Source organism: Sphingomonas tagetis, from assembly GCF_024211275.1.
GTDB classification, from domain to species: domain Bacteria; phylum Pseudomonadota; class Alphaproteobacteria; order Sphingomonadales; family Sphingomonadaceae; genus Sphingomonas; species Sphingomonas tagetis.
Genome location: NZ_JAMLDX010000026.1, coordinates 1 through 43,275, shown reverse-complemented (window position 1 = coordinate 43,275; position 43,275 = coordinate 1). Strand labels below are relative to the sequence as shown.

Here is a 43,275-nt window from a genome sequence, read left to right as displayed (position 1 = left end):
ACAGCCCTCCCAGTTATCTTGGTAAATCCGGAAGTCTCCAGATTTGGACTGCCTTAACACTTCGTTTGACGCATGCCGGGGTAGATATCCGGCGATTTGGGTAGCACGCAAATCAGCGCAGTTTACCACCCATTCGTACGGATCTTCATGGGTCAGCTGTTGATCGACCTCAGCACATCACCGGAGATCAGGCCGCGTTCCCGCGCGACGCGCACCGCGTCTTCGCGCGTCTCGACACGGATCTTCCGGAACACCGATTTCAGGCGATATTTGACGGTGTCGTGCGACATGCCGATCAGCCCGGCGATCTCCCGGTTCGAATGGCCGAGGCTGACATGCCGCAGCACCTCCTTCTCTGCCTCGCTTAGCAGGCGCGGGCTGGTGCCGTCGGCACGCTGCGCCGACAAGCCGCGCGCCATGTCCCTGAGGAACTGCGCACGCAGCCGGTCGGGCGGTACGTCGCTGCGCAGTGCGTCGTTGAGCGAGGGCGCAGCGAAACGCGCCTTGTCGATGAATGGGCGCATGATGCCCTGAAACATGGCGGTGCCGACCGCATCGTTGAAGCACGCCTGCGCCTCGCTGCGCCGTCCGGTCTCGCGCAGCGCATGGGCGAGCAGGATGTTGATGTCGATCAGCACCCGCGCAGCGCCATGTTGCACCGCCCAGCCACGCAGCACGCCCAGTTCGGACAAGGCGACGTCATAGTCGCCGCCGATCAGATGGAGCTTGCTGCGGCACAGCGCGGCCGCCGTAATGACCGAGCGATAGAGCGGCACGCCATCGGCAGCGCCGTCCGTCAGTTCCGCCAGCCCGATCCTGGCGGCAAAGCTGCGCGCGCCTTCGAGCGTGGGGTCGTGGTCGATCCGGATGTCGAGCTCGCACAACAGCGACAACAGTTCGAGCTGGCGCAGCCGCCGCCATTGCGCCAGCCCGTGCGCGCGGGCGACCATCGCCAGCGCCGCATCGACCATGCCTTCGGACGCCGAAATTCGCGCGGCGGTAAAATGGGCTGCGGCAGAGACATCGACCCAGCCGTCGGACTGCTCCATGTGCGGCACCGCCCAGCCGAGCAGCTCGAACGCCCCGGCACGGTCGTTCTGATCGTACAGCAGCTCGGCCTCATAGGCCGCGCAGTTGGCGGCGAGGTCCGATCGTGCCCCGAAATTGGTCTCGATGTCTGCGCGCGCGGCGGCGAGGATCGCGGCCGCGTCCTTGAAGCGCGCCTGCGCCCGGCGGATGCGCGATTCCCAGAAGCGCGTGAACAGCCCGCTATAGAGCGAACCGCTGGCCTTGTGATGTTCGCGCGCGGTCAGCGCAGGCTCGAGCGCGCGTTCGAGCCAGCCGCCTTCATAATATTGCGCAGCGAGCGTCTCCCCGAGATTGGCGAGGATCAGGTGGTCGTTGGTCGGCAGCGTCCGCAGCAGCGCCTCGCGCGCCAGCAGGTCGTCGAGCGTCACCGGCTCATTCTCGTAATCGGCGAGCACGTCGCCGACCACGCGCACCTCGGTCCACTCGTCGGCGGAAAGGTCGGCCTCGCCCAGCCTGGCGACGAACCGGTTATAGTCGGCACGCGCGCTGGCCAGTTCGCCGCGCTTGATCTCGAGATAGACGCGCGCCAGCACCAGCCGGGGCCGCGACTCCGTCATCGCGGCGGACAGTTTCGCCAGCCCGCGCTCAACCGTCGGTTGCTGTCCATAGGGGATCAGCCGCCAGCCGCCGGCATCCTCCATGATCGTCGCCAGCATCGCGTCGTCGTCGCCCTGGATCGCGTGCGAGACTGCCTCAGCAACCTCGCCCCGCGCGGCGAACCACTGCGCAGCGCGGCGGTGCAGCATGCGGTAGAGCGTGCCGTCGCCCCGCTCGATCCGCTCGCGCATATGCTCGGCGAACAGCTGGTGATAGCGATAGGCGCGGCGGGCGGAATCGAGCGGGGTCAGGAAGATGCCCTGCTCTTCCAATTTCTCCAGCATCAACCAGCCATCGGTGCGGTCGCACAGCAGATTGACCAGATCGCCCGTCAGCCGGTCTGGCAGGCTGGTGCGCATGACGATCTGCTGCGTTTCCTCGGGCATGGTGTCGAGCACCTGCTGCGAGAGATAGCGGGCGAGTTCCGGGGTCGGGCTGCGGAACTGGTCGAGCAGCTCGCGGTGGTCGGCGCCGCGCTTCAGCGACAGCCATGCCAGCTTGAGCGCGATCGGCCAGCCTTCAGTGCGCTCGACGATGCCGCGCAGATCCTCGTCAGTCAGGATGGCTGCCGGAGCCTCGCCCATCGTCTGCCGCAGCAGCAGCGCCGCCTCGACCGGGGAGAAGCGCAAGTCCTGGGCGGTCAGCTCGAGCAATTGCTCCTCGGCTGCGAGGATCGACTGGCCGAGCCAGGGGCAGTCGCGCGAGGAAACGATGAAATGGCAATTGGCCGGCGCGAGCGAGATCAGCGGGCGGATGACGGCACCGATCTCGGGGCTTTCGACCAGGTGGAAGTCGTCGAGGATCAACACCACCGGACCGGCTTCGCGGCTCAGGCGGTTGATGATCGCCGACACCGCGGCGCGCGGCGGCAGGTTGGCGGAGACGCGGCGCTCGTCTTCGCCGGGCTCGTCCTGACCCTCGGACTGATCGAGCGCGAGCAGGATGTAGCGGGTCAGGCGGCGCAGGTCGGCATCGTCGCGCTTGAGCGACACCCAGGCGATGCGGACGCCGTTGCGAGCACGGCGGCACCATTGCGAGAGCAGGCTGGTCTTGCCGTAGCCGGCGGGCGCGTGGACGAGCGTCAGCCGGCAATCCAGCACACCGTCGAGCCGCGTCAGCAACAGGTCGCGCGGCACCTGATCGCCCATCCATCTGGGCGGCGCCACCTTGGTATGGATCAAATCGCCCAATCCGCGCTCCCTTTGCAGGACTGGCGGAAAGGCTAGGTTAGCCCGGGACGGCGCTCAACCCATTACCCGGAAAGGCGCCTTTCCTACCCTGCCCTGGTGGCAACGCGGTTGACGGTTCAGAAGGGCACGTCGTCGTCGAGATCGTCGGGGAAACCGCCGGCCGGGGCGCCGCCGCCACGGCTGGCGCCGCCGCCGCCGCCAAAGCCGCCTCCGCCGCCCGATCCGCCGCCAAAGCCGCCACCGCTGCGGTTGCTCGACTGGCCGGCGAAATCGTCATTGCCGCCGCCCCAATCCTCGGCGCCACGGCCACCGCCGCCGCCGGCAGCGCCACCGCCGCCCGGCGCGCCGTCGAGCATTGTCAGCACGCTGTTGAAGCCCTGCAGCACGATCTCGGTCGAATAACGGTCGTTGCCCTGCGGGTCCTGCCATTTGCGGGTGGTCAGCGCGCCCTCGATATAGACCTTGCTGCCCTTGCGCAGGTAGCGCTCGGCGACGTTGGCGAGGCCCTCGTTGAACACCTTGACGGTGTGCCATTCGGTTTTTTCCTTGCGCTCGCCGCTGTTGCGGTCCTTCCAGCTCTCGCTGGTGGCGATGCGAAGCTCGACCACCTTGCCGCCGTTCGAGAAGGACCGGCTTTCGGGATCGCGCCCGAGATTGCCGACCAGGATCACCTTGTTGACGCTGCCCGCCATGGAAACTCCGCCTTGGATTCGTTATCGGGAATGGGATGGCCGATATCGTCAACCTGAACAAGGCACGCAAGACCAGGGCGAAGGCGGCAGCCGGTGCAAAGGCTGTGGAGAACCGTGCGAAATTCGGGCGGACCAAAGCGGAGAAGGCGCGCGATGAGGCCAATCGCGCACGGATCGACCGTACATTGGACGATTCGAAGCGCGACTAGAGGCCGAGCGCGGTCGCCGTCCAGAAAGTGACGCCCGCCGCGATATATGCCAGCGCGAACAGATAGACGATCATCACGATCGGCCATTTCCAGCCATTGGTCTCCCGCCGCGCAACCGCGATGGTCGAGAGGCATTGCGGCGCGAACACGAACCAGGCGAGGAAGGCAAGCGCGGTCGGCAGCGACCAGCGCGCGGCTAGCTGGGTGCCGAGCGCCTGCCCTTCCGCATCGGCCTCGGCATCGATCGAATAGACGGTCTGGAGCGCCGCCACCGCGACCTCGCGCGCCGCCATCGCCGGAATCACCGCGAGACTCATTTCGTGATTGAAGCCGATCGGATGCAGCACGACCTCGAGGCCCGAGGCGATCCGGCCGGCGACTGAATATTCGCTCTGCTTCTGCCCTTCCGGCGCGACCGGATAGGAAGCGAGCAGCCACAGCGCGACCGTCACGCCCATGATGATCGTGCCCGCGCGGCGCAGGAAGACATAGGCGCGCTGCCACAGCCCGATGGCGAGATCGCGAAGCGACGGGAGCTGGTAGCGCGGCAGCTCCATCATGAAGCCGCCGCTCTTGCCCTTGGTCGCGGTCATTCGAAGCACGAAGGCCGCGGCGACCGCGCCGAGAATACCGAAGATATACAGCGCGAGCAGGACGAGTCCTTGCAGCCCGATCCCCGGCGCGACGCTCGTTGCCGGAATGAACGCGCCGATGATCACCGCATAGACCGGCAGCCGGGCCGAACAGGTCATCAGCGGCGCGATCAGGATGGTGGTCAACCGCTCCTTGGGATCGTCGATCGAGCGCGTCGCCATGATCCCGGGGATCGCGCAGGCGAAGGACGAGAGCAGCGGAATGAACGAGCGGCCCGACAGCCCGACCCCGGCCATAAGCCGGTCCATCAGAAAGGCGGCGCGGACCATATAGCCAGTCGCCTCGAGCAGCAGGATGAAGAAGAACAGGATCACGATCTGCGGCAGGAAGACGACGACCGAACCGACGCCGCCGATGATCCCCTCGACCAGCAGATCGCGCAGGAAGCCTTCGGGCAGACTGGCGACGGCGGCTTCACCAAGCCAGCCCTGCAAGCCCTCGATCCAGCCGATCGGCGCTTCGGACCAGGCATAGACCGCCTGGAACATCACGAACAGCACGGCGAGCAAGATCAGCGGCCCGGCGACCGGGTGCAGCACGACTCGATCGACGCCGCGGGTGAAGGCACGTCCGCGCGGCTGCTCGATGATCGCTTCGCTGGCGATGCGGCGCGCTTCGCGCTGAAAATGGGTGATGTCGGCGTCGAGCGTGTCGGGCGGCGTGGGCCTGGCGCTCAGCAGGACACCCGCGAGCGCGGTGCGCAGCTCGTCCAGCCCGCGCTTGCGTACCGCGACCGTGGTGACGACCGGCACGCCCAGCGCGGCGGACAGCGCATCGGCGTCGATCCGCAGCCCGTCGCGAGTCGCCATGTCGATCATGTTGAGCGCGACCACCATCGGCCGGCCGAGCTGGCGCAGCTGGAGTACGAAGCGCAAATGGTTTTCGAGATTGGAGGCGTCGGCAACGACCACCAGCGCGTCCGGCAGCCGCTCGCCTTCCTGCTTGCCCAGCACGACATCGCGCGTGACCTGCTCGTCGGGGCTGGAGGGATCGAGGCTGTAGGTGCCGGGCAGATCGACCAGTTCGACCGGACGGCCGTCCTCGAACGCCATCCTGCCGGCGTGCCGCTCGACCGTGACACCGGGATAATTGCCGACCTTTTGCCGGGCGCCGGTCAGCGCATTGAACAGCGCGGTCTTGCCGGCATTGGGATTGCCGACCAGCGCAACGAGCGGTGCCGGCGTCATTCGGCCGGAACTACGATCCGAATCGCTTCAGCCACATGGCGGCGCAACGCCACCGTCATCCGCCCGATTCGCACCGCCGCGGGGCCGCCGAACCAGCCGCCGGGCTTGACCAGCTCGACCTCGACGCCCTCGTCCAGCCCGAATTCGCGCAGCCGGCGCGCCTCACTGGCGCTGAGCGACTCCCAGTCGATCGAGGAAACGGTGCCAGGGATGTTGCGCGCCGCATGCGCCAGCTTGTGACTCATAATGCGAGCGATTAGCAATTATACGGGATGATTGCCAGAGTTTTTGCGAGCCATTCGCGTCTGGCGTGCTGGAACCTTGCAAATGGCGCGAGCTTCGCGCACCGCCGCGCGATCATGACCGACGATCTTCGCACCGCCGCATTCGAGTCCAAGGCCTGGCCCTATGAGGAAGCGCGCAAGCTCCTCAAGCGCTACCCCGACGGCGTGCCTGCGAAAGGCCATGTGCTGTTCGAGACCGGCTATGGCCCGTCGGGGCTGCCGCATATCGGCACGTTCAACGAAGTGCTGCGCACGACGATGGTGCGCCAGGCGTTCGAGACGCTGAGCGACACCCCCACCCGCCTGATCGCGTTCAGCGACGACATGGACGGGCTGCGCAAGGTGCCCGACAATGTGCCGAACCAGGCGATGCTGGCCGAATATCTCGGCAAGCCACTGACGCAGGTGCCCGATCCGTTCGAGAAATATGAGAGCTTCGCGCATCACAACAATGCGATGCTGCGGCAATTCCTCGACCGGTTCGGCTTCGATTACGAGTTCGTGTCGTCCACCGATTACTACAGCGACGGGACGTTCGACGAAGCGCTGAAGGGCGTGCTGCGGCACTATCAAGGCATCATGGATGTGATGCTTCCGACGCTGCGCGCGGAGCGGCAGGCGACCTATTCGCCCGTGCTGCCGGTAAGCCCGAAGTCGGGCATCGTATTGCAGGTTCCGGTCGAGGTGCTCGACCCCGAGACTGGGATGATCGCGTTCACCGATGAGGGCGAGCGGATCGAGCAGTCGATCCTGGGCGGCAAGGCCAAGCTGCAATGGAAGGTCGACTGGGCGATGCGCTGGGTCGCGCTGGGCGTCGATTACGAAATGGCGGGCAAGGACCTGATCGATTCGGTGATCCAGTCGAGCAAGATCGCGCGCGTGCTCGGCGGCAAGCCGCCCGAGGGGTTCAACTATGAGATGTTCCTCGACGAGAAGGGCGAGAAGATCTCCAAGTCGAAGGGCAATGGCCTGAGCCTCGACCAGTGGCTGACCTATGGCCCGGACGAGAGCCTCGCCTTCTACATCTATCGCGAGCCCAAAAAGGCCAAGGCGCTGCACCTGGGGCTCATCCCGCGCGCGGTGGACGATTACTGGCAGTTCCGGGCGAATTATCCGACGCAGGAAGTCGCGCAGAAGCTCGGCAACCCGGTACACCATATCCATAATGGCGATGTGCCCGGCGAGACGCTGCCGGTGACGTTCGGGCTGCTCCTCAACCTGGTCGGCGTGATGGGCGAGGCGACCAAGGCGCAGGTGTGGGGCTATCTCGCCAACTACCTGCCCGACGCGACGCCGGAGAAGCACCCGGCGCTCGACCAGTTGATCGGCTATGCGCTCGCCTATGGCCGCGACTTCATCGCGCCGACGCTGAACCGCCGCGCGCCCGAGGGCGTCGAGGCCGAGGCGTTGCGCGATCTGGATGCGCAGTTGGAAGCGCTGGGCGCCGACGCCGGCGCGGATGCGATTCAGGACGCGGTGTACGAAATCGGCAAGGCGCGCTTCGGCAAGGAGGTGCTGCGCGACTGGTTCAAGGCGCTGTACGAGACGCTGCTGGGGTCGAGCCAGGGGCCGCGCATGGGCAGCTTCATCGCGCTGTACGGGGTGGAGAACTCGCGGAAGCTGATCGCCGAGGCGCTGGCCAAAGCCGCCTGATTTTGTCAGAGGCATGGCGGCGAAGGCTTTGCTACGACCTGCGTCATGTTCTGGCTGGCTGGCATCGTCGCGATGGTCGCCGCTCCGCAGACTGCGGGGCGGGCCGAACTGACGCCCGAAGCGCTGGCGGCGGTCGCGCGCAAGGATTGGCCCGCTGCTGCGGCGGCGCTCGACAAGGCGGCGGCGGCGTGTGCGGCGACCAAGCCAGCGGGCGACTATTGCCTCGATCTTTATCTCGGCGGTGCGAACATCGCGTGGCGCGTGCCCGACGTGGCGCGCAGCGAGAAGTTCGCCCGCGCCGCGCTCGATATCGCCAACCGTTCGCTGCCCGCGGCGCATAGCGACCGGGAAGTCGCGTATAATTATCTGATCCGCGCGCTGGTCGAGACGGAGAAGCATGCCGAGCTGGTGCCGTTGTTGCGTAGCTATCTCGCCATCGCCGAACCGAAGCGCACCGCGCAGCCACTCTCGCTGTCGCCCTATTATTTCCAGCTCGCCGAAAGCCTGCACAGCACCGACGACCTCGCCGGGGCGGAAGCCGTGCTCCGCCGCACGATCGCGCTGTACGAGTCCAGTGGCGAGACCGGCAAGATCGGGCACGCGCGGGCGATGTCCGATCTGGCGGTGGTTCTACGCCAGACCGACCGCGCGCGCGAGGCCGAGCCGCTCGCCCGCCGCGCCCTCGAAATCTATATCGCGCAATTGCCAGCCACCGATGTCCGGATGATCCCGCGCTATCGCGTGCTGGCGCTCGTGCTCAACGAGCTGGGAAAATATGCCGAGGCGGAAAGTGCGTTGCGAAAGGCGGTGGCCTTGGCTGAAAGCATTCCCGACTTCAGCAGGCTCGGTCTTTCCACGCTCTACACCAGCCTCGCCTTTGCCATCGACAAGCAGGGACGGCTGGCGGAGGGTGAACCGCTGAACCGCAAGGCGCTGGCAATCCAGGAAGCTTCGCTACCGCCGGGCAGCGAACAGATTGCGGAAAACTACACCAATCTCGCGTGGAACCTGCAGGCGCAGGGCAAATATGTCGAAGCCGAGGCGGCGATCCGCACATCCGTGCGGCTGCGCGAGACGTATCTCAAGCTCGGCGATCCGGGGCTGGCCACGGGTTATGAGGCGCTGGCGTCGATCCTGTCGAGCCAGGGGCGGCGGGAAGAAGCCGACACGCTCTATCGCCGTGTGCTGGCGATGCGCGAGGCGGAAAAGCCTCAGAACCTCGAAAATCTCGCCTTTGCCTACAGCAACCTCGCGACGAACCTCAACGAGTTGAAGCGTTACGAGGAAGCCGAGCCGCTGCTGCGCAAGGGATTGGCGCTGGCCGAGCGTTACTATCCGGCAGGGCATCCCGAGCTCGCGATCATCTATGAGAATCTGGCAGACAATCTCAGCTGGCAGCAGCGTTTCACCGAGTCCGAACCGTTTCATCGCAAGGCACTGGCGGTGCGGCAAAAGGGCCTGCCGGCGACGCATCCGTTGATCGCGAACGCAATGATCACGCTGGCGCGCAACCTCGAATCACAGAAGCGGACGAGCGAAGCCGAGCCGCTGATGCGGCAGGCGCGCGCGATCTATCAGAACCTGCCGCCCTCGCACCCCGACCGCATTTCCGGCGACTGGACCCTGGCAGGATTGCTGCGACTGCACCGTGCGTCGCCCGCCGAAGCGCGTAGTTTGTACCGCAGGGCGGAGTCGGGCGCGATGGAGCGAATGCGCAGCTTCACTGCGTTCGATTCCATCGCACAGGCCGAACTGCGAAAATATGCTCCGATCTTCTCCGGGCAAATCTCGGTCGCGTGGCAACTCTCTCAGGACGCGACCAAACGCTGATTGGTTCGTGACGGCGACGTGACAGCTGCTACACCCTGCCGATGACGCCGCAATTCGCCTTGCTCGACTGGATCGTGGTCGGGTTGTACGTCGCCGTGATTCTTGCCGGGGGTTGGGCGTTCTCGCGGTTCAAGGCGGACGACACCAAGGATTATTTCCTTGCCGGACGGACCATACCGGCCTGGCTCGCAGCGGTGTCGGTGCTGTCGGCGACGCAGTCGGCGGCGACCTTTCTCGGCGCACCGGATCAGGGCTATCGCAGCGACTATACCTATCTCGGTGCCGTGGTCGCGCCGATCGTTGCGGCGGTGTTCGTCGCCTATGTGCTGATCCCGCGCTTCTATGCGATGCGCGCGACGACGGTGTACGAATTGCTCGAGGCAAGGTTCGATGCGCGCGCCAAGCAGGCGGCGGGCGGGATGTTCCTGGTCGGGCGCGTGCTGGCGGGCGGCGCGCGAGTCTATCTCGCCGCGATCGCGATCGCGATGGTGGCGTTCGGCAGCATCGCGGCGCACGCGATCATCCTGTCGGCGGCGGCCGTGATGCTGGTGAGCTTCCTGTTCACCTTTCATGGTGGGCTCAAGTCAGTGATCTGGAACGATCTGATCCAGTTCGTCATCTATGCCGGCTCGGCGCTGGCGGTGCTGGTGTTCCTGCGGCTGTCGATCCCGGCCAGCAATGCCGAGCTGATCGCGGCGCTGCACAATGCACCGGGCGGGATGGACAAGCTCAGGCTGTTCGATGTCTCGACCGACCTCGCCAAGCCGTTCACCGTGCTGGCGATCTGCACCGGGCTGTTTCTGCTCAATGCCGCCAATATGGGGCTCGATCAGGACACCACGCAGCGGCTGCTCGCCAGCCCCGACGCGAAGACCGGCGCGCGCGGGCTGATCCTGTCGCAGCTCGCCAGCGTGCCGCTGATCGCGATGTTCGTGACGATCGGGTTGCTGTTGCACATCTTTTATCAGCGGCCGGACCTGATGGGGGAAGCCAATCAGGCCGCGACCAGCTTTTCGGGCGAGAAGGTGACGGTGTTCGTCCACTATATCCTGACGCAGGTGCCGCCGGGGCTGCGCGGCCTCGTGACGATCGGGGTGACCGCGGCGGCGGTGGCGACGACCAATTCGGCGCTCAACGCGATGTCGTCGGTGATGATCGCCGACTTCTACCAGCCCTGGCGCGATGCGCGCGGCGGGGCCGAGCCGCAACACTATGTCCGGGCCGGGCGCTGGGGCATGGCGGTGGTCGGGCTGGCGATGTTCGCGACCGCAGTGCTGAGCTTCTACTGGCAGCGACATACCGACATGCCGTTGCTCGAATTCGCGCTGCAGGTGATGGTGTTCGCCTATGCCGGGCTGCTCGGCGTCTATTTCGTCGCGGTGTTCACGCGCCGCGGGAACAGCGGTTCGGTAATCGCGGGACTGATCGCCGGGTTCGTCACCGTGCTGTTGCTCCAGCCCTTCGTCACCGGGCAGACCGCCCTCGCCTTCCCCTATCAGCTGTGCATCGGGACGCTGGTCGCGGCGTTGGTCACCGCGATTCCGCGTCGAAAGTCCGTGGCGGTGGATCGGCCAATCGCCTAAGCCCGCTTGCGACGACAAGGGAGTATCGATGCTTACCAAGCTGCTTCGCCGCACCACAGCGCTCGCTCTGCTGCTCGCGGCCCCATTCGCCTTCGCGCAGGACCCCGCGCCAACCGCCCCGACGAAGGACGCCGATCCCGCGCTGTGGGTGGTCAAGGATGCCGACACAACGATCTATCTGTTCGGCACCGTCCATCTGCTCAAGCCGGGCTTGAGCTGGTTCGACGAGGCGGTGAAGAAGGCGTTCGACGAGAGCGGCGAGCTGGTGACCGAGCTGGGCAGCCCGCCCGACCCCGCCACGGTCCAGCCGCTGATGATGAAGTATGGCGTCAGCATGACCGGACCGTCTCTGACCGAGAAGCTGCCCGAGGCGAAGCGCGCGGCGTTCGCCAAGGCGCTGGCCGATTTCGGCCTGCCGCAGAACGTGATCGACCGGTTCGATCCGTGGCTGGCGGGCACGCAGCTGTCGATGCTGGCGCTGGTCAAGGCGGGTTACGATCCCAAGAGCGGGGTCGAGGAAGCGCTGCACGGCGCGGCCGCCGCGGCGAAGAAGCCGATCTCGGGGCTGGAGACGATCGAGCAGCAGTTCGGCTTCTTCGATTCGCTGTCAGAGCCGGCCCAGATGCTGGTCCTGACCGAAGCGGTCGACAAGCTCGACAGCGCCGCGGCGGAGTTCGACAAGCTGGTCGGCGAATGGGCCGAGGGCGATGCCGAGGGGTTGGCGGTGATGATGAACGTGGGGCTGCGCAGTTCGCCAGAGCTGTCGAAGGTCCTGCTCGCCGACCGTAACGCGCGCTGGGCGGACTGGATCAAGACGCGGCTCGACAAGCCCGGCGTGGTGTTCCTCGCGGTCGGCGCGGGGCATCTCGCGGGTAGCGACAGCGTGCAGGCGATGCTCGCGAAGCGGTCGGTGAAGAGCGAGCGGATCGCTTATTGATCGCGCGCCGCCGTGGACGCACCGGTCACGGCGGGCGCATCGGCCCAGTCGCCTTTGGGTAACCGTTCGGGGTCCAGCACGACGTGGCGGATGCGCTTGCGGTCGTGCGTGTAGCTGATGTGCACGCGGCCATCGCGCGTCTGGATCACGGCAGGATACGCATAGCCGGCGGGCAGCGGCGCGCTTTCGAGCGTCAGCACCTTGCGCCAACTGACCCCGTCGTCGGACAGCGCGACGTTGATCGGATAGCGCAGGCCCTTGCCGGGCCGTTCGAGGCTGTGGGCGCTATGGTTGTACACGATCAACTGGCGCCCATCCTTGAGCGTCACGGCGTCGGTGCCCGAATTGGGATTGGGCAGGTCGATCGCGGCGAGCGGCGACCAGCTCCTGCCGCCATCCTTCGACCATGTCGCCGCGAGCGCCCCCTGCCGGGTGCGCGCAACCGCCTGCAAGCGGCCGCCGGGGTGGAAAAGGATGCTGGGCTGGATCGCCATTATGGCTTCGGGCGAGGCGACCGGCGCGCTGGCCTGCCAGGTCCTGCCGCTATCGCCGCTGCGTTCGAAGTGCAGCGTCCAGCGATCGCCCGGCGCCTCGGCGCTGGACGGCGACAGCCAGCTGCCGTCGGACAGCTCGACCGGCTTGTTCTTGATCGGGCCGAGGATACCGGGCGGCAGACGGCGCGGCGCGCTCCAGCTGCGGCCATCGTCGGTCGAGGTGATCACCATGCCCCACCATGTGCTGGGGCTCGGGCCGACCTTATAGAACAGCGTCAGCGGACCATTCTTCGGCTGGAACAGCACCGGATTCCAGGTCGGGTGCCGCGTCCCGCCAGGCTGGAGGCCATCAGCGACCCTAGCCGCCGGCAGCCACTTCCCGTTTTCGCGCCGCGCGACATAGATGCTGACATCGGGATGCTGCTCGCGCGTCCCGCCAAACCATGCGGCCAGCAAGGTGCCGCCGCGCGTCTCGACCAGGGTCGATGCGTGAACCTGCGGATAGGGGGCGGCGTCGAAGGTGAAGTCGGCGCTCAACACCGGCGACGCCGGATCGGGCGCAGCGAGCGCCGGTGCGGCAAGGGCGAGCGCGATCAACGCGCAGCAGCGAGTGAACATATAGTCATACTAATACGGAACGGCGCGGCGTCCAGCCGCTTCGCTCAGAACAGCTGCGGCTGCTTCGCGGGCGGCCGTTCGGCTGGGCCACGGCCATGCCGGCGGTCCAGCTCGACCTGCGCAGTGTAGCGGATGTCGACATCGCGGTCCTGCGCAAACGTTTCGAGCGCCTCGTCCTCGAGCTCGTGCCATTCCTTGCCGCGATCGGGGCCGTAGCGGACGCGCGGCAGCAAGCCTGGCAGCTTCGACCATTCGATCAGCTGTTCGACGCTCGCCTCGTTGAGCATGTCGCGCAGATGGTGCGCGGTGACATAGGCATCCGGGAAGGCGCGGTGCGCGGGCAGGCCGCGCTCATGCTCCAGCCCCGCGGGCATGCGGTAATAGCGCAGGAACTGGTTGGAGAAGCCCGGGCTGTCGCGCCACAGCCGCAGCGCGCATTTATAGGTGCAGATCCAGTCCGCGCCGCGGGTCAGTGCGGGGGTGCAGAACAGCTCCTCGAAGCTGGCGCGGTGGGCCGCCAACGCCACGCGGCGCGGCCAGGGATCGAGCACCGGGCGCGCGACATCGTGCCACCAGGGCGCGTCAGCGACATCCTCGTCGCGGATATGATGGATCGCCATGGTGAGCGGCGGGATGGTGCGGCCGGGATTGACCATCCGGTTGCCGCCCTCGCCATAGAGCTCCCAGCGCCCGTCAGCGCCCAGCGCGACGTCCTGCCAGCCGATCTCGCACACGCCGTGCTGTGGCGGCGCGTTGCCGGTGGTCTCGAGGTCGATGACGCGAATGATCTGGGGCGGCGGAGCCATGCGGCCCATTTGGGCGCTCGACGGCGATTCCACCACCCCCAATGTTAACCAACGATAGCTGTGAACTCAGTGAGCGGCTTGCGGCCCTCGCACCAGACCGCTGGCTTCCAGCTGCGCGTCGATCATGGCGAGCAGCCGGTCGAGCGCCTCCTGGCTGCGCGCTTCGGCGCGGGCGACGAGCACGTCCTGCGTGTTCGACGCGCGCAGCAGCCACCAGCCGTCGGGCGTGCTGACGCGCGCGCCATCGGTGTCGTTGACGTCGGCGCCGTCGGCCTTGAGCCGCGCCAGCACCTCGTCGATCACCGCGAACTTGCGGCTCTCGTCGACCTGGAAGCGCATTTCCGGCGTGTTGACGAAAGCTGGCATGTCGCCGCGGATCTCGGTGAGCGACTTGCCGATGACATGCACCGCGTTGATCAGCTGGACCGCGGCATATTGCGCGTCGTCAAAGCCGTAATAGTCCTGCGCGAAGAAGATGTGGCCACTCATCTCGCCGGCAAGCGGCGCGTGCGTTTCCTTCATCTTGGTCTTCACTAGGCTATGGCCGGTCTTCCACATCAGCGGCTTGCCGCCGAGTTCGGCGACGCGGTCGAACAGCATCTGCGATGCCTTCACATCGGCGATGATCGTCGCGCCGGGTTCCTTCTTGAGCACAGGTTCGGCCAGAATGGACAGAAGCTGATCGCCCCAGATCACGCGGCCCTGCCCGTCGATCGCACCGATCCGGTCGCCATCGCCGTCGAACGCCAGTCCGAAATCGAGCTGCTTTTCGGCGACGAGCGCCTTGAGGTCGGCCAGATTCTTCTCTTCGGTGGGATCGGGATGATGGTTGGGAAAATTACCGTCGATATCGGTGAACAGCGTATGATGCTCACCCGGCAGGAGCTTGACGAGCTTCTCGATCACCTCGCCCGCGGCGCCGTTGCCGGCGTCCCAGCCGATGCGGAAGGTGCCGCCAGCATAGCCAGCGAACAGGCGGCCGACATAATCATCGAGGATGTCGGCGTCGGTCACCGTCCCCTCGCCGTCCTCCCATTCGCCCTCGGCGGCGAGGCGGCCCAGCTCCTGGATGTCCTTGCCGAAAAACGGCAGGTGCTGAAACACCATCTTGAAGCCGTTGTAATTGCCGGGATTATGGCTGCCGGTTATCTGAATGCCGCCATCCACTTCTAGCGTGGCTTCGGCATAATAGAGCATCGGCGTCGGCCCGACGCCGACCCGCACCACGTCACAGCCCGAGGCGGTCACTCCCTCGATCAGCGCGGCCTCCAGCATCGGCGAGGACACGCGCCCGTCGCGGCCCACCGCGACGCGGTGCCCGCCGGCGCGGCGCAGCAAGGTCGCGAAGCCGCGCCCGATCGCGCGCGCATCGTCCGGCCCGAGGGTCTGACCGACGATGCCACGAATGTCATACTCGCGGAGCGAGGTCGGGTCGAAACGATGCGTCAAAGGGGCCTCCCGGGGAATAGGTTCGGCGCGTCAATTCGCAGCCGCAACAGAAAGTTCAACTGTCAGCTTTGTTTTTCAACAATGTGTCACGCGCGGCGTTGACCTGCCGCGTCAGTTCGGGCGAGCCGCCACGGTCGGGATGGACGCTGGAGATCAGCCGGCGATGCGCGGCGCGAATCTCGTCCGGGCCGGCATCGCGCCCGACGCCCAGCACCGCGCGCGCCTCGGCCTCGGGGCCGCTCGGCACGGCGGGCGCGGGCGGCGGAACCGGGGTGCCGGGCAAGGGCCTGCCCCAGCCATGCCACAGCCGCCAGCCGAGCCAGGCGACAGCGAGCCCGGCAAGAATCTTGAATAGCATCAGGCGAACGCCGTCATGCGAAGAGCGGCATGGTGCTGGCGGGTTCGGGCAATGCCATTCCCGCCATCATCTCGCGCAACTCCTGCCGGGCGGCGACATGCGCGAGGCCCATCTCGCCGAACTCGCGGCTGTCGAGCATGGTCAGCCCCTTGGGGAACAGCTCGCGATAGATCACGCGCTCCGACAGGCCGGGAATGACGCGGAAGCCGACTCGCTTGGCGAGCTGGTCGATCGCCTCCGACACACGGCGCATGTTGCGCGCCTCGATATGCTGCATGCGGTTGCGCAGGACGATCCAGTCGATCGTCGCGCCATCGGCCTTGGCGCGGCGCTTGCGCGAATCCCAGATCAGCTCGGAATAGAAGCTGGGGCGGACGACCTTGAACGTGTCCGGGTCGACATGGCCGATCAGGTCGAAATCGACGAAGCTGTCGTTCATCGGGGTGATCAGCGTGTCGGCATTGGTGATCGCGATGCGGCCGAACTTGTCGTCGCGGCCCGGCGTGTCGACGATCAGAAAGTCAGTGCCCGTGCCGAGCTGCTCGAGCAACTCGTGGAACCGCGATTCGCTCTCGCCATCATGCGTTTCGTAGCGCGGCATCGGCAGCTCGCGGCCGGTGCGCTTGATCGTCGCCTGGCGGTTGTCGAGATAGCGGCCGAGCGTGCGCTGGCGGTGGTCGAGGTCGAGGCACGCGACTCGCGCGCCCTTGGCCGCCAGCGCGATCGCGGTGTGGACAGCGGTGGTGGACTTGCCGGTTCCGCCCTTTTCATTGGCGAAGACGATCACATGTAACGGGTTCGAACCTTCGCCCAACGCTTAACTTCCTTGATTGCTCACCCAGCCCTACCCCCATAAAGGCCGCGCTTCCACGTCCATATCCAAGGCCCTTCGCCCGTGCAAACCGTCCGTCAGCTTTCCGACCTCCGCGATGCCGTTTCGGGATTCCGCGGCGCGGGCGAGCGGATCGCGTTCGTGCCCACCATGGGCGCGCTGCATGACGGGCATATGGCGCTGGTCGCGGCGGCGAAGCTGGCGGGCCAGCGCGTCGTCGTATCGATCTTCGTCAACCCGAAGCAATTCGGCCCGAACGAGGATCTCGCCAAATATCCGCGCAAGGAGCAGGCCGATTCGCGGATGCTGGCCGATGCGGGGGTGGACCTGCTGTGGGTGCCGCCGGTGGAGGTGATGTATCCCGACGGTCATTCGACCAACATCTCGGTGTCGGGTGTCAGCGAGCCGCTCGACGGCGCGGCGCGGCCGGGGCATTTCGACGGCGTCGCCACCGTCGTCGCCAAGCTGTTCAATCAGGTGAAGCCCGACATCGTGCTGTTCGGCGAGAAGGATTTTCAGCAGCTCGCGGTGATCCGGCGGATGGTCGCCGACCTCGATTTCGACATCGAGGTGAGGGGCGTGCCGACCCAGCGCGACGATGACGGCCTCGCGCTCTCCTCGCGCAACGTCTATCTCCCCGCCGAGGAACGCGCCGCCGCCGTCGCGTTGCCACGTGCGCTGGGCGTGGTGGCCAAGGCGATCGAAAAGGGGGAGGATGCCGAAGCGGCGCTCGCCGCCGCTCGCGCCTCGCTCGAAGCCGCCGGATTCGAGATCGACTATGTCGAGCTCGCCGATGCCGAGACATTGGGCGCGCCGGTCGCGGACAAGCCCCGTCGGCTGCTCGCCGCGGCACGGATCGCGGGCACGCGGCTCATTGACAATATCGCAATAGATTGAGCCGTAAGCGCCTGCCAAACCGCCGAAAACGGCGTTAACGAATTGGTTACCATGCCGGTCCCAATGTCCGTCTCATGAAGACAGACATCAAAAGTGGGGCATCGTTATGGGCAGCAGTCTTAAGAGCGCACAATTCCTGATCGACAGCCGGTTGGCCGACGCGGCGCGGGGAAATGCCGACGCGGCATATGAACTCGGCATGGTCTATTCGAGCGGGGCGGCCGGGATCGACGTCGACCTGATCGAAGCGCACAAATGGTTCAACATCGCCGCCCTGAAGGGCAGCAACCGCGCCTGCGAGATGCGCGCGGAAGTGGCGGAAGACATGACCGCCCGCGAGATCGTCGAGGCGCAGAAGCAGGCTCGCTCCTGGCTCCAGTTGACCACGCTGCGCGCGGCCTGATCCGGACTGCAACCCGGAACCGCGAGGATCGTTGATCGGGCGAAGGAGCCCGACCATGGATTTCGCGAATGCCGATCTGGCGCGGACCGGCGCCATCGAACGAATTGCCCGCGTGCTGGCGGGCCGACAGCTGAGCGCCAATGCCGACGGCGCCGATTGTTCCGCCGCCGATGCGGTCGACCAGAGCTGGCGGAGCTTCCGAGACGACGCGGTTTCGATCCTCAAGACCTTGCGCGAGCCCGATGCAGCAATGGCGCAGGCGGGCGACGCCGACACCTGGCAGCGAATGATCGCCGCGGCGCTCGGTGAGTCGACCGACGAGCGACCTGCCCTCGCCTTCGACGCCGCCGCCCCGGGCACCGATCCGCTGCACGAAGGCCCGTGAGCGGGCGCGCGGTGAACGGGCGCTGGCCGAGCCGGCTGTGGGTGGTGCGCCATGGTCAGAGCGCGGGCAATGTCGCGCGCGACCGCGCCCATGCCGAAGGGCTGGCGCGCATCCCCCTTGAAATCCGCGACGTCGACGTGCCGCTTTCGCCGCTGGGCGAGGATCAGGCGCGCGCATTGGGGCGCTGGTTCGCCGAGGGTCAAGGCAATGGCCGGCCCGACGTGATCCTCGTCAGTCCCTATCTGCGCGCGCAGGAAACCGCGCGGCTGTTCCGCGAGGCGGGCGGCGCCGACGCTGACGAGCCGATCTGCAGCGACGAGCGGCTGCGCGAGAAGGAATTCGGCATCCTCGACGGGCTGACCACCGCCGGGGTCGCGATCGACGAACCGCAACAGGCCGAATTCCGCAAGCTGCTCGGCAAATTCTACCATCGCCCGCCCGGCGGCGAGAGCTGGTGCGACGTGATCTTCCGGCTGCGCGCGCTGCTCGACACGGTGTCGCTGCATTATGCCGGGCGCAACGTGCTGATCGTGGCGCATCAGGTGGTCGTGCTGTGCATGCGCTATGTCATCGAAAATCTGTCCGAGGCCGAGATCCTGGCGATCGACAAGGCGGCCGACGTCGCCAATTGCGCAGTCACCGAATATGCCTTCGATCCGGCGATGGGCAAGGACGGCGGGCTGGCGCTGGTGCGCTACAACGTCACTGCGCCGATCGAGGAGGATGCCGAGACGGCGGTGACGTCCGCGCCCGACGCGATGGTCGGCGCGCGCGGATGACCAGGTTGGACGCGGCATGGCTGGCGGCCTATCCCCTGCCCGACCCCGGCGAGAATACCGACAAGAATGCGCGCGGCCGGCTGCTCGTGGTTGGCGGGTCGCTCAACGTCCCCGCCGCCTTGCTGCTGACGGGCGAGGCCGCGTTTCGGGCGGGTGCGGGCAAGGTCCAGCTTGCCACCGTTGCGCCAGCTGCGCTGCCGCTGGGCGTGCGGATTCCGGAAGCGGCGGTGTTCGAGCTTCCGGTGAATGATGATGGCGAACTGGCTGGCGATGCGGCCCGCGCGATCGCCGATATGATCCAACGCTGCGACGCGCTGGTGCTCGGCCCCGGCATGGGCGCCGAGGCGGACGCGGCGGCGATCCTCGCCGGGCTGCTCGAACGTGCGCCGGCCGCGCCGATGCTGCTCGATGCGGCGATGCTGACCGCCGCTGGCGACGCCGGACGTACTGTCCAGGCGCATATGGGGCCGATCGTGCTCACCCCGCACCCTGGCGAGATGGCCGCGCTGATGGACTGCGATCCCGACGACGTCGGCCCCGAACTGGCCGAAGCCGCGGCGGCGCGGTTCGATGCGACGGTGGTACTGAAGGCGTCGGACAGCTGGATCGCGTCCCCCGGTTCGGCGACGCTCACCTATCAAGGCGGCGGTCCCGGCCTCGCCACGGGCGGCAGCGGCGACGTGCTGGCCGGAATCATCGGCGGGCTGCTCGCACGCGGGGCTGAGCCGCATATGGCGTCGGCATGGGGCGTGTGGCTCCACGGCGAGGCCGGGCGGCTGCTCGCCGAGCGCAGCGGCCGAATCGGGTTCCTGGCGCGCGAGCTGATTCCCCTGATCCCCCGGCTGATGCACGGCATCGGCCCGGGGATCGGGCACTAACCCTTCTTCGCGGCCTTTTTCGGGGCGGCCTTCTTGGCCGGCGCCTTCTTCGCCGCGGTCTTGCGCCCGCCCTTCTTCTTCGCCGGGCCTGCCGCGGCCTTGGCGTCGATCAGCTCGACCGATTGCTCTAGCGTCAGTGCGGCCTGATCGACCGACTTTGGCAGGGTCGCATTGGTGGTGCCGTCGGTGAGATACGCGCCGAAGCGTCCCTCCATCAGCTTGATTTCCGCGCCCGACACCGGGTGCGGGCCCATCACCTTCAATGGCTCGCGCGAGCCGCGTTGCGGGCGACCGCCGCCCGCGGCCGCTTCCGCCAGCTTGACCACCGCGGCGTTCATGCCGGTTTCGAACACCTCGGCGGTGGACTGGAGCCGGGCATATTTGCCGTCATGCGCGAGATAGGGGCCATAGCGGCCGATCGAGGCGGTGATCGGGTTCCCGGTTTCCGGGTGATCGCCGATCGTGCGCGGCAGATTGAGCAGCTTGACCGCCCAATCAAGGTCGAACTCGGGAATGTCCTTGGGGATCGAGGCCCGCGCCGCCTCCTTGCCCTCGCCACGCTGGATATAGGGACCGAAGCGGCCCGAGCGGCGGCTGATATCCTCGCCGGTCTCCGGGTCCTGTCCGATCACTTCGGGGCCGCTATCGCCGCCATCCTCGCCGCCCGGCTGGCCGAAGCGGCGGGTGAACTTGCATTCCGGATAGTTTGAGCAGGCGACGAACGCGCCGAACTTTCCGCCGCGCAGCGCGAGCCGGCCATTGCCGCAGCTCGGGCACAGCCGCGGGTCGCTGCCGTCGCCCTTGTCGGGGAAGAGATAGGGTTCGAGGAACTGGTCGAGCGCCTCGGTCACCTCGCTCGGCTTGCGCTCCATCACCTCGTCGGTGCGCGGGCGGAAATCCTTCCAGAACGCGTCGAGCACGGCCTGCCAGCCGGCGCGCCCGCCGGAGACCTCGTCCAGCTCGTCCTCGAGGCCCGCGGTGAAGTCGTAGTTCACATATTTCTCGAAGAATCGCTCGAGAAACGCCGTCAGCAAGCGGCCCGACTCTTCTGCAAAGAAACGATTTTTTTCGACTCGGACGTAATTTCGGTCCTTGAGCACCTGAATGATCGAGGCGTAGGTCGAGGGGCGGCCGATGCCGAGCTCCTCGAGCCTTTTGACCAGCGACGCTTCGGAGAAGCGCGGCGGCGGCTGCGTGAAATGCTGTTCGGCGTCGACGCCCTTCTTGGCGGGCGTGTCGCCGTTGCGGATCACCGGCAGGCGGCGCGAATCCTCGTCGGCATCCGCGTCGGCCTGTTGGCCAGAGCGGCCAACGGGGTCGTCGCGGCCTTCCTCGTAGAGCGCGAGATAGCCGGGGAAGATCACCACCTGGCCGGTGGCGCGCAGCGCGTCCTGGCCGGTGGGTTCTTCCAACTCGACCGTGGTGCGCTCCATCCGGGCCGACGACATCTGGCTCGCCAGCGCGCGCTTCCAGATCAGCTCGTAGAGGCGCGCATGATCGCCGCCGCCGGCGCGGTCCTTGCTGAAGTCGGTCGGACGGATCGCCTCATGCGCTTCCTGCGCGTTCTTGGCCTTGGTCTGGTACTGGCGCGGCTTGTCGGGGATGTAGCTCGCCTGATAGCGGTTCACGATCGCCTTGCGCGCGGCGTCGATCGCGCTGCCATCCATCTGCACGCCGTCGGTGCGCATATAGGTGATCGCGCCATCCTCGTAGAGACCCTGCGCGATCCGCATCGTGTGGCTGGCCGAGAAACCGAGCTTGCGCGCCGCCTCCTGCTGCAGCGTCGAGGTGGTGAAGGGCGGCGGCGGGTTGCGCATTGCCGGCTTGGTCTCGACCGAGGCGACGGTGAAGCGTCCCTGCTCGACCGCGGCCTTGGCGCGCTTGGCCGTGCCCTCGTCGCCGATCGAGAGGCGGTCGAGCTTCTTGCCCTCGAACCGCGTCAGCCGCGCGTCGAACGCGGTGCCGTCATGCTCGAGATGCGCGATGACGCTCCAATATTCCTGTGCGCGGAACAGCTCGATCTCGCGCTCGCGGTCCACGATGATGCGCAGTGCGACCGACTGGACGCGGCCGGCCGACTTGGCGCCGGGCAGCTTGCGCCACAGCACCGGCGAGAGCGTGAAGCCGACGAGATAGTCGAGCGCGCGGCGAGCGCGATAGGCGTCGATCAGGTCGGTATCGAGCTGGCGCGGCGCGGCCATTGCGGCGAGGATCGCGGGCTTGGTGATCGCGTTGAAGGTGACTCGCTCGACCTCCTTGGGGAGCGCCTTCTTCTTGGCGAGCAATTCCTGCACATGCCAGCTGATCGCCTCGCCCTCGCGATCGGGGTCGGTGGCGAGGATCAGACGATCGGCCGTCTTGGCGAGATCGGTGATCGCCTTCAATTGCTTGGCCTTGTCGGGATAGGTCTCCCAATCCATCGCGAAGCCCTCGTCAGGCTTCACCGAGCCGTCCTTGGGCGGCAGGTCGCGGACATGGCCGTAGGAGGCGAGGACGCGATAGTCCTTGCCGAGATATTTCTCGATGGTTTTGGCCTTGGCCGGCGATTCGACGATGACAAGCTGCATGGCGTTCTGGGCGTTCCTCACGTGTACGCGCGAGGATGGGAAGCCAGTCCGCTGCCCGTCAAGAGACGGATCAGTGGATCGCGCGCTGCGTCAGCACCTCGGCCTTGCCGCCCTGCCACTTCACTTCCATCGCCGGTTCGGCGGTCTTGCCCGGCGCGAACAGCTCATAGATCAGCGCGCCGGTATCAACCTGCCGGCTCTCGATCACGCGCTCGGGCGTGAAGGCGTCCGCCTTGGCTGCTGCGGCGGCGCGGACTTCGGCGGGCGCGGTGGACCAGTCGATGTCGCGTTGGACCTCGACCGCGATCAGCCTGCCGTCCGGCTGCTGGAGCACGTCGATCTCGACTTCGCTGCCGTCGGTCTTGCTGCCCTCGACGTCATAATAGACGCGGCCCTCGCGTTCCTTGCGCTCGGCCTCTGCGATCTTCATGCCCGGGACGGTCGCTTCGACCAGTTCGATGAGGCCGGGCGGGAGATCGCGGTCGGTGACGTTGGTGATGGCGGTCTCAGGTCCAGCGGGCAGCACGCCGTTGTCGGCGGTGTTGCCGGTTTCGGGCGCTTGCGAACAGGCGGCCAGGATCAGCGGCAAGACGAAAGTGGCAGCGCAGCGCATGAAGTCTCTCCCACATGGTAACCGGTTACCATGGTGGCGCGCGCGCCTCGCGAACGCAAGCCGTCAGAGCGTGTAGCCGCCGTCGCTGAGCAATGTCGTGCCGGTGATCAGCGCGCCCTCCTCGCCAAGCAAAAAGGCGATCTGCGCGGCGATCTCGTCCGCCTTGGCATAGCGGCCGAGCGGGGTGGCGAGCTTTGCCATCTCCGCAAAGGCGGCGTCGCGGCCGATCTGCGCGGCGCGCTCGGCGAACATCGGCACTGCGTCCCACACCCGCGTCTCGACCCCGGCGGGGGCGATGGCGTTGACGCGAATGCCGTCCGTTGCCCCCTCCTTCGCCGCGACCTTGGCGAGATGGATCAGCGCCGCCTTGGAGCAGCCATAGGCGGCGACACCGGGTTCGGCCTTCACCCCCGCCGCCGAGGCGGTCAGCACGATGCTCCCGCCGCGCCCCTTCATCGCCCGCATCGCCGCGCGCAAGGTCAGGAACGCCCCGTCCAGATTGACTGATAGGATGCGCCGCCATTCGGCGAAGTCGTGGTCGGCGATGGTGGATGCGCCCGCGACCCCCGCGTTCACGACGGCATGATCGAGCCCTGCCAGATCGACCCGATCCCACAGCGCCTCGTCCGCGACATCGCCGGCAACCCGCACTGTCGCAGCCCGCAATTCGACCGCGGCCAGCGCATCTGCATCCCGATCGACGAGGATGAGCTTGGCAGCCCCCGCATCCGCGAGATGCCCGGCGACGGCCAGGCCGATGCCCGACGCCGCGCCGGTGATCAGCGCGATCTTTCCTTCAAAATTTGCCATGCCGGCCTTTTAGCCGGTCGCACTGCCGGAGTCAGGCCGCGTTCTGGTCGATCCCCAGCTCACCGAGCTTGCGGTAGAGCGTCGAGCGGCCGATGCCGAGGCGACGGGCGACTTCGGTCATGCGTCCGCGATAATGGCCGATGGCGAGGCGGATGACGTCGGCCTCGATCTCTTCGAGCGCGCGCAGATTGCCGTCGGGCTTGAACAAGGTGACCCCCGCGCCCGAAGCCGCGCCGCCGCCCCCCGACACGCCCGAGCGCCCGCCCGAAAGCTGCGCGATCTGCGGGAAATCGGCGCGGGTCAGCGCGTCGCCGTCACACAGCACGGCGGCGCGGAACAGTGCGTTCTGGAGCTGGCGGACGTTGCCGGGCCAGTCATAGCTGCCAAGCACGGTGATCGCATCATCGGTGATGCCGAGCGGACGCAGCCCCGGCTGTTCGCCGATGCGCGCCAGCAGATGGCGGGCGAGCGGGGCGATATCGCCGCCGCGGTCGCGCAGCGGCGGGATCGTCACCTGGACGACGTTGAGCCGGTAATAGAGATCCTCGCGGAAGCGGCCTTCCTCGACCTCGGTCGCCAGCGTCTTGTTGGTCGCGGCGATGATGCGCACGTCGACCTGGCTGACATGGCGCGCGCCGATCGGGTGGACTTCGCCCGACTGCACGACGCGCAGCAATTTGACCTGCGCCTCGAGCGGCATCTCACCGATCTCGTCGAGGAAGATGGTGCCGCCATCGGCCTCCTGAAAGCGGCCGATCTTGCGCTCGAAGGCGCCGGTGAAGGCGCCCTTCTCATGCCCGAACAGCTCGGATTCGACGAGGTTGGCGGGGATCGCGCCGCAATTGACCCGCACCATCGGTTTCGAATGGCGCGGCGACGCGGCGTGGATCGCCTCGGCGACGACTTCCTTGCCGACGCCGCTCTCGCCCTCGATCAGCACGGGGACGCGAGCGCGGGCGGCCTTTGCCGCGATCGCGAGCGCGGCGCGGAATTGCGGCGCGCTGCCGACGATCTCGTCGAAGGCGAGGTTGGCGGTGAGCTTTTCGGTGAGCGGACGAAGTTCGCCTGTGACCTTGGCGCCGACCGCGGTGTCGAGCGCGGCAAGGAGGCGATCGGGGGCGAGCGGCTTGACCAGAAAATCGGTCGCGCCCGCGCGCATCGACGCAACGGCCGTCGTCACCGAATCATTCGCGGTGAGCAGCAGGATCGGCAGCATCGGGCGGTTGGCGCGCAGTTCGGCGATCAGGCCCGCCACGTCGAAATCCGGCGCCCAGTGATCGAGCACGATCGCGTCCAGCGCCATGCCGTCTGGCGTGCCCAACGTCGCCAGCGCGGTCTCGCCATCACCAGCGAAAATAGTGCGCCAGCCGCGCCGCGCGGCGATCGCCGCGACCAGCCGCCGCTGTGCCGGCTCGTCGTCGATCAGCATCAACTGGCGCTGGCCGTTGCGCGTCATCCAACTGTCCCCAATGTCCCGTTCTTAGGCAGATGGGATAGCGGCAACGGGTAAAGAGCGGCTTAAGCGTCCCAAAGCGCGCGGGGGTTGAGGGTGGGGAACACCGCGTCTAAGGAGGCTGGCAAGCGAGCAAATTAAGGGGACGACGCATGGCCCAGAGCGGCGAGATGAAGGCGCATGACAACACCTATGGCGGGTTCCTTCGCATGCTGAAGGTCGGCACCGCGATTACGGTGGTCGTCGCGCTGCTGGTGATCTTCCTGATCGCATCCTGATTCTGACAGCCGATGCTGGCATCGAGTGATGCCGTTTCGGCAACACGCTGGCCGAATGGCGGACTTGGCGCCGCTCGATCCGGCAGGCTAGACACGAAAGGGGCGATGCGATCACCGGACTGGCGGCAATGACGCCGGGCGGTGACCGCATTCCACGGAGGGGCGGAACAGCGTGAAGATTGCAGTTCTCAAGGAAACCGCTGCCGGGGAGCGGCGGGTTTCCGCAACACCGGAAACGGTCAAGAAATTCATCGCGCTCGGCGCCGAGGTGGCGGTCGAGGCCGGTGCTGGCGCCACCGCGTCGTTCGACGATGCGGGCTTTGCCGCGGTAGGCGCGAAGGTTGGATCGCGCGCCGAGGTGCTCGCCGATGCCGATATCTTGCTCGGCGTGCAGGGGCCGGCACCCGACGCGCTCAAGGGCATCAAGTCCGGCGCATGGCTTGCGGCGGGGCTCAACCCGTTCGGCGAGCGCGCGCGCGTCGACGACTATGCCGCGCTCGGGATCGAGGCGCTGGCGATGGAATTCATGCCGCGCATCACCCGCGCGCAGTCGATGGACATCCTCTCCTCGCAGTCGAACCTTGCCGGTTACAAGGCGGTGCTCGACGCGGCCGGCGAATATGGCCGCGCCTTTCCGATGATGATGACCGCCGCCGGCACAATCTCGGCCGCCAAGGTGTTCGTGATGGGGGTCGGCGTCGCCGGGCTTCAGGCGATCGCCACGGCCCGTCGCCTCGGCGCGCAGGTCTCGGCGACCGATGTGCGCTCGGCGACCAAGGAGCAGATCCAGTCGCTCGGCGCCAAGCCGATCTTCGTCGAGAATGTCGCGGGGATCGAGGGCGAAGGCTCGGGCGGCTATGCCACCGAGATGAGCGACGAGTATAAGGCGGCGCAGGCCGAGCTGGTGTCGTCGCACATCGCCAAGCAGGATATCGTCATCACCACCGCGCTGATCCCGGGGCGCCCGGCCCCGCGCCTGATCAGCGACGCGCAGATCGCGAGCATGCGGCCGGGCAGCGTGATCGTCGATCTGGCGGTCGAGAGCGGCGGCAATGTCGAGGGCGCGGTCGCAGGCGAAGTGGTCGAGAAGCACGGCGTCAAGATCGTCGGCCACCGCAACGTGTCGTCGCGGCTGGCATCGGATGCCTCGGCGCTGTTCGCGCGCAATCTCTACAACTTCCTGTCCGCCTTCTGGGACAAGGAAGTGGGCAAGCCGGTGCTCGACGAAGAGATCGGCAACGCGATCCGCCTGACGCAGGGCGGCAAGGTTGTGAACGAGCGGCTGCTCGGCTGATTTAACACGCGCAAGGGGGCGCAGACATGGACTTCATCTCGATCCTGTCGATCTTCGTGCTGGCGTGTTTCGTCGGCTATTATGTCGTGTGGTCGGTTACGCCGGCGCTGCACACGCCGCTGATGGCGGTGACCAACGCCATTTCCTCGGTGATCATCGTCGGCGCGCTGATCGCGTCGGCGGCGGCCGGGAGCGAGACCGCCAAGTGGCTCGGCCTCGTCGCCGTCGCGCTCGCCAGCGTGAACATCTTTGGCGGGTTCGCCGTCACCGAGCGCATGCTCGCCATGTACAAGAAGAAGGGCTGAGCCGATGCACGAGGCTGCTCCCGTCAACCCCTGGGTTGCGCTCGCCTATCTGATCGCGGGCGTGTGTTTCATCGTCGCGCTGCGCGGCCTGTCCTCGCCGGCGACCAGCCGCCGCGGCAACCGCTTCGGCATGGCCGGCATGCTCATTGCCGTGGTGACCACACTGATCACGCACGAAATCGCCTCACTGCCCGAGATTCTCGGCGCGATCGCGATCGGCGGCGGCTTCGGCTGGGTCGTCGCGCGCAAGATCAAGATGACCGACATGCCGCAGCTGGTCGCGGGCTTTCACAGCCTCGTCGGTCTTGCCGCCGTGCTGGTCGGCGTCGCGGCGTATCTGAACCCGCAGGCGTTCGGCATCGTCTTTCCGGCGGCTTCCGAACATGCCGGGCTGATCCTGCCGGTCAGCCGGATCGAGCTGGGGCTGGGCGTCGCGATCGGTGCGATCACCTTCTCCGGATCGGTGATCGCGTTCCTCAAACTCAACGGAAACATGGGCGGCGCGCCGATCATGCTGCCGGGCCGCCACGTCATCAACCTCGGCACGCTGGCGGGCATCCTCGGGCTGATCGCGTTCTTCACCGTCCAGCTCGAGCAGCCCGAATGGGTATTCTGGACGGTACTGGCGCTGTCCTTCGCGATCGGTTTCCTGCTGATCATCCCGATCGGCGGCGCGGACATGCCGGTCGTGGTGTCGATGCTCAACAGCTATTCGGGCTGGGCAGCGGCGGCGATGGGCTTCACGCTCGGCAACACCGCGATGATCATCACCGGCGCGCTGGTCGGCAGCTCGGGTGCGATCCTGAGCTACATCATGTGCCGCGCGATGAACCGCAGCTTCATCAGTGTGATCGCGGGTGGCTTTGGCGGCGACAGCGGCGGTGCGGGCGCGGGTGCGGCCCAGACCGACCGGCCGTGGAAACGCGGCTCGGCCGAAGACGCTGCGTTCCTGATGCAGCAGGCCGAGCAGGTCATCATCGTCCCCGGCTATGGCATGGCGGTGGCGCAGGCGCAGCATGTCCTTCGCGAGATGGGCGACAAGCTCAAGGAGCATGGCGTGCGCGTGAAGTACGCGATCCACCCGGTCGCGGGGCGCATGCCGGGGCATATGAACGTGCTGCTCGCGGAAGCCAACGTGCCCTATGACGAGGTGTTCGAGCTGGAGGACATCAACTCCGAGTTCAGCCAGACCGACGTCGCCTTTATCATCGGCGCCAACGACGTGGTGAACCCGGCGGCCAAGACCGACAAATCCTCGCCGATCTATGGCATGCCCGTGTTCGACGTGAACAAGGCCAAGACGGTGCTGTTCATCAAGCGCTCGATGGGCGGTGTCGGTTATGCCGGGGTGGACAATGACGTCTTCTATCAGGACAACACCATGATGCTGCTGGCCGACGCCAAGAAGATGGTCGAGGAAATCGTCAAGTCGCTCGACTGATTTTCGACGCGGACGCGCCGGCCGCCGCATAGGGGGTTGGGGCGAATGGTGAATGTCGGAAGAATCCTGGAAGGCGCGTTCGGCCTGATCCGCGAGCATATCGCGGCGGTGGCGATCTGGGCGGGAATCTATCTCGCGGCGAATGTCGCGATGCTGCTCACCGTTCAGCCGATGATGGCGGGGATGTTCAGCTCGGCTGCGGCGGGCGACCCGTCGTCGATGATGGCCGCGATGCTGCCGATCTACGGCATGAACCTCGTGCTGATGCTGGTTGGCATCATCCTCTACACCGCGGCGATGCGCGCGGTGCTGCGGCCGCAAGCCGGCGGGCTGGGCTTCCTGCGCGTCGGCATGGACGAGCTGCGCATCCTGCTGTTGCTGCTGCTGTTCATCGTCATGGGGTTCGTGCTCGGGCTCGGCTTCACGCTGATCTTCGGGCTGCTCACCGCAGGCGCCGCCGCGGGGAGCGATTCGATCGGTCTGACCATCCTGGTCGGCTTCTTCGGCGGCCTCGCCGTGTTCGGCCTGTTCACCTTCCTGCTGATCCGCTTCTCGCTCGCCTTCCCGCTCACGCTCCACCGCCGCCAGTTCGTGATCGGCGAGGCGTGGACGCTCAGCAAGGGGCGGTTCTGGACGCTGTTCGGTTCGGCTTTGGTCGTGACGCTGATCGGTTTCATGCTGACGATGGTGGTCGGGGTGTTCGCGGCGGGCAGCTATTTCGCTGACATCATGGCGGCGTCGGGCGACCCGGAGGCGGCGGCCGGCGTGGCCGAGCGCCAGATGGCGGCGGTCGGCACCCTCGGCCCGGCGATGATCCTCCAGACGCTGGCCGGGGCGGTGATCGGCGCGGTGTGGATCGCGCTGAGCGGCGGGAGCGCGGCGACCGCGGCCAAGCTCATGCTCGCCGAGGAGTTCGACGACGCGGAAGCCGTGTTCGGTTAATACGGAATCCGATCTAATCCGGCTTGTGTTCATGATCCGTTCTGGAGATCATTGATCCGGGATGGATTGAGAACGGAGGGGCTTGCGGCTTGCGCTGATCGCTTCGCCGGGCAAAACCATCCGCAATGCCGTGCAAAGCGGAGGTTTCGGATGGTTTGAGACTCAAGTGAATGCCGCCCCGCTCTGGGGCGCCGACGCGCCGACCGCGCTGATCGTCGCCGCGCCGGAGCGGATGAGCGGCAATGTCCGGGCGATCGAGGCGTCGGGCGCGCGGCTCGTCGGGCAGGTGACGCCGGAAGCGGCGGACGGCCGGATCGCACGCCAGATCGCGCTCGACCTGATTCTGTTCGATGCCACTGGCCTCGCTCCCGAAACCGCCACCGACACCGCGGTGACGCTGGCGGGCTGGGCGGCGGAGCGCGATTGCCGCATCGTCGCCACGCTGACCCCCGACGCGATCGACGCAGTCGCCTCGCCGTTGCTCACCACTGCCGCGACCTTGCTGTGCGGCGCGACCCCGGCGGAGGAAGCCGCGGCACTGCTTGCCGCCCTGCCCCAGCCCGCCGCGCGGTTGCACGATGCGACGTGGGAGCGCGAGGCGGAGCGGCTGCGGCTGCTCAACGAGGAAGTGGCGCGGCTGGCCGAAGTGTTGAGCCAGCTCGCCGCCGAGCGCCCCGAGAGCGTCCGCGACCGCAGCCACGGCTTTCGCGCCGATGTGCCCGCCGAACCTGATCCCGACCCGCGCACCGTCCGCGCCACGATCCGCGCGCGGCGGCTGCGCGACCAGTATTTCACCGGCGCACTGTTCGCCGATCCCGCCTGGGACATGCTGCTCGACCTCTATGCGGCGCGGCTCGAGCGGCGGCGCGTGTCGGTGTCGAGCCTGTGCATCGCCGCCGCCCTGCCGCCGACCACCGCGCTGCGCTGGATCGGGACGATGCACGACGCCAATCTGTTCGGCCGCGAACCCGACCCGACCGACAAGCGCCGCGCGCACATCACACTGACGCAACGCGCAGCGGACGCGATGCGCGGCTATTTCGCGGCGGCGGCAAAGGCGGGGCTGGTGGCGGCCTGACATCGGCAGCAATGCCTCAAGTGGTGGGCTCGCCGGGATTCGAACCCGGGACCTACAGATTAAAAGTCCGTTGCTCTACCGACTGAGCTACGAGCCCGCACTTGAGGTGGGGTGCACCTAAGGGCGTGCTTTCCTCCGGTCAACCGGCTCGGCGCGTGAGAAGCGCGGCAAGCTGGCGGATCGTGCGTCCGGTGAGCGGATCGCGCCATGCCGGGACCAGCGCCAGCACCGGCCGGAGCACGAACGCGCGGTGACGAAATTGCGGATGCGGGACGATGAGACCCGGACTGGACCACGCGCCGCCCGACCACAGGATGATGTCGAGGTCGATCACCCGCATGTCCCAGCGGCGACCGGCGCGGCGGCCAAAGGCGCGCTCGATTCCCTTGAGGCGGCGGAGCAACTCGGGCGGAGACTCGCCGCTTTCGATCAGCAGCGCGGCATTGGCGAAGCGGCGGCGCGACGGGCCGAGCGGCGCGGTGGCAATGACCGGCGAGGCGTTCACCACGCCACCAATCGCCGCCATCGCCGCACGCACCTCGTTCGCAGGCGAGCCGTGACGGCCACGGCGGTTGGAGCCGAGCGCGATGACATAGCGAGTGGCCGGACTTGTTGCCCCCATCGCCCGCGCCTATCGCAGGGCGATGCCTCCGCCAACCCCTCTGCCCGGCACCGAACCGCCGCACGATTGCCCGCGCTGTCCGCGGCTGGTGGCGCTGCGGCGGCAATTGCGCGGCGAGCATCCCGATTGGTGGAACGCACCGGTGCCGGCGTTCGGCGATCCCGATGCCTGGCTCGGCATCATCGGCCTCGCCCCCGGCAAGCATGGCGCCAACCGCACCGGACGGCCGTTCACCGGCGATTTCGCCGGCGACCTGATGTTCGCGACGCTGGCCAAATTCGGGCTGAGCGACGGCGAATATCAGTCGCGGCCCGATGACGGCCTGCGGCTCAACGGCGCGATCATCATCAACTCGGTTAAATGTCTGCCCCCGGAAAACAAGCCGACTCCCGAGGAAGTCCGCACCTGCCGCCCGTTCGCCGATGCGCAGGCCAATGCGATCCCCGCCCGCATCTTCATCGCGCTCGGCCAGATCGCGCATCAGAGCGCCGTGAAGATTCTCGGCGGGAAGCTGCCCAAATGCCGCTTCGGTCATCTGGCCGAGCATCGGATGCCCGATGGCCGCGTGCTGATCGATAGCTATCACTGCTCGCGCTACAACCAGAATACCGGGCGGCTGAGCGCCGAGATGTTCGAGGCGGTGTTCGCGCGGGCGGTCGAGTTGCGCGGCCGGGTGTGAACTCGACGGGCGGTTGACGAAGTTGACAAAAATGCGGGGGTTTCGGCCGATCGCGACGGGTTCGCGCCCGCGAAGCGACCGCAACGCGACCGGTTGGCGACATCCGGGCGACGATGACGCGACGCCATCGCGACACGCACGCGACGCCCGAGCGACGGGGTCGCGACGGTTTCGCACGCTGACGCGGCCACGGCGCGACACTGGTGCGCCAGCGACGAAACCGTCACGCGGCGGCTTTTGTCCGGTTTGCGGGGCGGCCCGTTCCATCAACCATGATGGAGCAAATCGATTCCAACATTTCAAGGCAATGGCTGGCTATCCTCGCCCGCCAGGGGAGGATTTCAGGTCAGACGTCCTCGACCATGCGGCGGTACAGCTCCGGCCGGCGGTCGCGAAAGAAGCCCATGCCGGCGCGGTGCTTGCGCGCGCGGTCGAGGTCGAGCGTGGCGGTGAGCACGCCGGTCTCCTCCGCGCCGAACTCGGCTAGGATGTCGCCCCATTCGTCGCAGATGAAGCTGTGGCCGTAGAAGCGCTGGTCGCCTTCCTTGCCGATGCGGTTGCTGGCGATCACGGGGACGATGTTGGACACGGCGTGGCCGACCATCGCACGGCGCCACATGCGGCTGGTGTCGAGCTCGGCGTCATAGGGCTCGGAGCCGATCGCGGTGGGATAGAAGAGCAGCTCCGCCCCCATCAGCATCATCGTGCGCGCGGTTTCGGGATACCATTGGTCCCAGCAGATGCCGACGCCGAGCGTGGCATCGGCGGCGGGGCCGTCCCACACCTTGAAGCCGGTGTTGCCGGGGCGGAAATAATATTTTTCCTCGTAACCGGGGCCATCGGGGATGTGGCTCTTGCGATAGACGCCGGCGACCTTGCCGTCGGGACCGATCATGGCGAGGCTGTTGTAGAAATGCGGGCCATCGGCTTCGAAGAAGCTGGTCGGTATGTGGATATGCAGCTCCGCCGCGAGTTTCTGCATCGCGGTGACGGCGGGGTGGCTGGCAACCAGCTTGGCGGTCGCGAACAGCGCCTCGTCCTCGACGCGGCAGAAATATTCGCCTTCGAACAGCTCGGGCGGCAGCACGACCTGAGCGCCCTTCCCCGCCGCCTCACGGACGAGGTCGGTGACGTTCGCGATGTTCTGCGCGGTGTCGGTGGTGAAGGCGAGCTGGAGCGCGGCGACAGTGATCTGGGTCATCTGATCCTCAAAGCTGGACGCCGAACCGCGCGGCGACCACGATGACTGCGAGATAGAGCGCCACCGTCAGCGCGCAACCCGCGAGCATCGCGCCACCGAACGCAACGCCGTGCCGCAGCAGCCACGGCACCAGCAGGAACATCGGCAGCGAGGGCAACACATACCAGAAAGTCGCCTCAAGGTGGCTGGCCATTCTCCCGGCGTCGCGGGTGTCGTGCCACAACCACATGGCCCCGAGCAGCGAGATCAACGGCAGTGAGGCAACCAGCGCGCCTAGCGCAGGACTGCGGCGCGCGATCATGGCGATGGCGGCGACGATCAGGCCAGACACCAGCGCCCGGACCCAGAACTGGGTCACTTCGGGATCTGCTGCGAGATGCAGTGGAAGCTCCCGCCACCCGTAAGGATATGGTCCGCGCGCAGGCCCACCGCCGCACGGCCCGGGAACAGCGCGCCGATCGCTTCGACCGCCTTGCGGTCGTTGGGCTGGCCGTAGAGCGGCACGACCACCGCGGCGTTGCCGATGTAGAAGTTCATATAGCTTGCCGGGACCACCTCGTCGGCGTGGATCACGCGGCCCGGTGACGGGATCGGCACGACCTCGACCCCGAACGCCTCGGCGCGGCGCCTGGCGTCCTGGAAGACGAGCCAGTTGGGGTCGTTTTCCTCCGCCACGGGGATCGCCAGCCGGTTGGGGCCGACGAAGCGCGCGAGGTTGTCGACATGGCCGTCGGTATGGTCGTTGGTGAGGCCATTGCCGAGCCACAGCACGCGGTCGAAGCCGAGATCGTCGTACAGCCGCTCTTCCGCCTCGCGCATCGACAGGCCGGGGTTGCGGTTGCGGTTGAGCAGGCATTGCTCGGTGGTGACGACCAGCCCGGTGCCGTCCCAGTCGAGCGAGCCGCCCTCGAGCACCCAGCCATGCGGCTCGACCTCGATGCGGCGCTTGTCGGCCAGCGCGACGCCGACTTCCTCGTCGCCGTCATATTCGTACTTGCCGCCCCAGCCGTTGAACTCGAAGGCGTGGCCGACGCCCTGATTGTCGAGGATCACCCCGGTGTCGCGCAGCCAGATGTCGCCGAAGGGCGTCACCACCACCTGCGCCGCATCGCCCGCGATCAGGCGCGCGGCGGTGGCGGCCTCATCGTCCGCGGCGACGAGCAGCACCTTCTCCCCTGCCCCATCGGCATGGACCGCGCGGGCGAAGGCGGCAACCTCCGCGCGCGCGGCGCCGAGCGATTCCCACAATTCGGGATGGCTGGGAAAGCCGATCCACACGGCCTTGTGCTTCGCCCATTCAGGTGGCGGCGTCGGCTTCATTAGGGTCTAAACTCCCTTGGAACGAGGTCGAGACGGAGCGGATTTTTGGTGCCAGGCTAGGAGCAAGGAGGGAGCGATGGGGTCCATCGTGACCGACGCGCGACGACGCATGGCACCAAAATCCGCCCGCCGCTGCGCGGTCGTCCGTGGAAAGCCGCCGAACAGCGTCGCTTGCTTGCGCGTAGCTTCAGCTACGCGACTGCGCTGCACTCCTTGTCGGCGGCTTTCCACGGACGATCTCGATCCTCGTTCCAAGGGAGTTTAGACCCTTTACTTGGCTCCTTCGCGGCTCTTGTCACGGATGCCGCGGAATTCGTCGCCATCGACCCAATTGGGCCACTCGGCGCTCATCGCCAGCATTCGGCCGACCGCATAATAGATTTGCAGGTCCTTTTCGACGCCGGACCAGTTCCATGCCGGGTCATATTGGTCCTTCGGGCCGTGATAGCGGTTCTTCTCATAGTCCATCGCCGCGGCCTTGCCGGCCGACTTGCCGCCCTCGATCAGGTCGTCGCCCGCGTCGAAATAGAGCATCGGCACGCCGTGCTTGGCGAGCATGAAATGGTCGGAGCGGTAGTAGAAGCCCTTCTCCGGGGTGGGCTCCATGCCGGCGGTGCGGCCCTGCTTGGCGAGCGCACGGTCGAGATAGGCGTCGAGGCCCGACTTGCCCTTGCCGACGACGATCACATTCTTCGCCGGCGGGGTCATGTTGAGCGCGTCCATGTTGACGCCGCCAACCGTCTTCGCATGTAGGAAGACCGGGTTGTCGCCATAATATTTGGAGCCGAGCAGGCCGCTTTCCTCCGCCGTCACCGCGATAAACACGAGGCTGCGGTCGGGCGCCCCGGCGGCCTTGTTGGCCTGCGCCAGCGCGATCAGCGCGGCGGTGCCGGTGGCGTTGTCGATCGCGCCGTTGCAGATGTCGTCGCCATCGGGCGCCTTTTCGCAGCGGCCGAGATGGTCCCAATGCGCGGTGTAGAGGACGTACTCCTCGGGCCGTTTGGCGCCGGGGAGGATGCCGATGACGTTCTTCGAGGCGTGCTTGCGGATGTCATTGTCGAAGCTGAGCGAGGCTTTGACGCTGCCGATCGGGACGGCCTTGAAGCCCTTGGTCTTCGCGGCGGCGGCGAGCTTGTCGAAATCCTGACCGCCCGAGGCGAACAGCAGCTTCGCCTTGTCGAGCTGGATCCAGCCGATCGCGGCGGACTGGTCGGCATGGCCGTTCGCGGCGTCGGCGACCTGCTGCTCGCCGGTCCAGCTCGACTGGACGACGTTCCAGCCATAGGCGGCGGGTTCGGTCTGGTGGACGATGATAGCGGCGGCGGCGCCCTGCCGCGCGGCTTCTTCGTACTTGTAGGTCCAGCGGCCATAATAGGTCATCGCGCGGCCGTTGAACTCGCCCTTGGCTTCGGCGGTCTGCCAGTCGGGGTCGTTGATCAGGATGACGACGGTCTTCCCTTTCACATCGACCCCGGCATAGTCGTTCCAGCCCTTTTCCGGGGCGTTGATGCCATAGCCGACGAAGACGACGTCGCTGTCCTTGACCGCGATCTTGGGCGTCACGCGATAGGTGCCGGCGACGAATTCGGGGCCGTAGTTGAGGCTGATCGGCTGGCTGCCGCCGGTGAAGGTCAGCGCTGAGACGTTCTTCGCGGTGATCGCGACCAGCGGCACGTCCTGAAACCAGCTGCCATTATTGCCCGGTTGAAGCCCCGCCTTCTGGAATTGCTGGACGAGGTAATCGAGCGTCTTCTTCTCGCCCGGCGTGCCCGGCGCGCGGCCCTCGAATTCGTCCGAGGACAGGACGCGGGTCGCTTCCTTCATCGTATCCATCGGGATTGCCGGCAGCTCAACCTCGGGCGGTGGCGCGGAGGATTGGGGGTTGCAGGCGGCGAGGCCGAGCAGGGCCAAGAGCGCGAAACGCATGGGCTTTCTCTCCCGAAACATCATGGCGCGTGTTGTGGCAGCGGGCCGGGCACCGGGCAAGCGGGCGCAAACGAAAAGGGCGGCCCCGCGGGACCGCCCTTTGTTGTTTCGGCTGAAGCCCGAACTTAACGCGAGTAGAACTCGACGACCAGGTTCGGCTCCATCTTCACCGGGTACGGCACCTCGTCGAGGGTCGGCACGCGGGTGAAGGTGATCTTCGACGCGCCGTCCGGGGCGACGTAATCGGGGATGTCGCGCTCGGCGAGGCTCTGCGCCTCCATCACCAGCGCCATTTCCTGCGCCTTCGAACCCAGCTCGACGGTCTCGCCCGGCTTGATGCGGCGCGAACCGATGTTGCACTTGTCGCCATTGACCTTGACGTGGCCGTGGTTGACCAGCTGGCGCGCGGCGAAGATCGTCGGCGCGAACTTGGCGCGATAGACGATCATGTCGAGGCGCTGCTCGAGCAGGCCGATCAGGTTCTGGCTGGTGTCGCCCTTCATCCGCGCGGCCTCGTCATAGGTCTTGCGGAACTGCTTCTCGGTGACGTCGCCGTAATAGCCCTTGAGCTTCTGCTTGGCGCGCAGCTGGATGCCGAAGTCCGACATCTTGCCCTTGCGGCGCTGGCCGTGCTGGCCGGGGCCGTATTCGCGCTTGTTGACCGGCGACTTGGGACGACCCCAGATGTTCTCACCCATCCGGCGGTCGAGCTTGTACTTGGCGCTAGAGCGCTTCGACATTTGAAATTCCTTACAACTGCTAACGACGTTGACCCGGCAGTCGCCTGCCTGATCGCGATTCCGGTTTCGCCTGTGTCGAGACACAGGGCCGCTGCTTCACCGGAGTGCAGGGCCGATTGCGAAGGCGCGCGGTTAGCTGTGTGGGGTCACGAAGTCAATGGCGCGCGGCGCCGGTCCGCTTCCGCAGCCGGACGCCTACGCAAGTAACTTATGGGTGGCCGGGTGGGGAGCGGGCCGGCGCCGCGTTCAGCGCAGTTGAACCCGATCAAAAAGGAAACCAGCGGCTCTTTTCGCTGAACTTCATGTAGCCGACATTGACGCCCGCGCGCCAGCCTACGCCGACCCGCACCGGGATCAGCACCACATCGCCGCGGCGCAGATAGGTCGCCGAGAAGCCGCCGACGAAATAGACGCGGCCCTCGCCCGCCGGGAAGCGCTTGTAGAGTTCCTGGCTGTCGTAGAGATTATAGACCAGCACGAACACCTTGTTGGCGTCGCCGCCGATGTCGAAGCCGACCGACGGTCCGGTCCAGAACACCTTGCGCTCGCCCTCGACCGCATGGACCATCTGGCCCGAACCGTAGCGCAGGCCGACGACGATCGCGCCCGATCCCTCGCTGCCCGCGATATAGGCGTTGGGCTCGCCCTGATCCTTGAGAATGTCCTCGATCAGCGAGGCGAGGCCGGTCGCGCCGCGGCCGAACACGCCCTCGGCGGCGCTGACCATGCGGACCCGGTCGAAGGTCGCTGGCGCCTCGGGCTTGACGAGGCCGGTGGCGGGCGCGGCCTGTGCGGCAGGCGCGCCGGGCGCCGTGTAGGGCACGCCCGCTGAATCCTGCGGCGGCGTGTCGGAGCCGGGATCGACCGGCTCGTCGGCGGGAATCGCGGTCTGCGGGCGTTGCTGCGGCGGCGCCTGCGGCCGGTCGAGATCGGCATCGATCGCGGTGTCGGGATCGACCGTCCGAATGGTCTGCGCCAGCGCCGGAGTCACCACCATCGACGGGACTGCCGTCAGCATTCCCAACCAGATCAACGCACGCCGCATATGATACCCTCCCGTCAGCATGGCATGACTCCGCGCTGGCACCAGGGCAATGAACCGGCGATGACCCGAGTCGATTTCGCGCCGACCCGAGTCCACAAGCGGCGACGGATTTCGATGAAACGGGCGGTTGATCCCCCGCCCCACCCTCGTTATAGCCGCGCTTCGCCAGCCAGCCGGAGACGTGGGTGAGTGGCTGAAACCAACGCTTTGCTAAAGCGTCGTACGGGGAACCGTACCGAGGGTTCGAATCCCTCCGTCTCCGCCACCTAGTCTGAAGGGTGCTGTCAAAGCAACGTGGCAGCGCCGGCTGCACCCTGCTAGCGGCGCGGAATGAGCCGCAAATCTCGAGCGAAGCCTCCCTCCCCGTTCCGCTATTTCAACTCGTCACCGGAAGTGATCCGGCTCGTCGTGCTGATGTACGTGCGGTTTCCGCTGTCGCTACGGAATGTCGAAGATTTGCTGTTCGAGCGCGGCATCGACGTGTGCCACGAGACAGTCAGGCTCTGGTGGAATCGATTCGGCCCCTTGTTCGCCCGGGACATCCGCCGCCAGCGCGTCGATCGCATGCGCGGTTTTCGCCATTGGAAATGGCATCTCGACGAGATGTACATCAAGCTCAACGGCGAGATGGTTTATCTCTGGCGCGCGGTCGATCACGAGGGCGAGGTGCTCGAGAGCTATGTGACCCGGACGCGTGACAAGAAGGCCGCCCTGACCTTTATGAAGAAGGCGCTCAAGCGCCACGGCTCGCCGGACGCAATCATCACCGACGGCCTGCGCTCCTACGGTGCCGCGATGGATGCTTTGGGCAATCGGGCGAAGCAGAAAATCGGACGCTGGTCGAACAACCTCATCGAGGGGAGTCACCTGCCCGTCCGCCGAAGGGAGCGAGCGATGCTCAGATTCAGGCGAATGAAGACGCTACAGAAATTCGCCAGCGTGCACGCCAACGTCCACAATCATTTTTTCCTGGAGCGCCATCTCGTCGACCGACAAACTTACAAGAAGCGCCGCTCGGCCGCACTGGCCGCGTGGCAATCGCTCGCGAGCTAGGCTGCCAGCTTCAAAGACCGAAATGCATCGTGTGGAGAGCCGTTCGCATTGGACTGACAGCACCATTCAGGACGAAGCTTACGCTCGCACCGATTCGGCCAACGCCGAGGAAAGCCGTCGGCAGCTTACCGAGCAGGCTGGCGTAAGAGCCAAGATCGACGCCGATCTTGCCGCGGCGCGGGGGCGTTCGACGGCGATGGCGCAGCCGTCCGCTTCAGGGAACCGGTCGTCTGCTACGGCGACCACGGCGCGCGCGGGAATCATCGTGAAGGACGACCGCGCTGACTTGGCACGCGAGGCGGCTGAAAAGCGGCAGCGCGAGGCAGACTACGCCGCGCAGGCTCGAGCACAGGCCGCTCTCGACGTCGAAAACGCACGAGTCAAAGCCGAATCCGAGGCTAAGGCGCGTAACTTCAAGCCGGTCGATCCCTGCAAGGTTAAAGGCTGTGCCAAGCCGGAATAGTCGTCGCTCGCCGTTTGGCATTGATTTAACCTTAGACGGGCGCCTTTGGTGTCGGACTCGCAGCTGCGGGAGGCAGTCGAACTGCTACGTTGGCGCGGATTACATCCAGCACAATCCGCATGTCGCGGCCGGAAGACTGGGCGTTATCGACTACTTTGACCGGATCGCACGCGAGTGCCCGGGAAAACGTCGAAGTTAAACGGGCAATAGTGGAAGGAGCGTTTGTCGTCCTGCATTGCCACCAGCATTGGCCCGGAGACCATGACTACGTTGGCATTGACATCTTCCGTTTGGATGATGTGGGCAAGATCGTGGAGCATTGGGACGTGCTGCAAATAGTCCTCGGGCATTCCGAGCATCCCAAAGGCATGTTCTGACGCCATCATCCGCTTCCCGCACAACTTGCGCCGTTTGCCGATCGTCTGCCATCGCTCACAGCGGACTCATGTCTCTTCTGACATGGCGGATTGAACACTAGCGCTGACGAATGAGACCCGACACTTGTCCATTACAGGCGTTGATCCACATCCATAGCCCGTCTCCGCCGAGCATTCGGCTTTGTGGAAGCTCCGCGACTACCCATTCATCCCGCTCTTCAATATATTTGACATCGAACGAGTAGGGCGCGTTTGCGCCCGGCGCGTCGGGCGCAACTTTACTCACCACTTCTGCAATGCGCCTGGCTGACGCTTCGTCGGGAACCGTTCGAAATGGAAGTGCACATGTGGGGGTCGCTGCGTTCAGCAAGGTCATCGCGAGACTGAACGTCATTTTTTAGCTCTCCGGAAAGCGAAGCATCCTACAGCAGCAACGCGGCAGCTAACCACCCAAATTCAGACCCGGGGCCCACCCTCCGCCGTCCGGGCAGTCCCTGCTTCCGCCAATCGGGTGCGGTGACACGTCATGCCGCTACGCATCACTTGAACATCGTTTGTCCACCGGGCTGGGATTCAAGGGAATGAAGCGCCCCTGCTTCCTTACAAAAACCTGGTCCCCGCTCGCTGTGCCGCGGTACGTCACCACGTAGCGATCGGTGTCGGCACGGTAGGCCACACTCCCAGTTACGTCAGCCGCGGGCTCGCTTGTGGGCTCGTCGCCTGGATCGAACTGGTAACCGGTGATCACCTTATTGAGCAGGAGCTTTGGCTGTTGGGGCTCAAGCGCGACCAAACTGGTGCATGTGAAGGCGTGGCCAAACCACATGCCAAAACCGGTCACTTCAACCACCGGAAATGGCCCGAGATCGGCGCGCATCTTCCACTCAGGCGCTCGCCCGAAGCTGCCCAGTGCGACGAAGCCCGGGTGGCGAGCAAGAACTGTGAATTTAGTGCCTTTGCGGCGCAGATACCAAAATCCGACATAGCCCGGATCGGGGTGAGCCGAACTCAAGGCGTCGCCGCTCGCAATAAATATGTCGTTCGATCCCACCTGAATTACCCTGCCGGGTTTGAATTGAACGGTCGTAGTTCCCACCCGAGCGACGGCGGGACGACCGGGTCCAAATACCGCGCGAGCTGCGGCGTCGGCGTCGATGTCTGACTTGCTGAGCGCCTTGCTTTCGGACGTTGCAGTTCCGCCTTCCGCGGCGGCGCGCGGCCTGCGATCGACAGCGGAATCGCATGCGCCGATAAAGGCAGCTGCCAGCACCACTGGCATATACGTTCGGCTGATCCTGAACGGCGTGCCGCGCTGGCTCACGCACCTCAATCGAATCCCTGTGAAAAGGGCATGAGCGGCTATTGTCATTTGGCCTCGCCAGAAATTTCCCACGCGAGACGCACCGATCCCCTGAAGATCTGCCGAGCCTTTTCCAGATCACGCTGGGCATCCGGCGTGAAGCCATTGTATCGAAGGAGCCGCCCTAACGCTTCTGTTTGTGCGTCACGCAATATCGTGCGAGCTCTGGGGCGAGATATACCACGGCGCATTAGCTCCTCGATCAAATTCCAGACGGTGGGTTCACGCTCGCCCTCCGCTCGCGATGCATGCTGGGTCCAGCGTTCGCTGATATGCGCTACCAACCCATCAAGTCCGCGTTGCTCGATCTTCTGAATCTCGAGGTTCGAGCTCAGCGCTTCTCTGATGGCCACAAGCTTTGGGTGACTGGGTGGCAGTTGAGCCTCGTATATCACCAAGGCTTGTCGAATATTGTATTCAGCGTCCTCGTAGCGCCGCTGTTCGTGGAGTACGTAGGCCACGGCCTCGTAGCTCTGAGCCAGCGGCAATTGATCTTGCGGCACTGCTTCCTGGCGAATTGCCAAAACCCGCCGGTAGAGTTTCAGGGCCTCCTCCAGCTCGTCCCGCAGCGTCAGGGCCATCGCCAGATTGCTGTACGCGACGACAAGCTCCGGGTCCGTTACCGACCTTGTGCGCTCCATCATGGCGATGATGACGCGCAACCATTTCTCCGTTTCCGCAAGGCGGTTATACCGCCTGGATATGAGCACCAGATCGGAATAGATCGTGACGATCTGCGGGTCGCCATCCGGCAGCAAGGACGTCTCAACCTGGATCGCTTTGAGATACAGGGCTTCCACATCTTCATACCGGCTGCGCCGAAATAAGCGATTGGCCAGCGCAAGATAGGCGCGCGCCTGATCGAGATGCGGCTTCGAGAAAGATCGCTCGGCGAGGGCCACAGCTCTTCTCGCATAGGCTTCATCGTCCTGCGACGACCGGAAGCGCGCGCCCACGTTTGACAGGTTGATGAGAAGATCGAGACATTCATTGGCCACCGGGCGGGAGGCTTCACATCGCTCAAGGTCCGCCTCGAGCAACGCATGGGAGGTCGCATAGTCGCCCTGCCGAAAGGCCTCTTCCGAAGCCGGGCTCGGCGGCCAGCTGTCGGCGGCGCTCGCGGCTTCCGCCGAAAAGCATAGCGCCAGCGCGATCCAGACTGAGCCAATTCGCATGCGACCATTCTGATCCACAACCTGGGACAATGCATCTGTTGAATTTGGTCAGAGCGCGCGGGCAGCGGCGGGCGGGTGCTGTCAAAGCAACGTGGCGGCGCCGGTTCGGCGTTGCTAGCGGCGCGGTATGAGCCGCAAACCTCGAGCCAAGCCTGCCTCCCCGTTCCGCTATTTTACCTCGTCACCCGAGGTGATCCGGCTGTCCAAATCTTTGGTGTGCTCCGCGTCAGCCCTCCTCCCACTTCAATGCCGGTTCCCCCAATAGCGGCTGTGCCGTGAGCGGCCCCGCAGCAGCATTTTACTGAGGACCGGAAAAGGCGCACTGTCGCGGGTACGCGTGATCACCGGAACGGGAGATGAGCAGTGAAATTACCCTATCGCGTAGCATTCGGCGCATGCATCTTCGTTTCCACCGCCGCCGTGACGCCTGACATGCTCCCATTGAATAAAGGCATCTACGTTCCCGCGGGAAAAGCATGCAAAGGCGCGTCCAATGCAGACATGGTCAATTACTGGGGTGGAAAGAGCGCGATCGGCGTCGCACAAGCGACCTGCACCATCAAGAAACTCAGCCGAAAGGGCAAAGCCTTTACGATAACGGACGAATGCAGGGATCTGCAAAGCGGCGACCTCATTGAGGGTGGCCCCACTCTCCTTACGATCAACGATCCCAGCAACTTTCGGATGAACGGAACGACTTACCGCTATTGCGGCCCCAAGGTGCAGTTC

General features: G+C 66.1%; 44 protein-coding genes and 2 tRNA genes. 22 read left to right on the top strand and 24 right to left on the bottom strand.

Translation table 11 applies throughout. From position 1 onward, the window contains the following. Positions 1-152 precede the first annotated feature (152 nt). A complete protein-coding gene (locus M9978_RS21375; protein ID WP_254296950.1) occupies positions 153-2,876 on the bottom strand; it encodes a helix-turn-helix transcriptional regulator in 2,724 nt (907 codons plus the stop codon). Positions 2,877-2,992: 116 nt separating this feature from the next. Then, a complete protein-coding gene (gene ssb / locus M9978_RS21370) occupies positions 2,993-3,568 on the bottom strand; it encodes a single-stranded DNA-binding protein (protein ID WP_254296948.1) in 576 nt (191 codons plus the stop codon). Positions 3,569-3,603: 35 nt separating this feature from the next. On the opposite strand from ssb, the gene M9978_RS21365 reads away from it, so the two are divergent. Further along, a complete protein-coding gene (locus M9978_RS21365) occupies positions 3,604-3,777 on the top strand; it encodes a DUF4169 family protein (RefSeq protein WP_254296946.1) in 174 nt (57 codons plus the stop codon). Here M9978_RS21365 and feoB read toward each other — a convergent pair. Next, positions 3,774-5,618, bottom strand: a complete 1,845-nt coding sequence (gene feoB, locus M9978_RS21360; protein ID WP_254296944.1) for a ferrous iron transporter B — start codon at positions 5,616-5,618, stop codon at positions 3,774-3,776. The two genes, M9978_RS21365 and feoB, sit on opposite strands and share 4 nt — an antisense overlap. Beyond that, positions 5,615-5,863, bottom strand: a complete 249-nt coding sequence (locus M9978_RS21355; protein ID WP_254296942.1) for a FeoA family protein — start codon at positions 5,861-5,863, stop codon at positions 5,615-5,617. The genes feoB and M9978_RS21355 overlap by 4 nt, the downstream gene beginning before the upstream one ends. Positions 5,864-5,977: 114 nt before the next feature. Here M9978_RS21355 and M9978_RS21350 point away from each other — a divergent pair, with 114 nt between their 5' ends. The 4 genes from M9978_RS21350 to M9978_RS21335 are packed head-to-tail and all read left to right on the top strand — an operon-like array spanning position 5,978 to position 11,905. Continuing rightward, complete coding sequence (locus M9978_RS21350; protein ID WP_254296940.1) at positions 5,978-7,555, top strand: lysine--tRNA ligase; 1,578 nt, start codon at positions 5,978-5,980, stop codon at positions 7,553-7,555. A gap of 45 nt (positions 7,556-7,600) precedes the next feature. After that, the gene (locus M9978_RS21345; protein ID WP_254296938.1) at positions 7,601-9,385 is read left to right on the top strand and encodes a tetratricopeptide repeat protein; all 1,785 of its coding nucleotides are present in this window, start codon (positions 7,601-7,603) and stop codon (positions 9,383-9,385) included. Between the two features lie 41 nt (positions 9,386-9,426). Further along, entirely contained in the window at positions 9,427-10,968 is a 1,542-nt protein-coding gene (locus tag M9978_RS21340; RefSeq protein ID WP_254296936.1) for a sodium:solute symporter, read from the top strand. Between the two features lie 28 nt (positions 10,969-10,996). After that, a complete protein-coding gene (locus tag M9978_RS21335; RefSeq protein ID WP_254296934.1) occupies positions 10,997-11,905 on the top strand; it encodes a TraB/GumN family protein in 909 nt (302 codons plus the stop codon). Here M9978_RS21335 and M9978_RS21330 read toward each other — a convergent pair. The 5 genes from M9978_RS21330 to M9978_RS21310 form a co-directional block, all read right to left on the bottom strand. Further along, positions 11,899-12,996 carry a sialidase family protein gene (locus tag M9978_RS21330; RefSeq protein ID WP_254296932.1) on the bottom strand — a complete coding sequence of 366 codons (1,098 nt, stop codon included), beginning with the start codon at positions 12,994-12,996 and terminating at the stop codon, positions 11,899-11,901. The genes M9978_RS21335 and M9978_RS21330 overlap by 7 nt on opposite strands. Before the next feature lie 65 nt (positions 12,997-13,061). After that, positions 13,062-13,823, bottom strand: a complete 762-nt coding sequence (locus tag M9978_RS21325) for a 3'-5' exonuclease (RefSeq protein ID WP_254296930.1) — start codon at positions 13,821-13,823, stop codon at positions 13,062-13,064. Positions 13,824-13,889: 66 nt separating this feature from the next. Then, positions 13,890-15,272 (bottom strand): phosphoglucomutase/phosphomannomutase PgmG, encoded by a 1,383-nt coding sequence (gene pgmG, locus M9978_RS21320; RefSeq protein WP_254296928.1) that lies wholly within the window; start codon positions 15,270-15,272, stop codon positions 13,890-13,892. 55 nt (positions 15,273-15,327) lie between these two features. Continuing rightward, a complete protein-coding gene (locus M9978_RS21315; protein WP_254296926.1) occupies positions 15,328-15,630 on the bottom strand; it encodes a J domain-containing protein in 303 nt (100 codons plus the stop codon). A 13-nt stretch (positions 15,631-15,643) separates the two neighbouring features. Continuing rightward, positions 15,644-16,444, bottom strand: a complete 801-nt coding sequence (locus M9978_RS21310; RefSeq protein ID WP_254296924.1) for a division plane positioning ATPase MipZ — start codon at positions 16,442-16,444, stop codon at positions 15,644-15,646. Between the two features lie 81 nt (positions 16,445-16,525). Between M9978_RS21310 and panC the strand changes: the two genes are divergently transcribed. The 5 genes from panC to M9978_RS21285 all read left to right on the top strand — a co-directional run bounded on the left by panC (position 16,526) and on the right by M9978_RS21285 (position 19,804). Continuing rightward, a complete protein-coding gene (panC, locus tag M9978_RS21305; protein WP_254296922.1) occupies positions 16,526-17,359 on the top strand; it encodes a pantoate--beta-alanine ligase in 834 nt (277 codons plus the stop codon). Positions 17,360-17,465: 106 nt separating this feature from the next. After that, entirely contained in the window at positions 17,466-17,762 is a 297-nt protein-coding gene (locus M9978_RS21300) for an SEL1-like repeat protein (RefSeq protein WP_254296920.1), read from the top strand. A gap of 55 nt (positions 17,763-17,817) precedes the next feature. Then, entirely contained in the window at positions 17,818-18,147 is a 330-nt protein-coding gene (locus M9978_RS21295; protein WP_254296918.1) for a hypothetical protein, read from the top strand. Continuing rightward, positions 18,144-18,926 carry a histidine phosphatase family protein gene (locus M9978_RS21290; RefSeq protein ID WP_254296916.1) on the top strand — a complete coding sequence of 261 codons (783 nt, stop codon included), beginning with the start codon at positions 18,144-18,146 and terminating at the stop codon, positions 18,924-18,926. Before M9978_RS21295 ends, M9978_RS21290 begins: the two co-directional genes overlap by 4 nt. Continuing rightward, positions 18,923-19,804, top strand: coding sequence for an NAD(P)H-hydrate dehydratase (locus M9978_RS21285; protein WP_254296914.1), 882 nt, complete (start codon positions 18,923-18,925; stop codon positions 19,802-19,804). The genes M9978_RS21290 and M9978_RS21285 overlap by 4 nt, the downstream gene beginning before the upstream one ends. Here M9978_RS21285 and topA read toward each other — a convergent pair. From topA to M9978_RS21265, 4 genes are all read right to left on the bottom strand, one after another. Further along, a complete protein-coding gene (gene topA, locus M9978_RS21280; RefSeq protein ID WP_254296912.1) occupies positions 19,801-22,371 on the bottom strand; it encodes a type I DNA topoisomerase in 2,571 nt (856 codons plus the stop codon). The genes M9978_RS21285 and topA overlap by 4 nt on opposite strands. Before the next feature lie 70 nt (positions 22,372-22,441). Next, positions 22,442-22,984, bottom strand: a complete 543-nt coding sequence (locus M9978_RS21275; protein WP_254296910.1) for a hypothetical protein — start codon at positions 22,982-22,984, stop codon at positions 22,442-22,444. Positions 22,985-23,047: 63 nt separating this feature from the next. Beyond that, positions 23,048-23,794: an SDR family NAD(P)-dependent oxidoreductase gene (locus tag M9978_RS21270; protein WP_254296908.1), complete on the bottom strand. Its 747-nt coding sequence runs from the start codon at positions 23,792-23,794 to the stop codon at positions 23,048-23,050. Between the two features lie 31 nt (positions 23,795-23,825). Further along, positions 23,826-25,250 carry a sigma-54-dependent transcriptional regulator gene (locus M9978_RS21265; protein ID WP_254296906.1) on the bottom strand — a complete coding sequence of 475 codons (1,425 nt, stop codon included), beginning with the start codon at positions 25,248-25,250 and terminating at the stop codon, positions 23,826-23,828. 149 nt (positions 25,251-25,399) lie between these two features. On the opposite strand from M9978_RS21265, the gene M9978_RS21260 reads away from it, so the two are divergent. The 6 genes from M9978_RS21260 (at position 25,400) to M9978_RS21235 (ending at position 30,585) form a co-directional block, all read left to right on the top strand. Further along, the gene (locus tag M9978_RS21260) at positions 25,400-25,525 is read left to right on the top strand and encodes an aa3-type cytochrome c oxidase subunit IV (RefSeq protein ID WP_254296904.1); all 126 of its coding nucleotides are present in this window, start codon (positions 25,400-25,402) and stop codon (positions 25,523-25,525) included. Between the two features lie 172 nt (positions 25,526-25,697). Further along, a complete protein-coding gene (locus tag M9978_RS21255; protein ID WP_254296902.1) occupies positions 25,698-26,819 on the top strand; it encodes an NAD(P) transhydrogenase subunit alpha in 1,122 nt (373 codons plus the stop codon). Between the two features lie 26 nt (positions 26,820-26,845). After that, positions 26,846-27,124, top strand: a complete 279-nt coding sequence (locus M9978_RS21250; protein WP_069318748.1) for an NAD(P) transhydrogenase subunit alpha part 2 — start codon at positions 26,846-26,848, stop codon at positions 27,122-27,124. A 4-nt stretch (positions 27,125-27,128) separates the two neighbouring features. Next, complete coding sequence (locus M9978_RS21245; RefSeq protein ID WP_254296899.1) at positions 27,129-28,565, top strand: NAD(P)(+) transhydrogenase (Re/Si-specific) subunit beta; 1,437 nt, start codon at positions 27,129-27,131, stop codon at positions 28,563-28,565. Positions 28,566-28,613: 48 nt separating this feature from the next. Beyond that, the gene (locus M9978_RS21240; RefSeq protein ID WP_254296897.1) at positions 28,614-29,507 is read left to right on the top strand and encodes a hypothetical protein; all 894 of its coding nucleotides are present in this window, start codon (positions 28,614-28,616) and stop codon (positions 29,505-29,507) included. A gap of 166 nt (positions 29,508-29,673) precedes the next feature. Next, entirely contained in the window at positions 29,674-30,585 is a 912-nt protein-coding gene (locus tag M9978_RS21235) for a helix-turn-helix domain-containing protein (protein ID WP_254296895.1), read from the top strand. A gap of 21 nt (positions 30,586-30,606) precedes the next feature. Here the strand turns inward: M9978_RS21235 and M9978_RS21230 are convergent. Both M9978_RS21230 and folK read right to left on the bottom strand, forming a co-directional pair. After that, positions 30,607-30,682 (bottom strand) — tRNA-Lys (locus M9978_RS21230). Between the two features lie 42 nt (positions 30,683-30,724). Beyond that, positions 30,725-31,207 carry a 2-amino-4-hydroxy-6-hydroxymethyldihydropteridine diphosphokinase gene (folK, locus tag M9978_RS21225; protein ID WP_254296893.1) on the bottom strand — a complete coding sequence of 161 codons (483 nt, stop codon included), beginning with the start codon at positions 31,205-31,207 and terminating at the stop codon, positions 30,725-30,727. A gap of 22 nt (positions 31,208-31,229) precedes the next feature. Between folK and M9978_RS21220 the strand changes: the two genes are divergently transcribed. Then, positions 31,230-31,886, top strand: coding sequence for a uracil-DNA glycosylase (locus M9978_RS21220; protein WP_254296891.1), 657 nt, complete (start codon positions 31,230-31,232; stop codon positions 31,884-31,886). A gap of 346 nt (positions 31,887-32,232) precedes the next feature. Here the strand turns inward: M9978_RS21220 and aguB are convergent, their stop codons facing one another. The 6 genes from aguB to M9978_RS21190 all read right to left on the bottom strand — a co-directional run bounded on the left by aguB (position 32,233) and on the right by M9978_RS21190 (position 38,118). Further along, the gene (gene aguB / locus M9978_RS21215) at positions 32,233-33,087 is read right to left on the bottom strand and encodes an N-carbamoylputrescine amidase (protein ID WP_254296888.1); all 855 of its coding nucleotides are present in this window, start codon (positions 33,085-33,087) and stop codon (positions 32,233-32,235) included. Between the two features lie 7 nt (positions 33,088-33,094). Then, positions 33,095-33,445, bottom strand: coding sequence for a DUF3147 family protein (locus M9978_RS21210; RefSeq protein WP_254296886.1), 351 nt, complete (start codon positions 33,443-33,445; stop codon positions 33,095-33,097). Further along, positions 33,442-34,407 (bottom strand): agmatine deiminase family protein, encoded by a 966-nt coding sequence (locus tag M9978_RS21205; protein ID WP_254296884.1) that lies wholly within the window; start codon positions 34,405-34,407, stop codon positions 33,442-33,444. Before M9978_RS21205 ends, M9978_RS21210 begins: the two co-directional genes overlap by 4 nt. Positions 34,408-34,677: 270 nt before the next feature. Continuing rightward, positions 34,678-36,333 (bottom strand): M28 family metallopeptidase, encoded by a 1,656-nt coding sequence (locus M9978_RS21200; protein ID WP_254296882.1) that lies wholly within the window; start codon positions 36,331-36,333, stop codon positions 34,678-34,680. Between the two features lie 125 nt (positions 36,334-36,458). Beyond that, positions 36,459-37,073 (bottom strand): 30S ribosomal protein S4, encoded by a 615-nt coding sequence (gene rpsD / locus M9978_RS21195; RefSeq protein ID WP_254296879.1) that lies wholly within the window; start codon positions 37,071-37,073, stop codon positions 36,459-36,461. A gap of 265 nt (positions 37,074-37,338) precedes the next feature. After that, the gene (locus M9978_RS21190; protein ID WP_254296877.1) at positions 37,339-38,118 is read right to left on the bottom strand and encodes a DUF1134 domain-containing protein; all 780 of its coding nucleotides are present in this window, start codon (positions 38,116-38,118) and stop codon (positions 37,339-37,341) included. A 175-nt stretch (positions 38,119-38,293) separates the two neighbouring features. Here M9978_RS21190 and M9978_RS21185 point away from each other — a divergent pair. From M9978_RS21185 to M9978_RS21170, 4 genes are all read left to right on the top strand, one after another. Continuing rightward, positions 38,294-38,383: transfer RNA gene (locus M9978_RS21185), tRNA-Ser, on the top strand. A gap of 65 nt (positions 38,384-38,448) precedes the next feature. Further along, on the top strand, positions 38,449-39,171 hold the full coding sequence (locus M9978_RS21180; RefSeq protein ID WP_254296875.1) for an IS6 family transposase: 723 nt from the start codon (positions 38,449-38,451) through the stop codon (positions 39,169-39,171). 22 nt (positions 39,172-39,193) lie between these two features. After that, positions 39,194-39,634, top strand: a complete 441-nt coding sequence (locus M9978_RS21175) for a hypothetical protein (protein ID WP_254296873.1) — start codon at positions 39,194-39,196, stop codon at positions 39,632-39,634. A gap of 89 nt (positions 39,635-39,723) precedes the next feature. Next, positions 39,724-40,011 carry a nuclear transport factor 2 family protein gene (locus tag M9978_RS21170; RefSeq protein ID WP_254296871.1) on the top strand — a complete coding sequence of 96 codons (288 nt, stop codon included), beginning with the start codon at positions 39,724-39,726 and terminating at the stop codon, positions 40,009-40,011. 97 nt (positions 40,012-40,108) lie between these two features. On the opposite strand, the gene M9978_RS21165 is transcribed toward M9978_RS21170, so the two are convergent. The 3 genes from M9978_RS21165 to M9978_RS21155 all read right to left on the bottom strand — a co-directional run bounded on the left by M9978_RS21165 (position 40,109) and on the right by M9978_RS21155 (position 42,546). After that, complete coding sequence (locus tag M9978_RS21165; RefSeq protein ID WP_254296868.1) at positions 40,109-40,405, bottom strand: hypothetical protein; 297 nt, start codon at positions 40,403-40,405, stop codon at positions 40,109-40,111. Between the two features lie 138 nt (positions 40,406-40,543). Next, positions 40,544-41,332, bottom strand: a complete 789-nt coding sequence (locus M9978_RS21160) for a hypothetical protein (RefSeq protein WP_254296865.1) — start codon at positions 41,330-41,332, stop codon at positions 40,544-40,546. Between the two features lie 44 nt (positions 41,333-41,376). Further along, positions 41,377-42,546, bottom strand: coding sequence for a tetratricopeptide repeat protein (locus M9978_RS21155; protein WP_254296862.1), 1,170 nt, complete (start codon positions 42,544-42,546; stop codon positions 41,377-41,379). 363 nt (positions 42,547-42,909) lie between these two features. On the opposite strand from M9978_RS21155, the gene M9978_RS21150 reads away from it, so the two are divergent. Then, positions 42,910-43,275, top strand: a 366-nt coding sequence (locus M9978_RS21150) for a hypothetical protein (RefSeq protein WP_254296860.1), incomplete at its 3' end; no start/stop codon positions are given.

Bases quoted from the DNA above. Each gene is read 5' to 3' on its own strand.
- M9978_RS21340 (WP_254296936.1), top strand. From the start codon at position 9,427: ATGACGCCGCAATTCGCCTTGCTCGACTGGATCGTGGTCGGGTTGTAC.
- M9978_RS21190 (WP_254296877.1), bottom strand. From the start codon at position 38,118: ATGCGGCGTGCGTTGATCTGGTTGGGAATGCTGACGGCAGTCCCGTCG.
- M9978_RS21245 (WP_254296899.1), top strand. From the start codon at position 27,129: ATGCACGAGGCTGCTCCCGTCAACCCCTGGGTTGCGCTCGCCTATCTG.
- M9978_RS21250 (WP_069318748.1), top strand. From the start codon at position 26,846: ATGGACTTCATCTCGATCCTGTCGATCTTCGTGCTGGCGTGTTTCGTC.
- M9978_RS21270 (WP_254296908.1), bottom strand. From the start codon at position 23,794: ATGGCAAATTTTGAAGGAAAGATCGCGCTGATCACCGGCGCGGCGTCG.
- M9978_RS21350 (WP_254296940.1), top strand. From the start codon at position 5,978: ATGACCGACGATCTTCGCACCGCCGCATTCGAGTCCAAGGCCTGGCCC.
- M9978_RS21220 (WP_254296891.1), top strand. From the start codon at position 31,230: ATGCCTCCGCCAACCCCTCTGCCCGGCACCGAACCGCCGCACGATTGC.
- M9978_RS21365 (WP_254296946.1), top strand. From the start codon at position 3,604: ATGGCCGATATCGTCAACCTGAACAAGGCACGCAAGACCAGGGCGAAG.
- ssb (WP_254296948.1), bottom strand. From the start codon at position 3,568: ATGGCGGGCAGCGTCAACAAGGTGATCCTGGTCGGCAATCTCGGGCGC.
- M9978_RS21345 (WP_254296938.1), top strand. From the start codon at position 7,601: ATGTTCTGGCTGGCTGGCATCGTCGCGATGGTCGCCGCTCCGCAGACT.
- M9978_RS21205 (WP_254296884.1), bottom strand. From the start codon at position 34,407: ATGAAGCCGACGCCGCCACCTGAATGGGCGAAGCACAAGGCCGTGTGG.
- M9978_RS21265 (WP_254296906.1), bottom strand. From the start codon at position 25,250: ATGACGCGCAACGGCCAGCGCCAGTTGATGCTGATCGACGACGAGCCG.
- feoB (WP_254296944.1), bottom strand. From the start codon at position 5,618: ATGACGCCGGCACCGCTCGTTGCGCTGGTCGGCAATCCCAATGCCGGC.
- aguB (WP_254296888.1), bottom strand. From the start codon at position 33,087: ATGACCCAGATCACTGTCGCCGCGCTCCAGCTCGCCTTCACCACCGAC.
- M9978_RS21285 (WP_254296914.1), top strand. From the start codon at position 18,923: ATGACCAGGTTGGACGCGGCATGGCTGGCGGCCTATCCCCTGCCCGAC.
- M9978_RS21315 (WP_254296926.1), bottom strand. From the start codon at position 15,630: ATGCTATTCAAGATTCTTGCCGGGCTCGCTGTCGCCTGGCTCGGCTGG.
- M9978_RS21335 (WP_254296934.1), top strand. From the start codon at position 10,997: ATGCTTACCAAGCTGCTTCGCCGCACCACAGCGCTCGCTCTGCTGCTC.
- M9978_RS21325 (WP_254296930.1), bottom strand. From the start codon at position 13,823: ATGGCTCCGCCGCCCCAGATCATTCGCGTCATCGACCTCGAGACCACC.
- M9978_RS21180 (WP_254296875.1), top strand. From the start codon at position 38,449: ATGAGCCGCAAATCTCGAGCGAAGCCTCCCTCCCCGTTCCGCTATTTC.
- M9978_RS21300 (WP_254296920.1), top strand. From the start codon at position 17,466: ATGGGCAGCAGTCTTAAGAGCGCACAATTCCTGATCGACAGCCGGTTG.
- M9978_RS21165 (WP_254296868.1), bottom strand. From the start codon at position 40,405: ATGACGTTCAGTCTCGCGATGACCTTGCTGAACGCAGCGACCCCCACA.
- rpsD (WP_254296879.1), bottom strand. From the start codon at position 37,073: ATGTCGAAGCGCTCTAGCGCCAAGTACAAGCTCGACCGCCGGATGGGT.
- M9978_RS21295 (WP_254296918.1), top strand. From the start codon at position 17,818: ATGGATTTCGCGAATGCCGATCTGGCGCGGACCGGCGCCATCGAACGA.
- M9978_RS21175 (WP_254296873.1), top strand. From the start codon at position 39,194: ATGCATCGTGTGGAGAGCCGTTCGCATTGGACTGACAGCACCATTCAG.
- M9978_RS21260 (WP_254296904.1), top strand. From the start codon at position 25,400: ATGGCCCAGAGCGGCGAGATGAAGGCGCATGACAACACCTATGGCGGG.
- M9978_RS21355 (WP_254296942.1), bottom strand. From the start codon at position 5,863: ATGAGTCACAAGCTGGCGCATGCGGCGCGCAACATCCCTGGCACCGTT.
- M9978_RS21200 (WP_254296882.1), bottom strand. From the start codon at position 36,333: ATGCGTTTCGCGCTCTTGGCCCTGCTCGGCCTCGCCGCCTGCAACCCC.
- M9978_RS21155 (WP_254296862.1), bottom strand. From the start codon at position 42,546: ATGCGAATTGGCTCAGTCTGGATCGCGCTGGCGCTATGCTTTTCGGCG.
- topA (WP_254296912.1), bottom strand. From the start codon at position 22,371: ATGCAGCTTGTCATCGTCGAATCGCCGGCCAAGGCCAAAACCATCGAG.
- folK (WP_254296893.1), bottom strand. From the start codon at position 31,207: ATGGGGGCAACAAGTCCGGCCACTCGCTATGTCATCGCGCTCGGCTCC.
- M9978_RS21275 (WP_254296910.1), bottom strand. From the start codon at position 22,984: ATGCGCTGCGCTGCCACTTTCGTCTTGCCGCTGATCCTGGCCGCCTGT.